This window comes from Allobosea sp. AAP35, assembly GCF_001295925.1.
Lineage (GTDB): Bacteria > Pseudomonadota > Alphaproteobacteria > Rhizobiales > Beijerinckiaceae > Allobosea.
Genome location: NZ_LJHQ01000017.1, coordinates 57,672 through 113,977 on the forward strand (window position 1 = coordinate 57,672; position 56,306 = coordinate 113,977).

55 protein-coding genes (1 of these 55 only partly in view) are annotated in these 56,306 nt (G+C 66.0%); 19 read left to right on the forward strand and 36 right to left on the reverse strand.

Features of this window, described 5'->3' with window-relative positions; all coding sequences use genetic code 11:
• Both IP69_RS06600 and IP69_RS21765 read left to right on the forward strand, forming a co-directional pair.
• A protein-coding gene (locus tag IP69_RS06600; protein WP_054142072.1) for a cation-translocating P-type ATPase crosses the window boundary here: on the forward strand, positions 1–1,993 show its 3' portion. It extends 860 nt beyond the left edge of the window; only the last 1,993 of its 2,853 coding nucleotides appear in the window; its start codon lies off the left edge, out of view; the stop codon is at positions 1,991–1,993.
• 126 nt (positions 1,994–2,119) lie between these two features.
• Positions 2,120–2,260, forward strand: a complete 141-nt coding sequence (locus IP69_RS21765) for a hypothetical protein (protein WP_156323326.1) — start codon at positions 2,120–2,122, stop codon at positions 2,258–2,260.
• 260 nt (positions 2,261–2,520) lie between these two features.
• On the opposite strand, the gene IP69_RS06605 is transcribed toward IP69_RS21765, so the two are convergent.
• From IP69_RS06605 to IP69_RS06635, 7 genes are all read right to left on the reverse strand, one after another.
• Positions 2,521–2,886: a hypothetical protein gene (locus IP69_RS06605; RefSeq protein ID WP_054142020.1), complete on the reverse strand. Its 366-nt coding sequence runs from the start codon at positions 2,884–2,886 to the stop codon at positions 2,521–2,523.
• 126 nt (positions 2,887–3,012) lie between these two features.
• Positions 3,013–3,789, reverse strand: a complete 777-nt coding sequence (locus IP69_RS06610; RefSeq protein ID WP_054142021.1) for an HAD-IA family hydrolase — start codon at positions 3,787–3,789, stop codon at positions 3,013–3,015.
• Positions 3,786–4,643, reverse strand: a complete 858-nt coding sequence (locus IP69_RS06615) for a phosphodiesterase (protein ID WP_197279707.1) — start codon at positions 4,641–4,643, stop codon at positions 3,786–3,788. Before IP69_RS06615 ends, IP69_RS06610 begins: the two co-directional genes overlap by 4 nt.
• 79 nt (positions 4,644–4,722) lie before the next feature.
• A complete protein-coding gene (locus IP69_RS06620) occupies positions 4,723–5,994 on the reverse strand; it encodes an ABC transporter substrate-binding protein (protein WP_054142022.1) in 1,272 nt (423 codons plus the stop codon).
• A gap of 61 nt (positions 5,995–6,055) precedes the next feature.
• Positions 6,056–6,904 (reverse strand): carbohydrate ABC transporter permease, encoded by an 849-nt coding sequence (locus IP69_RS06625; RefSeq protein WP_054142023.1) that lies wholly within the window; start codon positions 6,902–6,904, stop codon positions 6,056–6,058.
• Positions 6,901–7,833, reverse strand: coding sequence for a sugar ABC transporter permease (locus tag IP69_RS06630; RefSeq protein ID WP_054142024.1), 933 nt, complete (start codon positions 7,831–7,833; stop codon positions 6,901–6,903). The genes IP69_RS06625 and IP69_RS06630 overlap by 4 nt, the downstream gene beginning before the upstream one ends.
• Positions 7,830–8,954 carry an ABC transporter ATP-binding protein gene (locus IP69_RS06635; RefSeq protein ID WP_054142025.1) on the reverse strand — a complete coding sequence of 375 codons (1,125 nt, stop codon included), beginning with the start codon at positions 8,952–8,954 and terminating at the stop codon, positions 7,830–7,832. Before IP69_RS06635 ends, IP69_RS06630 begins: the two co-directional genes overlap by 4 nt.
• A 105-nt stretch (positions 8,955–9,059) precedes the next feature.
• Between IP69_RS06635 and IP69_RS06640 the strand changes: the two genes are divergently transcribed.
• Positions 9,060–9,956: a LysR family transcriptional regulator gene (locus IP69_RS06640; RefSeq protein ID WP_082359041.1), complete on the forward strand. Its 897-nt coding sequence runs from the start codon at positions 9,060–9,062 to the stop codon at positions 9,954–9,956.
• 880 nt (positions 9,957–10,836) lie between these two features.
• On the opposite strand, the gene IP69_RS06645 is transcribed toward IP69_RS06640, so the two are convergent.
• Complete coding sequence (locus IP69_RS06645; protein WP_082359042.1) at positions 10,837–11,289, reverse strand: DUF302 domain-containing protein; 453 nt, start codon at positions 11,287–11,289, stop codon at positions 10,837–10,839.
• A 31-nt stretch (positions 11,290–11,320) separates the two neighbouring features.
• A complete protein-coding gene (locus IP69_RS06650) occupies positions 11,321–12,268 on the reverse strand; it encodes a radical SAM protein (protein WP_248306744.1) in 948 nt (315 codons plus the stop codon).
• A 229-nt stretch (positions 12,269–12,497) separates the two neighbouring features.
• On the opposite strand from IP69_RS06650, the gene IP69_RS06655 reads away from it, so the two are divergent.
• Entirely contained in the window at positions 12,498–13,064 is a 567-nt protein-coding gene (locus tag IP69_RS06655; RefSeq protein ID WP_248306745.1) for a sigma-70 family RNA polymerase sigma factor, read from the forward strand.
• On the forward strand, positions 13,054–13,689 hold the full coding sequence (locus IP69_RS06660; protein ID WP_054142029.1) for a DUF1109 domain-containing protein: 636 nt from the start codon (positions 13,054–13,056) through the stop codon (positions 13,687–13,689). The genes IP69_RS06655 and IP69_RS06660 overlap by 11 nt, the downstream gene beginning before the upstream one ends.
• Positions 13,690–13,765: 76 nt before the next feature.
• On the opposite strand, the gene IP69_RS06665 is transcribed toward IP69_RS06660, so the two are convergent.
• The 5 genes from IP69_RS06665 to IP69_RS06685 all read right to left on the reverse strand — a co-directional run bounded on the left by IP69_RS06665 (position 13,766) and on the right by IP69_RS06685 (position 18,879).
• The gene (locus IP69_RS06665; protein ID WP_054142030.1) at positions 13,766–14,899 is read right to left on the reverse strand and encodes an FAD-dependent oxidoreductase; all 1,134 of its coding nucleotides are present in this window, start codon (positions 14,897–14,899) and stop codon (positions 13,766–13,768) included.
• Positions 14,896–15,600, reverse strand: a complete 705-nt coding sequence (locus tag IP69_RS06670; RefSeq protein WP_156323327.1) for a TIGR04282 family arsenosugar biosynthesis glycosyltransferase — start codon at positions 15,598–15,600, stop codon at positions 14,896–14,898. The genes IP69_RS06665 and IP69_RS06670 overlap by 4 nt, the downstream gene beginning before the upstream one ends.
• A 190-nt stretch (positions 15,601–15,790) precedes the next feature.
• Complete coding sequence (locus tag IP69_RS06675; RefSeq protein ID WP_197279709.1) at positions 15,791–16,624, reverse strand: DUF547 domain-containing protein; 834 nt, start codon at positions 16,622–16,624, stop codon at positions 15,791–15,793.
• Between the two features lie 34 nt (positions 16,625–16,658).
• On the reverse strand, positions 16,659–17,384 hold the full coding sequence (locus tag IP69_RS06680; RefSeq protein ID WP_054142033.1) for a VTT domain-containing protein: 726 nt from the start codon (positions 17,382–17,384) through the stop codon (positions 16,659–16,661).
• 16 nt (positions 17,385–17,400) lie between these two features.
• Positions 17,401–18,879 carry an FAD-dependent oxidoreductase gene (locus tag IP69_RS06685; RefSeq protein WP_054142034.1) on the reverse strand — a complete coding sequence of 493 codons (1,479 nt, stop codon included), beginning with the start codon at positions 18,877–18,879 and terminating at the stop codon, positions 17,401–17,403.
• A gap of 260 nt (positions 18,880–19,139) precedes the next feature.
• On the opposite strand from IP69_RS06685, the gene IP69_RS06690 reads away from it, so the two are divergent.
• Positions 19,140–19,769, forward strand: coding sequence for a glycosyltransferase (locus IP69_RS06690; protein WP_197279710.1), 630 nt, complete (start codon positions 19,140–19,142; stop codon positions 19,767–19,769).
• 6 nt (positions 19,770–19,775) lie between these two features.
• On the opposite strand, the gene IP69_RS06695 is transcribed toward IP69_RS06690, so the two are convergent.
• Entirely contained in the window at positions 19,776–20,624 is an 849-nt protein-coding gene (locus IP69_RS06695) for a metallophosphoesterase family protein (protein ID WP_054142036.1), read from the reverse strand.
• 459 nt (positions 20,625–21,083) lie between these two features.
• On the opposite strand from IP69_RS06695, the gene IP69_RS06700 reads away from it, so the two are divergent.
• Positions 21,084–21,914, forward strand: coding sequence for a hypothetical protein (locus IP69_RS06700; protein ID WP_054142037.1), 831 nt, complete (start codon positions 21,084–21,086; stop codon positions 21,912–21,914).
• Between the two features lie 115 nt (positions 21,915–22,029).
• Here IP69_RS06700 and IP69_RS06705 read toward each other — a convergent pair whose 3' ends face one another.
• The 3 genes from IP69_RS06705 to IP69_RS06715 all read right to left on the reverse strand — a co-directional run bounded on the left by IP69_RS06705 (position 22,030) and on the right by IP69_RS06715 (position 24,040).
• Entirely contained in the window at positions 22,030–22,593 is a 564-nt protein-coding gene (locus IP69_RS06705) for a TlpA disulfide reductase family protein (protein ID WP_197279711.1), read from the reverse strand.
• Positions 22,594–22,616: 23 nt separating this feature from the next.
• Positions 22,617–23,189, reverse strand: coding sequence for a peroxiredoxin-like family protein (locus tag IP69_RS06710; RefSeq protein WP_054142039.1), 573 nt, complete (start codon positions 23,187–23,189; stop codon positions 22,617–22,619).
• 407 nt (positions 23,190–23,596) lie between these two features.
• Positions 23,597–24,040 (reverse strand): hypothetical protein, encoded by a 444-nt coding sequence (locus IP69_RS06715; RefSeq protein ID WP_054142040.1) that lies wholly within the window; start codon positions 24,038–24,040, stop codon positions 23,597–23,599.
• 323 nt (positions 24,041–24,363) lie between these two features.
• Between IP69_RS06715 and IP69_RS06720 the strand changes: the two genes are divergently transcribed.
• The 7 genes from IP69_RS06720 (at position 24,364) to IP69_RS06750 (ending at position 31,324) form a co-directional block, all read left to right on the forward strand.
• On the forward strand, positions 24,364–25,206 hold the full coding sequence (locus IP69_RS06720; RefSeq protein WP_197279712.1) for a hypothetical protein: 843 nt from the start codon (positions 24,364–24,366) through the stop codon (positions 25,204–25,206).
• 199 nt (positions 25,207–25,405) lie between these two features.
• The gene (locus IP69_RS06725; RefSeq protein ID WP_054142075.1) at positions 25,406–27,343 is read left to right on the forward strand and encodes a DUF3604 domain-containing protein; all 1,938 of its coding nucleotides are present in this window, start codon (positions 25,406–25,408) and stop codon (positions 27,341–27,343) included.
• A gap of 26 nt (positions 27,344–27,369) precedes the next feature.
• A complete protein-coding gene (locus IP69_RS06730) occupies positions 27,370–27,963 on the forward strand; it encodes a hypothetical protein (RefSeq protein ID WP_156323328.1) in 594 nt (197 codons plus the stop codon).
• Positions 27,960–28,826 carry a peptidylprolyl isomerase gene (locus tag IP69_RS06735; RefSeq protein WP_054142043.1) on the forward strand — a complete coding sequence of 289 codons (867 nt, stop codon included), beginning with the start codon at positions 27,960–27,962 and terminating at the stop codon, positions 28,824–28,826. Before IP69_RS06730 ends, IP69_RS06735 begins: the two co-directional genes overlap by 4 nt.
• The gene (locus tag IP69_RS06740; RefSeq protein ID WP_054142044.1) at positions 28,823–29,818 is read left to right on the forward strand and encodes a HupE/UreJ family protein; all 996 of its coding nucleotides are present in this window, start codon (positions 28,823–28,825) and stop codon (positions 29,816–29,818) included. Before IP69_RS06735 ends, IP69_RS06740 begins: the two co-directional genes overlap by 4 nt.
• Positions 29,819–29,821: 3 nt before the next feature.
• A complete protein-coding gene (locus tag IP69_RS06745; RefSeq protein ID WP_054142045.1) occupies positions 29,822–30,970 on the forward strand; it encodes an alpha/beta hydrolase in 1,149 nt (382 codons plus the stop codon).
• A gap of 99 nt (positions 30,971–31,069) precedes the next feature.
• Positions 31,070–31,324 (forward strand): hypothetical protein, encoded by a 255-nt coding sequence (locus tag IP69_RS06750; RefSeq protein WP_054142046.1) that lies wholly within the window; start codon positions 31,070–31,072, stop codon positions 31,322–31,324.
• Between the two features lie 405 nt (positions 31,325–31,729).
• On the opposite strand, the gene IP69_RS06755 is transcribed toward IP69_RS06750, so the two are convergent.
• Positions 31,730–37,831: a metallophosphoesterase gene (locus IP69_RS06755; protein ID WP_054142047.1), complete on the reverse strand. Its 6,102-nt coding sequence runs from the start codon at positions 37,829–37,831 to the stop codon at positions 31,730–31,732.
• 123 nt (positions 37,832–37,954) lie between these two features.
• Between IP69_RS06755 and IP69_RS06760 the strand changes: the two genes are divergently transcribed.
• Both IP69_RS06760 and IP69_RS21770 read left to right on the forward strand, forming a co-directional pair.
• Positions 37,955–38,860, forward strand: a complete 906-nt coding sequence (locus tag IP69_RS06760) for a LysR substrate-binding domain-containing protein (RefSeq protein WP_054142048.1) — start codon at positions 37,955–37,957, stop codon at positions 38,858–38,860.
• A 95-nt stretch (positions 38,861–38,955) separates the two neighbouring features.
• The gene (locus IP69_RS21770) at positions 38,956–39,096 is read left to right on the forward strand and encodes a hypothetical protein (RefSeq protein WP_248306746.1); all 141 of its coding nucleotides are present in this window, start codon (positions 38,956–38,958) and stop codon (positions 39,094–39,096) included.
• Positions 39,097–39,306: 210 nt separating this feature from the next.
• Here IP69_RS21770 and IP69_RS06765 read toward each other — a convergent pair whose 3' ends face one another.
• The 5 genes from IP69_RS06765 to IP69_RS06785 all read right to left on the reverse strand — a co-directional run bounded on the left by IP69_RS06765 (position 39,307) and on the right by IP69_RS06785 (position 43,708).
• The gene (locus IP69_RS06765) at positions 39,307–40,071 is read right to left on the reverse strand and encodes an anti-sigma factor (RefSeq protein WP_054142049.1); all 765 of its coding nucleotides are present in this window, start codon (positions 40,069–40,071) and stop codon (positions 39,307–39,309) included.
• A complete protein-coding gene (locus IP69_RS06770) occupies positions 40,071–40,583 on the reverse strand; it encodes a sigma-70 family RNA polymerase sigma factor (protein ID WP_054142050.1) in 513 nt (170 codons plus the stop codon). The genes IP69_RS06765 and IP69_RS06770 overlap by 1 nt, the downstream gene beginning before the upstream one ends.
• Positions 40,584–40,585: 2 nt before the next feature.
• Positions 40,586–41,092, reverse strand: a complete 507-nt coding sequence (locus IP69_RS22105) for a DUF305 domain-containing protein (RefSeq protein WP_197279714.1) — start codon at positions 41,090–41,092, stop codon at positions 40,586–40,588.
• A gap of 12 nt (positions 41,093–41,104) precedes the next feature.
• Positions 41,105–42,493, reverse strand: a complete 1,389-nt coding sequence (locus IP69_RS06780) for a YncE family protein (RefSeq protein WP_054142051.1) — start codon at positions 42,491–42,493, stop codon at positions 41,105–41,107.
• Between the two features lie 207 nt (positions 42,494–42,700).
• Entirely contained in the window at positions 42,701–43,708 is a 1,008-nt protein-coding gene (locus IP69_RS06785; protein WP_248306747.1) for an alpha/beta hydrolase, read from the reverse strand.
• A 206-nt stretch (positions 43,709–43,914) separates the two neighbouring features.
• On the opposite strand from IP69_RS06785, the gene IP69_RS06790 reads away from it, so the two are divergent.
• Positions 43,915–44,331: a MarR family transcriptional regulator gene (locus IP69_RS06790; RefSeq protein WP_054142053.1), complete on the forward strand. Its 417-nt coding sequence runs from the start codon at positions 43,915–43,917 to the stop codon at positions 44,329–44,331.
• A gap of 114 nt (positions 44,332–44,445) precedes the next feature.
• Here the strand turns inward: IP69_RS06790 and IP69_RS06795 are convergent, their stop codons facing one another.
• The 6 genes from IP69_RS06795 to IP69_RS06820 all read right to left on the reverse strand — a co-directional run bounded on the left by IP69_RS06795 (position 44,446) and on the right by IP69_RS06820 (position 51,360).
• Positions 44,446–45,576 (reverse strand): FAD-dependent oxidoreductase, encoded by a 1,131-nt coding sequence (locus tag IP69_RS06795; protein ID WP_349236289.1) that lies wholly within the window; start codon positions 45,574–45,576, stop codon positions 44,446–44,448.
• Positions 45,576–46,775 carry a cytochrome P450 gene (locus IP69_RS06800; RefSeq protein WP_054142055.1) on the reverse strand — a complete coding sequence of 400 codons (1,200 nt, stop codon included), beginning with the start codon at positions 46,773–46,775 and terminating at the stop codon, positions 45,576–45,578. The genes IP69_RS06795 and IP69_RS06800 overlap by 1 nt, the downstream gene beginning before the upstream one ends.
• A 91-nt stretch (positions 46,776–46,866) precedes the next feature.
• The gene (locus IP69_RS06805) at positions 46,867–48,531 is read right to left on the reverse strand and encodes a GMC family oxidoreductase N-terminal domain-containing protein (RefSeq protein WP_082359054.1); all 1,665 of its coding nucleotides are present in this window, start codon (positions 48,529–48,531) and stop codon (positions 46,867–46,869) included.
• A gap of 191 nt (positions 48,532–48,722) precedes the next feature.
• Entirely contained in the window at positions 48,723–49,250 is a 528-nt protein-coding gene (locus IP69_RS06810; RefSeq protein WP_156323329.1) for a DUF1127 domain-containing protein, read from the reverse strand.
• Between the two features lie 390 nt (positions 49,251–49,640).
• The gene (locus tag IP69_RS06815) at positions 49,641–50,366 is read right to left on the reverse strand and encodes a winged helix-turn-helix domain-containing protein (RefSeq protein ID WP_054142057.1); all 726 of its coding nucleotides are present in this window, start codon (positions 50,364–50,366) and stop codon (positions 49,641–49,643) included.
• Between the two features lie 205 nt (positions 50,367–50,571).
• On the reverse strand, positions 50,572–51,360 hold the full coding sequence (locus IP69_RS06820) for an alpha/beta hydrolase (RefSeq protein ID WP_054142058.1): 789 nt from the start codon (positions 51,358–51,360) through the stop codon (positions 50,572–50,574).
• A 139-nt stretch (positions 51,361–51,499) separates the two neighbouring features.
• Here IP69_RS06820 and IP69_RS06825 point away from each other — a divergent pair, with 139 nt between their 5' ends.
• The gene (locus IP69_RS06825; protein WP_054142078.1) at positions 51,500–51,967 is read left to right on the forward strand and encodes a MarR family transcriptional regulator; all 468 of its coding nucleotides are present in this window, start codon (positions 51,500–51,502) and stop codon (positions 51,965–51,967) included.
• A 14-nt stretch (positions 51,968–51,981) separates the two neighbouring features.
• Here the strand turns inward: IP69_RS06825 and IP69_RS06830 are convergent, their stop codons facing one another.
• Both IP69_RS06830 and IP69_RS06835 read right to left on the reverse strand, forming a co-directional pair.
• Positions 51,982–52,761 carry an SDR family oxidoreductase gene (locus IP69_RS06830; protein ID WP_054142059.1) on the reverse strand — a complete coding sequence of 260 codons (780 nt, stop codon included), beginning with the start codon at positions 52,759–52,761 and terminating at the stop codon, positions 51,982–51,984.
• A complete protein-coding gene (locus tag IP69_RS06835) occupies positions 52,761–53,081 on the reverse strand; it encodes a nuclear transport factor 2 family protein (protein WP_054142060.1) in 321 nt (106 codons plus the stop codon). Before IP69_RS06835 ends, IP69_RS06830 begins: the two co-directional genes overlap by 1 nt.
• Positions 53,082–53,189: 108 nt before the next feature.
• On the opposite strand from IP69_RS06835, the gene IP69_RS06840 reads away from it, so the two are divergent.
• Positions 53,190–54,098: a LysR family transcriptional regulator gene (locus tag IP69_RS06840; protein WP_054142061.1), complete on the forward strand. Its 909-nt coding sequence runs from the start codon at positions 53,190–53,192 to the stop codon at positions 54,096–54,098.
• On the opposite strand, the gene IP69_RS22480 is transcribed toward IP69_RS06840, so the two are convergent.
• The 4 genes from IP69_RS22480 to IP69_RS06855 form a co-directional block, all read right to left on the reverse strand.
• Positions 54,095–54,220, reverse strand: coding sequence for a hypothetical protein (locus tag IP69_RS22480; protein ID WP_282568230.1), 126 nt, complete (start codon positions 54,218–54,220; stop codon positions 54,095–54,097). The two genes, IP69_RS06840 and IP69_RS22480, sit on opposite strands and share 4 nt — an antisense overlap.
• A 29-nt stretch (positions 54,221–54,249) precedes the next feature.
• A complete protein-coding gene (locus tag IP69_RS06845; protein ID WP_054142062.1) occupies positions 54,250–54,597 on the reverse strand; it encodes a Rid family hydrolase in 348 nt (115 codons plus the stop codon).
• Positions 54,598–54,693: 96 nt separating this feature from the next.
• Positions 54,694–55,842, reverse strand: coding sequence for an FAD-dependent oxidoreductase (locus IP69_RS06850; RefSeq protein ID WP_054142063.1), 1,149 nt, complete (start codon positions 55,840–55,842; stop codon positions 54,694–54,696).
• Positions 55,839–56,306, reverse strand: a 468-nt coding sequence (locus tag IP69_RS06855; protein WP_197279718.1) for a (2Fe-2S)-binding protein, incomplete at its 5' end; no start/stop codon positions are given. The genes IP69_RS06850 and IP69_RS06855, both read right to left, overlap by 4 nt.

Below are 56,306 nucleotides of genomic sequence, written 5' to 3' on the forward strand. Positions count from 1 at the left end.
GGTGTTCGACGTGTTCATCCTCGGCGTTGCGCTGGCGGTGGCGGGCGTGCCCGAAGGTTTGCCTGCGGTGGTGACGGCGTCACTGGCTCTGGGCGTCCAGCGTCTGGCCAGGCGCAATGCGATCGTGCGTCACCTGGCCGCCGTCGAGACGCTCGGCTCTGCGACCGTGATCGCCTCGGACAAGACCGGGACGCTGACGAAGAACGAGATGACGGTGCGGCGCATCGTGACGAAAGCCGGCATCATCGAGATCAGCGGTGCGGGGTATGCGCCCAGGGGCGAACTGAAGCGCGAGGGCGGAGGGGCGATCGAGGGCGCGCTCCTGCTGGAGGCTATGGCCGCGCTGACCGCAGCGCAGCGGGCCAGCAACGCCGTCGTGCGAGAGCAGGACGGGCATTGGACAGTCTATGGCGACCCGACCGAAGGGGCCTTGCTCGTCGCCGCGCGCAAAACGGGTCTGGCGGACGTCGAAGACGACCCACGCTTTGAGCGGATCGCGGAGGTGCCGTTCTCCTCGCAACGCAAGCTCATGAGCACCGTCCATCGCGATTTGGAAACGCCGGATGCCATCCTGGTTTCGGTCAAGGGTGCGCCGGGCGTGGTGTTGGCGCGGTGCTCGCATGAACAGGTCGGTGGCGAGGCGCGCCCACTCAGCGCCGCGCGCCGCGCGGCCATTCTCGACAGCAACGCCGAACTGGCCAGTGCTTCCTTGAGGACGCTGGCGGTTGCCTCCCGGGCACTGGCGCACACGCGGTCTGACGACGACGCCGGCTTTGACGAACGCATCGAGACAGACCTCGTTTTTCTCGGCCTGATCGGCATGATCGATCCGCCGCGGCCCGAGGCGAAAACGGCTGTCATCCGTGCGCAGCGGGCCGGCATTCGTCCTTTGATGATCACCGGAGATCACGCTGCGACCGCCAGCGCGATCGCGGCCGAAATCGGTATCGCCAGCGACGGTCAGGTCGTGACCGGCATCGAACTGGCGACAATGTCGGATGAGGTGCTGCAGCAGACCGTTAGCAAAGTCTCCGTCTATGCGCGCGTCAATCCGGAGCACAAGCTGCGGATCGTGAGGGCCTTGCAACGCGATGGCGCGACCGTCGCGATGACGGGTGATGGCGTCAACGACGCCCCGGCGCTGAAAGCTGCCGATATCGGCGTCGCGATGGGGATCACCGGCACCGACGTCTCGAAAGAGGCCGCCGATATCGTGCTTTCCGACGATAATTTCGCGTCGATCGTTGCAGCCGTCGAAGAGGGACGTGCAATCTTCGACAATATCCGCAAGTTCCTGCGCTATCTCCTGTCGTCGAACCTCGGCGAAGTCCTGACGATGTTTTTCGGCGTGCTGTTGGCCAATGTGATCGGATTAAGCGATCATGGTCCCGGCCAAATCGTATTGCCGCTGCTCGCGATCCAGATCCTTTGGATCAATCTCGTCACTGATGGTGCGCCGGCTTTGGCGCTCGCAGTGGATCCGGCCGCTCCCGATACGATGACGAGGCTGCCGAGGCGACGCGATGAAGGCGTCATCACAGCGACTATGTGGATGGGCATCGCCTATGTCGGCGTCATCATGGCGGCCGGGACGCTGCTGGTTCTCGACGCTGCTCTCCCCGGTGGAATGATCGAGGGCACGGGATCGCTTGTCTATGCCCAGACCATGGCCTTCACGACGCTGACGCTGTTCCAGCTTTTCAATGTCCTGAACGCGCGTTCCGATGTCCGCAGCGCATTCAGCGGGCTGTTCGAGAACCGCTGGCTCTGGGCGGCGATCGGGTTGTCGCTGTCGATGCATGGTGCCGTGCTTTACTTGCCGTGGCTCCAGCAGGCGTTCTCGACCTCCCCGCTCACGGCAGGTGATCTGGGCCTCTGCACCGTGGTGGCGAGTTCCGTGCTTTGGCTGCGCGAGGCGAGCAAGTTGGTGTCGCGTGCGCGAGCGAGTGGGGAACGCAGAGCGGCGAGCGCGGGACCGGCGATTGCAACGTGACGGCGTTCACGACAGCCCCACGCCGTGCTCGGGTGGAAGGCCGTAAAACCGGCAGCCAATCGCACCTCATCGCACCGGGCTAGCCCATGCGAAACGGAAGCGCGGAATATCTCAAGCGTGCTGGAAATGATGCGCAGCGAGGAGAGCAGCACCGCGCCGCGTCGGTGCGAGAGCATGTTCCTGTCGATGATTTGCGGCTGGTCGGAGCAATTTCTGCTCGCTGGCAAGCGTCTGCTGGCCGGCGAGACGGCGCGCGGCGACCAGTGACGCAGCGGAGGAATTGCGCAGCGAAGCCCAGGTCCGGAAGGAGCTGAAGCCGGTCTGACCTTGGAGACCGAAGTCTGAATGAGGCATGCTCACCGTTGGGGAGGACGACGCATGAGCCAATTTCATCCGAGATGGTCGAGGCTTGGTATCTGCCGGCGCAGCTTACGCAAGAGAAACTCGGCATGACGCGGCACCATCGCACCCAAGATCGGATCTGGCGGGCATGGTCGAGATGTTGCGATGGCGCCGTCGAGAATCCGTCAGCAGCCCCATGCACCGCAGCCGCGGCGATAGCCGCGCCCTCCGTAGTAGTTTCTGTTGTAGCCTCGGCCGCCGTAGCCGCGACCATAATAGCCTCTGTCATAGTAGCGCGAGGATCTGCTGTCGGCGACGAGCGCAGCCCCGATGAGGCCCGCCGTCGCACCTGCCACGACCACCCCTGTGGCCGCATCGGACTGCCGCCGGTCCTGCCGGATATTGGCTGCGACGCAGTTTTGGTAGGACCGGGTCGTTGGGCGAAAGCCGGATTGCTGGCAAACGACGTCGGCATTGGCCTGCGACTGCTCGAGCGTCTGGCAGCCCGCCAGCCCAGTGGCCAGGATGGCGGTGATGATCAGGGTTCGCATAGGCTTGCTCCGGTGCGCCGACCCAGGACGAGGGCGGCTTTGCCCGAAGCTAGGCCGAAGCCCGCGGCACGCTAGCCACGGAAACTACGCATGGCGGGTTGGCGGCAAGTTCAAAACCTTCCAGATTTACCATGTCATGAGATCAAGCAGATGCGCGGCGATGGCCTCGCGGCTGCGGCCGATGTGGATCGCGGCGATCCCCAAGGTCTCCGCTCCGATGATATCGGTCTCGCGGTTGTCGCCGATCATCACGGCGTCTGCGGGAGCGACGTCTTCCAGCGCGCGATGGAACATCTCCCGCGACGGCTTTCCGACAATCGTGATGTTTGCATTGGTTACGGCAGCGCGCAGTGCCGCCAGGATCGTGCCGGTCTCGATCAGAGGTGCCCCGCCGCGATCCGGACGCCAGCGATCGGGATTGGCGACGATGACCGGGGCGCCGCTATGCGCGGCCGTGACGATCTGTTGGAGCCGCTCGATGTCGAGCGTCGGATCGTTGCACAGGACGACGACGTCAGGTTTGGAACCGGCCAAATGCAGCCCCAATGCCTCGGCGCGCTGTCGGATCGCGGGCGAGGCAGCAATGAGAATCGTCGTGTTGGGATGATGATCGCGGACATGGGCAAGTGCCACTTCGCCAGCCAAAAAACAGCGCGCAGCCGGCACTTCGAGACCGAGCGTGTCGAGATAGGTCGAGAATGCGGCCGCAGTCATTGTCGAGTTGTTGGTGACGAGCCGCAACCGTTCGCCATGTTGGGCTACAAACGCGGCGGCGCCCGGGCACAGCGCGTCGCTCTCGACGAGGCAGCCATCGACATCACAGAGAACGAGCTTGGCTCGATCGAGCTGTGCCCTTGCGGTCGCCAGCGAGTCGCCACGTGTCGCCACGAGGGGGGTGATCATTCGGCGCTCATGCCAAGAGCGTAGCTTCTTCCCGCCGTTTCCTCGGCGGTCAGCGAAAAGCGCGCGCCTTGGTCGAGAAACGCAACCGCATGGACGACGATACGATCCTCCGCGATCAGAGCGACATTGTAGCCGGGCGGTTCGCGGTTGCCGACGATGTCGCCGCCGTCCTCGCTTCCCTCGATGCGCAACTGTCCGTCCAGCGAGAGTTGGTGGTTGAGCCCACGCGTGCACGAAAACGGAATGCCGCGCCAGCTTCCGGAGATCGGCCGGTGCAGATGGCCGAAGAACAAGTGCCGGATGCGCTCGCGATGCGGCGCCACGACAGCCGCGAAAGCCTCGGCATCGGCCAGAGCGATCGCGTCCATGGCCGCGACGCCGACTGCGAAGGGCGGGTGGTGCATGAAGATCAGGACATCGCCCGGCGCCTCGCCAAGCGCCTGTGCGAGCGAGGCACGCCTGCGCTCGCAATAGGCCCCGGCATGGCTGCCGGTCGAGGCGGTATCAAGAAAGAGGCAGGTGAGATCGCCGAGGAGACGTTGGCCTTGGACGAAGCCATCGGCATCAACCATCGCGGGTGAGATGACCTCCTTGAACGCCTCCCGGTCGTCGTGATTGCCGATCATCAGGACGGTCGGCACCGGGCACGTTTCCCAGATGCCGGCAAAGGCCGCATAGGCGCTCCGCTCACCCCAATGCGCGAGATCGCCCGTCACCACGCACAGCGCCGCATCGTCATGGCGAAGAGCGATATCGGCGATGGCGCGTGCGAGACGATCGCGCGGATCGAGGCCATAGAGCGTGTGAGGGGCAGCCACGACATGGGTGTCGCTGACATGGACGATCTTGATCACGGACGGCATTTCCATCAAAGCGGGGGCAAGAGCGAAAGGTCCGGCGGACGTATCCGCCGGATCCGATGCGGTCAGGAGGTCACTTGCCGGCGGGCAGGAGCGCCTGGGTGTCGCGGGCCATTTCGGTGAGGACCTCGTTGGCCTGCGCGGTGCGCTTGCCGTCCATCACCGACTGGAGATGATCCTTGATCACATCGGTAATCTTCAGGCCATTGTCGCCGGGGAAGGCATACCAGTTCGTCAGATAGGGCAACTGGGCGAGCGCGGTGTACTGGTTGGGGTTGCGCTTGTAGAAATCGGCCAGATGGTCGGCGGCTTTCGCGTTGGGGGCCATATAGCCGGTGGTCTCGACCATGGCGGCGCCGCCTCGCGGACCGGTCCAGTACTTGACCACTTCCCAGGCCGCCTTGCGCTTTTCGGCCGAGGCTGCCGTGATCATCATTACATTGCCGCCGGCCGGCAGGCGGGACAGGCCCTGCGTCAGGCCCGGAAAGAGCGACGTCTTCATGGTGAACCGGTCGCCGATCTGGCGGGTAAAGGCGTTCACATAGGCCGTCGTCGTCAGCAGCACACCGACCTGCCCGGCCGCAAAGGCGGTCCGCATGTCGTTGCCGGAGATGTTGGGCGTCTTCGTCTCGGTCACCAGGCGGGCGAGCGTGCCGATCGCCTTGCGTCCGGCCTCGTCATCGAATGCCACCTTTGTCTCGCCAGCATCCATCATGTTGCCGCCGTTTTCGAAGACCAGCGCCTGGAAGAGCCAGTTGCCGGAGATCGGCCACTCGGCTGCGATGCCGTGGACGCCGGGACGCAGGCCCTGGATCTTCGCGGCCAGGCTAATGACGCCGTCCCAACTGGTCGGCAGCGCGGCGGGGTCGCCTCCAGCGGCCTTGACGAGATCCAGGTTGAAATAGGCGATCGGCAGCGACACGGCGAAAGGCAGGCCATAGACTTTGCCGCCGATCGAGCCGGCGTCCCGCATGGCCTTGTGGAAGCCCTGTGCCTCGAAATCCGTCTCGGCCTTGATGAAATCGTCGAGAGGGGCGGCGACCTGCTTGTCGGCAAGGGCGCGGACGCGGTTCAGGCCCTGGAAGGTGATGTCCGGCGTCGTGCCCGTGACCGCTTCGCGCAGGATGCGCTGCGTGGCGTCCTCATAATCCTTGTAAGGCGCGCGGAAGCTGACCTTGATCCCCGGATGGGTCTTGGCGAACTCCTCGACGAGGCGGTTATGGGTCTCCTTGAAGACGTCGCCGTAAGGATATTGGACGACGATCTCGGTCACGGGCTGAGCCGCGGCCGGGAGCGTGAAGGCGAGAGCCAGGGCGAGCGCCCGGCATGAGTGTTTCGCAAGCATTGAAGGATCCAGTTCTCGAGGGGAAATCGACCGCCGCGCCCACGGCGGATCGGGGTGAAGGTCACTTGATGCCGGTGAAGGCGATGCCTTCGATGAAGCGGCGTTGGGCAAGCAGGAAGGCGGCGACCAGCGGCAGGACGATGATCGTCGCCGCTGCCATCAGGGGGCCATAATGGGTGCCGGCATCGTCGTTTCGGAACGCGACGACCCCGAGCGGCGGCGTGAACAGGGCGTCGCTCGACACCGCGATCAGCGGCCAGAAATAGTCGTTCCAATGAGCGACCACCGAAAAGACCGCGAAGGATGAGATCGCTGGCAAAGCGGCCGGCGCCATGACCCGCCAGACAATGGCAAATTCGGACATCCCATCCATCCGGGCCGCATCAACGAGGTCGCTCGGCACGCTGAGAAAGAACTGCCGCATCAGGAAGATGCCGAAAACCGAGATCGAGAACGGCGTGACCAGTGCGGCGTATGTATCGAGCAGACCAACGGCATGCAGGCTCACAAAGAGCGGCACCGCGATGACGTGGTAGGGCACCAGAAGCCCGAACAGCACGATCGCAAACAACGCCTTGCGTCCCCGGAACTCGGATTTCGCCAGGGCGAAAGCCGCAGGCAGCGCAACCACGAGCTGGAGTACCAGGATCGTTGCGGTGACGAGGGCCCCGTTCAGAAGATAGCGGCCGAGCGGCGCCATCCGGAAAGCCGCGCCATAGTTTTCGGCTGCCGAGAAGTTGCGCGGCCACCAGTGAATGTCGGCCACCAGGATCTCGTCAGGCCCCTTGAGCGAGGTCGAGACCATCCAAAGGAAGGGAAGCAACGTCAGGGCGGCGAGCACGAGAAGCGTCGCGTGGCGCAGGACGGGGCCGAGCACCGACCGCCGCCTCTTGGAGTGGCGGGCGGTCATTGGCTGTGAATCCTCTTCTCGGCGATGAAAACCTTGGCCAGCGTCAGCAACAGCATGGCCATGACGAAGACGACGGCGATCGCGGCCGCGTAGCCGGTGCGGAAGAATTCGAAGCCCTCGGCATACATCGTGTAGAGCAGCACCTCCGTCGCCTTGTTGGGGCCGCCCTTGGTCAGCGCATGGACGGTGTCGAAGACCTGGAAGGACCGGATTGTCGAGATCACCACGACAAACAGCGTCACGGGGGCGAGCAGCGGCCAGGTAACGAGCTGGAAGCGGTCCCAGGCCAGCGCGGCGCCATCCATCTCGGCCGCGTCATGCAGCGATTGCGGGATGGCGGAGAGCCCTGCGAGAAACAGGACCATATTGAAGCCGAACTGCTGCCAGATGCCGATGACCGCGAGCACGCCGAGCGCGGTGTCGCCATTCTGCAGCCAGTTGACCGGCGCGACACCGAAAAGGCCCAGCGCGGCGTTGATGAGGCCGAATGTCGGATGGAGCATAAACTCCCAGACGATCGCCATGGCGATCAGCGAGCCCATGACCGGCAGGAAGAACACGGTTCTCCAGACCTGCGTCAGAAAGCTCGACCGGCCCAGCATCAGTGCCACGCCCAGGCCGAGCCCGGTCGATCCCAGAACGACGATGGCCGCATAGGTTGCCGTATTGCCGACCGAGCGCCAGAAGACGGGATCGTTCGCCAGAGCCGCGTAATTGGCCCCCCCGACATAGCTCCACGCCCTGGCCCCCAATTGGTAGTCGGTAAAGGAGAGCCCGAGCACGGCGGCGAGTGGCGCGATGAGCAAGAGCAGGATGAGGGATGCCGCCGGCGCGACGAGCAACCAGGAGGCGACCTCTTCATGCGGCCTGCGCCGTTTGCCGGTCGATGGAAGCGTGCTCGCGCCTGTGGTGAGGACCGCATTCGTCATGCCGCCCTCCTTATCTGCGCTGCGCGAAGCCTCGAACCCGCTCCGTCAAAGGCCAGGAGGCGTTCGGGCGGGACCACGATGCCGCAGCGTTCATCCAGACGCAGGCGGGGTGCATGGGGATCGCGCCGCACGATAATCGGCTCCGCCTGTCCTTCGATCGCCAGATGGACGTGGAGGTCGGCTCCGAGATTCTCCAGATGCACGACCACGCCGACGAGGCCACCTTCGGAGGGATCGACCAATGTGGCCGCCTCGGCCCGGAAGGCGAGGCGCAGCCCCGGCACCAGCGCCATGGCTGGATCGTCGAGGCGAGCGGCCAGGGCCCGCGCCGCATCCGCTCCGGCGACATTGATCTTCGGGCTGCCGATGAACTCCGCGACGCGCAGATCGGACGGATCGGCATAAATCTCCTCGGGGGATCCGACCTGGATCAGCTGCCCGTCCATCATGACCGCGATGCGGTCCGCCATCGTCATGGCCTCGGCCTGGTCATGCGTGACGTAGACGAAGGTCGTCTCGAGCCTACGGTGAAGCCGCGCGATTTCGCTGCGCATCTCGACGCGCAGCTTGGCGTCCAGGTTCGACAGAGGCTCGTCCATCAGAAAGGCCTTGGGTGCGCGCACCATCGCCCGGCCGAGCGCCACGCGCTGACGCTGACCGCCGGACAATTGGCCGGGCTTGCGGTCGACCAGGTCGCCGATGCCGAGCATCGCGCAGGCCTGGGCCACTTCGACGTCGATCTCCCGCCGTACGGCCCGAGATCGAGACGACAGCCGCCCAAAAACCGGTAGGCGCTCGGCCGTCGTCAAACGCCGCATGGTGAGAGGCACGGCGATGTTTTCAGCGACGGTCAGATGCGGATAAAGCGCGTAGGACTGGAAGACCATGGCGAGGTCGCGGTCGCGGGCCGGCAGGTGGTCGACCGCCTTGCCGGCCAGGAGGATCGAGCCTGCTTCTTCGCGCTCCAGCCCCGCGATGATGCGCAGCAGCGTGGACTTGCCGCAGCCGGAGGGCCCGACCAGCGCCATGAATTCGCCCTGGGCGATGGCGAGGTCGATTCCCTTCAGCACAGGCCTGCGCCCGAAGCTCTTTGTTATTCCATCGATCTCGATACGTGACATGCGCGCTTTCCCGTGTTGGGAAGGCTGGTAAAATCAAATTTTGTATCTATCACGACATGATATAAATTTTGTTTATATGCATTGTCAGCGCGGGAGTGAGCGGAAATGGCGGAACGTTCACCGAGTTGGGTGCAGTTGCGGGCTTTCAACGCGGTTTTCCGCGAAGGGTCGATCTCGCGCGCGGCGGCGCGCCTCGGCCTCACCCAGCCCGCGATCACGGCGCAGCTACGTCTCTTGGAAAGCCAGCATGACGTCCTGCTGTTCGAACGGACGGGGTCGGGAATGCGGCCGACGCCCCTCGCGCGAAGGCTCTATGCCGAGACGGATGGGCTCAACACGATCGAGGAGGTCGCAACCGAAATCCTGACGGCTTCAAGGACCCTCGAAATCGGCGAAATCTCGATCATGGTGGGTGCCCCCAATCCGGCCATGTCCTTGATCGCGGCCTATCACCGGCGACATCCCGGCATCCGCATCGTCACGTCCTTCGGCAATTGGGGCGAGGTGACGGCGGCGATCCGCGAGCGTCGCTATGACGTCGCGATCGCCACGGAAGCCCCAGGCGACAGCGACATCGCATCGGCCTCGTTTGCGTCCCAGCGCATCGTCGCCATCGTCGCCCCGGGGCACCCTCTGGCGCGGCTTGATCGCCCCGTCAGGCTGGCTGATATCGTCGGCCATGCGGTGATCTTCCGTCCGCCGCCTTCGCTGACGCAGCAGAAGCTGGAGCGGGCGTTGACGCGGCATGACCTGACCGTCGATCCGCTCATGACCCTCGGATCACGAGAAGCCCTGATCGAGGCCGTCGCGCAGGGGCTTGGGGTCGGCTTCATCTTCGAACAGGCGACCAACCGGCGCGACGGCATCGTCCGCGTGCCCGTGGCCGAGCTCCATGAGCGGTATCAGGAAGACATCTTCTGCCTCACGCAACACCGCCGTCGACGGACCATTTCCGCGCTATTCGACCTCGCCGACGAATTCGCAGGCGGACACGGCGAATGAGGCAAAACGGTAGTGGCCTTTTGTGGCAGCGATTGCCGAATTTGAATCTGCTGCAAGCTGATATTGCCTCTCAAAAAGGCTCATTCCCGAACCTCTAGCCTTGCGCTTCATAGGGCGCTGGAAAGGCAGGCTGGCCAGGCCCTTCCCGTTGGATTTGACGCGTGATCATGCTATCAAGGTCGCCCGATAGGGCTTGGCACCTCCCTTTGACACCAACCCCTCGCGAACACCAAAAAACCGTTTAATATCAATGCTTAACAGCCTATTATGGAGGCCCGAGTCCTCTCCTGGGCACCACTCTTTTTTCCTCAGCAGGACAAAGAGATACGGTTTTGTAAGGGCTTATCGGGTATCCGCTTTCACAGAGCGGTCTCACACATGGCCCTTGCGATGCCCCGTCCCTTCACTACCAAGTCGGGATCCTAATACCTCAACGTTCGGGTTCCGAACGAGTTCCGGGAGGTCGCGCGCGGCCATCCCGTGACTCTGCCGATCGACGGCAAATCGGTCACCGTGACCGTCACCGACAAGGTCTACGTGTCGCTGCGCACAAAGAGCGCGCGCGAGTCCAAGGACCGCTTCCGGCCCCTGAAAGAGTCTGGTGTTGGGCATTCAGCAAGCACCGAACCGCTTATGTCGTTCTATGGAGCCGCTTCCGGTGTGCCTGTCAGGCGTCGCTACATGCCCGAGCCACGGGAGTTGCAGTTCCCTGCTCGCGCTCGGAAGGTTCGGTTTGGCGAAGCCGCTTAGGCCGGGGACCCGGTAGCCGAGGGGTGGGCTGGGTGGAAAGCGAGAGCCTATTGAACTCGCCCAGGGCGGGAGCGCCCCGCCCTCGAATGGAGATTCCGGTCTCCGGATCCGCAACCGCAACCGCAGTCGATCACTGACCGCTGGCGGCTTTGGCGAGGCCGGCGAGCGCGCCGGCCATTGCGGTCAGCGGCTCGTCCTGTCCGGTGATCCGATAACGCTCCTTCAACGCCGATGGCGGCGTATAGCCGATCATGACCTTCCCGCTCCCGTCCTGCCAGACCAGCATCTTCATCGGTAGTTCGATCGCGACCGATGGCTGGGCCAGCATCAACGGCGTGCCGAGGCGCGGATTGCCGAACATGATGACCTCGGTCGGCGGCATCTCGAGCCCGGCGGCCTTGGCTGCGGCGGCGTGGTCGATCCGCGCGGCGATGCGGATGCCGCGCTTCTCGAGTTCGGCCGCCAGTCGGTCCGAGGTCTCCTTCACGGCAAACCGGCTCTCGACCGTAGCAAGGTTCTGGGACAGCGCCGTCGCGCTCGTCAGCAGCAGGGCGGCGAGACTCATGGCCAATGCGCGTGTCATCTGGTGAACTCCGGCTGCGAGGTTTGGGGGATCAGGACTTCTTCACGCCGCAGGCCGCGCCGCCAAGGACACAGAACGTGGCGCAAGAGCGATGGTTCAGCGGAACCGGGACATCCGCCTGCTTCAGCGTGCGGCCAAGCTCGAACCGCTCGTCATAGGCGATCAGGGTGCAGGCGACGACCGCCGGCGCATCGGCGCCCTTGCGCCGCACGACCATGCGCGATGTCGCGCACATGACGTCGTCCGGGCTTTTGTCGAGGATGCCCCAGCACGCCTCGGTGATCTCCGGCGGATTGCCGTCGGGGGTCATCTCCGGAAAGATCACCAGCTGGACCGGGTCGTCGCAGTCGACCGCGATCGCCTCGCGATCGAACAGCTCGCGATAACCTGCGCGTGCGACCGCCTCCGGCTCTCCATCCAGATGCCGACCGGCGATCTCGATCTGGAATCCTTCCCGTGACAGGAAGCGCAAGCCCTCCATCGCCTTGGCAAAGGAGCGCGCGCCCCGCTCCGCGTCGTGGATGGCGGCATGATGGCTGTCGAGGGACACGCGAAAGCGCAGCAACCCGCCATGGGCCTCGCGCAGCCGCCTGAGCTGCTCCTGGTGCCGCATCATCGGCCGCATCGCATTGGTGAGCACGAGCGTCTCGAACCCGCGCTCCAGCGTCTCCGTCAGGATCGCGATCATGTCGCGGTTCATGAACGGCTCGCCGCCGGTGAAGCCGATCATCCGGACCGGCAGCCGCTCGGCCCGCACTTCATCGAGATAGGTCGTGACATCGGCGAGCGAGAGGTAGACCAGCCGGTCGTTGCTGGGGGAGCTCTCGATGTAACAGTTCTGGCAGGTGATGTTGCACAGCGTGCCCGTATTGAACCAGAGCGTCTCCAACCGCTTGAGATCGACGCTCGCGCGACGCTCGCCCTTGGCGGTCCGCACAGGATCGACAAACTTGGCCGGCATGAAGGTTGGCGCGTTCACATCTGGGCTCCGACGGTATTCATGTGCAGATACGCGCGAGGCGACCACTTCGTTACGTCGGTCCCGAACTTTTTGTCGTGACGCTCGGCGCGCAGCGCATCGGCAGGGGCAGAAAGCTGGCCGACCGGCTCGCCCGGCCCCACACGCCCGGATCACGCAAAGCTGCTTTGCGGCTTGGCGCAGCCGCTTGTAACGAAACAGCAGCCCGGCCCGAATGAATGGATGCGGCGTGCACGAACGCAAGCCAGAACGCGAAGACGAATGGAGCCGCCTGATGCGACTGGCGCTCGATGGCGATCAGATCGCCTACAAAGCGTTGTTGGCCGCCCTTGTTCCGCATGTGCGCGGGAGGGTGCGGCATGTTCTGGCGCGCTCGGGACGCGGACAGGCGGAGGTCGAGGACATCGTTCAGGAGACGCTTCTCGCCGTGCATCTGAAGCGCGCGACCTGGGACCGGTCGATGCCGCTGACGCCCTGGCTGAATGCTGTGACGCGTCACAAGACGATCGACCTCCTGCGCCGCATGGGCGCGCGCGGCGAGGTCGATCTCGACGACGCCGTCGAGACCCTCGCCGCGCCTGACGGCGGCGGCGAGAGCCAACTCGATGTGCAGCGCATGCTGTCGGCACTCGATGGGCGCAAGCGTCAGATCGTGGAGCAGGTGTCGCTCGCCGGGCGGAGCGCCGCGGAGGTCGGCGGTCAACTCGGCATGAGCGAGGGAGCGGTGCGGGTCGCGCTGCATCGGGCCTTGAAACAGCTGGGCCGGACCTTCAAGGGGAGAGCCGATGCGGACTGACGACATCATCGACGTGCTGGTCCAGGATCTGCCGAACCAGCCGAAGCCCGTCAGCACGATCCTGCTGCGCTGGTGGCCGGCCGCGGCCACGCTCGCAGGCGCCGGCTTCCTTGTGATCATGGGCGTGCGCCCCGATCTCGTTGCGGCGGGCCTGGCGCCGACCCTGTTGAAGCTGATGCTCGGCGCGCTGATCGCCCTGACGGCCATCGCGGGCGCGCTCGATCTCTCGCGGCCGGAGGTGCAGGCTTCGATAGCCTCGAAATGGCTCCTCGCCGTCGCAGCGTTCCTCGGCCTCGTCGTGGCAACCGATCTTCTGCGCCACGGTCTCGACGCCTGGTGGGCGCGGCTCTTCGGCAAGGGTATCGTGACCTGCCTCACGCTCGTCCCGTCTCTGGCGGCCCTGCCGCTGATCGCCTGCCTTACGGCGCTCCGGCGCGGGGCCACGACCGAGCCCGTGGCCGCGGGCGCGCTGGCGGGCCTCGCCTCCGCCGGCCTCGCCATCCTCGCCTACGGCCTGTTCTGCAACGAGGACAGCCCGCTCTTCATCGCGACCTGGTACAGCCTCGCCGCCCTGATCGTCGGCCTGGCGGGCGCGGCGCTCGGCCGCGCCCTGCTCCGGTGGTGATGCGCAGTCCTGCTGTCTCGACCCTTGCCACGGAGCCGGACATGACGGCGCGGCGGGAGCGATGCTCCGGCGAGGGTCAGCGCCGGAACGTTGAAAAGCGCTGCATGAAGCGTCTGTCGATCCAGTCCTTCCAGCGCCAGACCCACCGGCCTTCGACCGCAAACCAGCCGCCACGGCCGGCGATGGCGGACCCGTCGCCCGTCATCAGGATCGTCAGATAGTTCCGGTCCGGCCGATGTGGCGCCAGCGCCTCGCCGCGCGCCCTGCGGCGCAGGTTGCCGGTGAGCGCCGCACCCTGCCGGACGGCGAAGACACCAGCCTTCGGCGTCGGATCCTCGGCCACGGTCGCGCAGTCACCGACAGCGAAGACCGCGGGATCGTCGATGCAGGTCAAAGACCGCGTCGTCTGTACGAAACCATGACGGTCTGTGGGAAGCCCGGTCGTGGCCAGCCAGGACGGAGCACGCGCCGCAGTGGACACGAGCACCGCATCGGCTGTGACGAAGCGCTTGTCCTGCGCCCGCAGACCTTGCGCATTGATCTCGACGACGCGGAAATCGTCCAGCAAGGTCACGCCATGACCGGCCAGTGCGGCTCTGGCCCGCCGGCGCACGCCGTCATTGAGCGTGGCGACGAGACCGTTGCTCGCGGCAAGGCCGATCCAGAACGGCCGGCCCATCGGATCGAGCCCCTTCAGCCGCGCCTTCAACGCCAGCGCAAGCTCCACCCCGGCTGCGCCCCCGCCGACCAGGACGATGCGACGCGGGCCGTCAGGCCTGGCGGCCGCCTCCAGAAGCGTGTCCAGACGCGAAAGGAAGCTGCTGATGGGCTTGACCGGAATGCTGTGCTGCTCGGCGCCGACGATGCCCGACAGATCGGGCGTGATGCCGACATTGAGCGAAAGCGTATCGTAGGGGAGGCTGTCACCGTCCTCCGTGGTCAGCGTCCGCCGGGTGCGATCGATCGCGGCCGCGGCGGACCGGACCAGCGTCACGCCGCAGACCTCGGCCAGCCGGCCGAGATCGATATGCATCTCGGCATGGCTGTAGAGCCCGGCCACATGACCGGGCAGCATGCCCGAATAGGGCGTCAGCAACCGATCGGTCACCAGCGTGATCGCCATGCCGGGCTCGGGTCGTTGCGCCAGCGCGCGGATCACCTGCACATGGGCATGCCCCCCGCCGACCAGAACGAGCCGGTGGCCGGTCATGGCCGCGCCTCCGCCATGCCGGCCAGCGCGGCGCGGGTGAACGCCGCCGCTTCGCCGTCGCTCGCCAGGCTGGCGCGCAGCCAGTCGAGATCGGCGGCCTCGTCGATGTCGCGTTGCGGCGGCAGCATCTGCACGGTCAGACCAACGGCGTCGGCGCGGCTCAGCGTCTCGCGCAGCACGCCCGACGTGCTCCATGGCATCGATGCGAAGAGGGAGGCTGCCGCCTCCAGCGAGCGCAGGCCGATCAGGCAATAGCCGCCATCGACGCTCGGAATGAGCACGATCTGGCGCTCATCGCCCTCGCGAAGGCGGCGCGCGGAGGCGGCGATGACCTCGCCGGTGATCAGCGGAACATCCGCGCCCATGATGATCGCGCCACCGGGGCAGCGCTGCAGCAGCCGTGCGAGGACATCGTGCATCGTCGCACCGAGATCGCCGGCGTCGGCAAACTCCAGGGGCCATCCTGGCCCGAGGATCGCACCGATCTCGGACGCGGCGTCGGTCGGGCGAAAAAACGCCGCGCGGTCGAGCCGCTGCAGGTGGGCCGCCGCGACGGCGGCGGCGGCGCAATCCTCGAGGAAGGCGTGCGCCAGGCGCGCCGCCCTGTCGGGGCCAATGGCCGCGGCCAGCCGGGTCTTGGCCGCCCCGGGGCGTGGCGGCTTGCACATCAGGCCGAAGCCGATCGGCGCCTCGCTCAGCATCACGGCGTCTCCCGGCGCGTCGGGCGCAGGGTCTCGCGGCCAATGACCCAGAGAATCTTGCCCCCGCCCTGACCGCGCCGCCGAGCGTTCCCGAAACCTTGGAAACCCTGATCCGGCGCCGATAATCGACAGGGATTTCGCCGTCTCAGGTTCTGGCGTTGCGTCATGGACCGGTCCGTCATCAGTGGGCTCAGCCGCGCGGCGCCGGGACGGGGCGGAGCCTGTTCAACGACCAGTCATAGTCGTCGTCGGCGATCCGCGACGAGCCGGTGAGGCGCTGGGCCAGCGCCGGCTCGGCATATTGGCGGAAATGCGCGATCAGCCCGGCGTCATTGCCGCCAAAATCCGCGATGAACCATTTGTAGATCGACGAGACCCGCAGCGCGCCATCGGCAAGCACCGTGACGCCGCGCGGATGGTTGACGAAGGCGCGCGCCGCGGCGTCCAGATCGGCCTCCAGCGTCGCGGCCCGCCAGACCCGGTTCATCAGGTTCGGGCAGCCATAGGAGGCGCAGTTGACGATGTAGTGCACCCGCGGATCCTTGAAGGTCGGACGCATGATCTCGTGCTCGATCTCGTCGAGCGACAGCCGCCGGCCCTCCACGGCTACGCGCGGCTGGCGCCAGGGCCCCGTATAGGCTTTCGGATCGAGCCAGTTGTCGCTCTTGATGTCGCGGATCGAGGCGACCGGGTAGCGGTCGAGGATGACCTTCAGCGTCACCGCATTGTAGAGGTTGCCCCAGAAGGCGAAGGCTTCGGCCCGGGCCATGGCGGAGGGCTTCAGCCGCGAAAGCTCCGTGATGTAGCCGTCCAGTGCGGTGCGGTCGGCCGAATTGGCCCGCCAGCCGGCATAGTTGACGCGGTTGACCCCGTCAGGGCTGGCGCTGACATAGCGCTTCAGGAGCCGGTCATACGCGGCGTCGGCGTCCCCCGCCTGGGCCCATACCGGGCCTGTGAGGACCATGAGGCCGAGGCCGAGCGTGGCGCGCCGGGTCAGCCCGTGAGATCGGATGGCATCGGTCATCATGGCTCTCCTTACGGATGGACGCTGGCGAACGTTACGCCCGGGTCTGCTTTTCCCGGGCCGCGAGGCGCTTCCTGATCGGGATCGCGGCCAGCGACAGCGCGGCGAGCCCCACGAGGCCGCCGATGATCTGCGGCGTGAGGATGGAGCCGGGCGAGACTGCGCCGCCTTGGTCGAGAACCGAGCCGAGCCCCGCGCCCGCCAGCGAGAACACCGCCGTCCCCGGCATGATCCCGAAGAATGTGGTCAGCACATAGGTCGCAAGCGGCACGCCGACGAAGGCCGGCACCAGATTGACCAGGAAGAACGGGAACAGCGGCACCAGCCTCAGCACGAGCAGATAGGAGGCGGCATTCTGGCGGATGCCCTCCGCAAGCCTGGCGGCCGGCGCCCCGAACCGGTCGAGCGCATTCGCGCCGAAGAGGGTCTTGGCGAACAGGAAGATCAGCGTCGCCCCGATCGTGGCACCGATCACGGTCAGCAGCGTGCCGAACACCGCTCCGAACAGAAACCCTCCCGACAGCGTCAGGAAGACCGCGCCCGGCATCGAGAAGCCGACGGCGGCGACATAGACGGCGATGTAGGCGAGCGCCGCGATCAGGCGGTTCGCCTCGACCCAGCTCGTCAGCGTCACGCGATGGGTCTTGAGCGTGTCCAGCGAGAGATAGCTCGCAACCCCGGTCTGCCGGACAATGAGGATGAGGGCGAGAGCGGCCAGGACGAGCCAGAGGCGCCGGTCGGTGAGAAGGCGGGTCAGCATGGGCTGTCTCTCCGGATCAGCGCAGGAAACGCTGGACGAAACCGACGATGCGGCGCGTGGTGGAGCCGAAGAGCTTCGGCGTGTAGTAGCTGCCGGCGGCGCGCTTCGAGATCTCCGACAGCGTCGGATAGGGCAGCACGGTGCTCGCCACGGCCCCGATCCGGAGGCGTGACGAGATGGCCAGGGCCCAGGTGCCGATCAGCTCGCCCGCGCGCGGCCCCACGATCGTAGCGCCGAGGATCCGGCCCTTGCGACCCAGCACGACCTTGGCCAGCCCCTCGATCGCACGCTCCGCCTGGGCCCGGTCGTTGACCGCGAAGGACCAGCTCAGGATCTGGACGTCATGGCCGCCCTTGCGCGCATCCGCCTCGGTGAGGCCGGCATGGGCGAGTTCCGGATCGGCGTAGGTCACCCAGGGCAAGGCCGTGTAGTCGACCTTGGCGGGGAGGCCGAACAGCGCGTTCCGGATGACGATGCCGGCATGATAGCCCGCGATATGGGTGAATTGCGGGCCACCCGAGACGTCGCCGATGGCGAATATCCGGCGATTGCTGGTGAGAAGGCGCGCGTCGACCGTGATCCCCTTCGGCGTGAAGGCGACGCCGGCCGCGTCGAGGCCGAGGTTTTCGACGTTCGGGTGCCGGCCAGCCGCGACGAGCAGATGGCTGCCCGCGACGCTCCGTCCGACCGCGCTGTCGCCATCGAGCGTGACCGTCACGACCGCGCCGTCGCGTCTGACTTCGCTGATGCCGACCTTCTCGAGCAGCGTCACGCCGTCCCGGACGAGCGCGGCGCGGACGACCTCGACGGCCTCCGGCTCATCCCTGGCGAGGATGCCGAACGTCTCGATCACCGTCACCTTCGAACCCAGGCGACGGAAGGACTGCGCCATCTCGATCCCGATGGGTCCGCCACCGACGACGATCAGATGCTGGGGACGCTCCCGCAGCTCGAAGACGCTCTCATTGGTGAGATAGCCGGCGTCCGCAAGGCCGGGGATCGGCGGCGCAGCAGCGCGCGAGCCAGTCGCGATCACGAAGCGGCGCGCCGCGATCGTTTCCCCGCCAGCCTCGACCGTATCGCGGTCGAGGAAACGCGCCGCCGCCTTGATGACATGGACGCCGAGCTGTTCGAACCGCTCGACGCTGTCATGCGGCGCGATCGCGGCGATCACGCCATGCACATGAGCGTGAACCTCTTCGAAGCGGATCTCGGGCTCGGCGCCATGAACACCGAAGCGTTTGCCGTCACGCACGGCATGGGCGGCATGGGCCGCAGCGATCAGCGCCTTGGAGGGCACGCAGCCGGTGTTGAGGCAATCGCCGCCCATCTCGCCCTTTTCGATGAGGACGACTGAAGCGCCCATTTGCACGGCGCCGGCCGCGACCGACAGCCCGCCGGAGCCCGCACCGATGATGCAGAGATCGGCGCGCAGAACCCCGTTCTGCCGCAAGGGGCGCTTCGGCGGGAGCGAGGCAGGTGCAGGATCAGCCATGAGGATCGCTTCGGGACGGGGGCTTCAGCTCCGACAGCCTGTTCGCGCCGGAGTCGCGCGACGTTACGCGGTTCACGGCTTCGTGTCGGGCCTGTCGTGATCTCGGCAGGTTGACCTGCCCCCCGCACTTGCTGGATCAGGGGGACGCAGCAAGTCCTATCAACGCCCCACAAGCGTTGTAACGAGACGATGCGCGGCGTCGAAATCACAAAGGGCCCTCGACGGGCCTCGCGGCCATCGACATGGGATGCGGGTTTATCATGCGCGATGCAGTGACGCTGGATGTCCGTCCGCCCGAAACGAGCCCAGACGGCGCGCTCGTCTCGGTGATCATCCCGTTGGCCGAGCACGAGGCCGTTCCGGAAACTCTGCTCGCAATGCTTCCCAAAACCTTCGAGATCGTTCTCGCCCGCGGCGGAACCCGCGCCTCCAGCATGAACCATGCGGCCTCGATCGCCCGAGGTCGCCATCTCTGGTTCGTGCATGCCGATACGACGCTGGGCGCCGACGCCGTGCCGAAGCTGCTGGAGCGGCTGCAGGAGCAGCGCGCCGCGGTGCGCTATTTCGACCTGCGGTTTGACGGCGGCGCCCTGATGCGTCTCACCGAACGCGGAGTCAGCTTCCGCTCGCGGGTGATCGGCCTGCCCTTCGGCGATCAGGCGCTGTGCCTCCCTGCCGCGATGTTCCGGGCCCTCGGCGGTTACGACGAAACCGCAGCCCATGGCGAGGACCACCAGCTGGTTCGCGACGCGCGTCGCGCAGGCTTAAAGGTTCAGGCGGTCGGCGCGACGGTCACGACCAGCGCCCGCAAATATCGCGACAAGGGCTGGTTCCGGACCACCTTCATGCATCTGAGACTCACCCTGCTGCAGAGCCTGCGGGCGTCCTGAAACCGGTCAGACCGCCTGGAGCGCCCGGGCGGGCTGGCGCGCGGGCCATAGCGTCGACGTCTCCGTGATCGGTCGTCCCGTCTCGGCGCGTTCGCGCTCGGGCAGGACGTCGAGACTGGGCCAGAGGCCGGTCGCGAGCGCCTCACGGTAACTTTCCGGAAGGCCCGCGCCGCGCATGGCGGCCTGCGCGCCTTCATGGTCATAGGACAGCGCCCGGTGCTCGATGGCGAGCCCGGCCTCTGTCTCCCTGACGATGCTGAACCAGACGCGCGGCGTGCCGTCATTGGCCGGCATCCCGATGACGCCCGGGTTGTGCCAAAGCCGGTCGCCCAGCCATTGGGTGAAAGGCAGGCCTGAATGGCCGCCGACAGCGCCATCGCAGCCGAGGGCGTCGAGGCTGCAGCGCTTCTCGCCCTCGGGCGTGCCTGCAAAAACGAAGCTGTTGATCGAGTGGGCCGAGCCGTGGATCGCCGCGAGGGTCCGCCCGCCGATCCTCAGGTCGACGCGTCCCGGCAACGAGGCCAGCCATCGACGCTGGTCGGGCCTGACGACACTGTCGGCGAAGGCATACCAGGCGGCCGATAATCTGGCGCAGGCGCTGTCAGGCTCGAAGCCGCAGTCGCTGGCGCTCGCGCCCAGCTGCTCGTCGCAGTTGCCGCCGACGACGGCCATGCCGCTGTCGCGGATCAGATCGATCGTCTCGACCGGATTGCCGCAATAGGCCACGAGATCGCCCGTGCAGAGCATCCTGTCCGGGGAGATGTCCAGCCGTCTGGCCTCTGCCAGCAGCGCCTGCGTGGCCTGCAGGTTTCCATAGGGGCCGCCGAAGAGCAGCCATGTCCGATCGCGCGTCATGTCGTCCCTGTCCGTCACGATCCGATATTCGCTCCACCGCCGCGTAACGTTACAGGCCCCGCGCCCGTAACGTCTCTGTGCCCGCCAGGCCGGCAGCAGATGGCCCTCCAGGGCCCGGTCAGGTCCGGCGCCATCTGAGGATGATCCATGTTGAACCGCCGCTCTTTGCTTTTGGCCGGCCCGGGCGCCAGCGCGCCGACACGCTCTCGGGCGGACAGCAGCAGTGGCGAAATCGAGGGGGCTCGCCGTGCTCTGCACCCTGCATCAGCCTCATCTGGCTGCCGAATTCGCCGACCGGACCCTTCACATGCGATCGGGCCGGATCGTCTCCGGTGACGACCAAAACTGAGATGCTCCGCCCGGGTGCCCCGTCGCACTCGCCAGGCCGGCATCGAGAGCGAAAGCCCCAGTTGTGTTACCAGATCGCCAGTGGCGACACAGCGTTAGGGAGAGGCTGACATGCTGCGACACCGGGCGGGCCGCCTGATCATGGCATTTGCTTTCGCCATCGGCTGTGGCCGCGGCGCGCAGGCTCGGGACCTCTTGCGTCTGCCGGATGGCGAGGTCACCCGGAGCGCCGGGATGATCGCCTATCTCGTCGATCCGACGACACGCTATGGCCATGGCGTTCTGGGGGATGCGATCGAGGCCGGCGGGTTCGTTGTCGAGCGGGACGGAGAGCGCCTGCTGTTTCGCCTCGGCGCTGACGCGGTCTTCGAGGACCGTCGCGTCCGCCTGGCCGATCTCGACGGCGACGGTCAGCCCGAAGCGATCCTGGTCAAAGCCTATCTCGATCGTGGCGCGGCCCTCGCGGTCTACCGGATCGGCCGGCACGCGATCGAGCCCCTCGCCGAGGGCCCAGCCATCGGCCAGCGCAATCGCTGGCTCAATCCCGTCGGCGTCGCGGATTTCACCGGATCGGGGCAGGCCATGCTCGCGGCCGTGGTCACGCCGCATCTGGCGGGCTCGCTGCGGCTCTATCGCCTGTCGGGCGCGGCGCTGGTCGAGGTTTCGCGGATCGACGGCTTCACCAATCATCGCCTGGGTGAGCGCGACCTCGATCTCGGACGCATCGGGGACATTGACGGGGACGGCACGCCCGACATCGTCATCCCGTCGCTGTCGCGCCAGGACCTGGCTGCGATCGGCTTCAAGGGCGGGCGCGCCGTGGTCCTTGGCAAGGCTCCGGTCAAACAGCGCGTCGCCAGGTTCCTCGCCCTGCGGGGCCCGCGCGCGACGATCGAGACCGACACCGGCGAGCGCCTCGACGTGATCATCGGACGGGACTGAGGCAGAGCGACCGCGCCACACCGAGACCGGGGATCACCGAGGCATTCCCGCGACTGTCCCGGTCAAGGGTCAGGTGAAGCAGGGCGAAAGGGGACGCTCCCCCCGCCGCCGACGCCTAGGACCGGGCATAGAAGCGCAGCAACGCGAGTGCGTCCGGCGCGCTCCAATCGGCCTCGCCGGTCAGATAGCCGCCGCTGCGCCCCCGCGCGTCGATGACATAGCTCATCGGCATGCCATAGAGAGGAAAGGGTGTCGCGACCTTCGACTTCGGCCCGGAGGCGACCTCGCCCTGCGTGTCGATGAAGCTTGAAAACCCGTCCAAGCGCAGCCGTCGGATGTAAGCGGCGGCCGTTGCGGCGTCGCGGTCGAGCGATACCGGCACGACCACGAAGGGCTCGCTCTTCGCCTGCGTCTGGAGCCGCTGCAGGATCGGCAGTTCGCGTCGGCAGGGCGGGCACCAGCTCGCCCAGAAGGCAAGCAGCACAGCCTTGCCGCGATAGGCCGCGAGCGTGCGTTGCCGCCCACCCAGATCACGCAGCGGGATATGGCCGGCCTCCTCGCGCGGATCGAGCACGGTGAACTGGGCATGCGGCGTGCTGAACGGCGGTGGATAGGGATCCGCGGCCGCTGCCCCGGCCGGCGGCATGGCGCCGAGCGCGCCCGCGGCCGAACCGAGCATGAGGGCTCTGCGCGTGACCTCCATCAGAACGCGGCCAAACCGTCTTCGAGCGTGGCCACCTCGCCACGCGCCGGATAGTCCTTGGCGACGACGAAGTCGATCGCGCCGAGGATGTCGGCGAAGGACGGCCGCGCAAACGGCATGGTCTGGACGCTGGAGAAGTAGAGCGTGCCATCCGGCCTGACCAGGAAGAGCCCCGGCTCGGCAAAGAGCGCGGGCTCCTCGACGCCGATCGAGGTCGTGCCGCGGCCGGCCGACAGGAACAGCCCCCATTCGCGGGCCGTGTTGAGCGAGAAGCCATAACCCAGACGCAGCCTCGGCAGGCCCCACTCTGTCTTGGCGCGGGCGGCGCGTTCCTCGCTGTCCGTCGAGAGCGCGATAACGCCGACGCCCTTCTCGGCGAAGGCGTCGAGCCTGCCTTCGAGATCGCACAGCTGGACCCTGCAGATCGGGCAGTGCAGCCCGCGATAGACCACGACCAGCGTGAAATGCCGGGGGCGCTCGGCGTGGAGGCTGAATTGGGCCCCATCTGGAGCGAGCTGGAGTTCGAGGCTCGGCACGGGAGTGCGGGGCAGCACGGGCTTGATGTCGGTCATGGAGGTCCCTTCAGTCACAGTCGTGGTCTTTCGCGACCATGACGGTTTCGTTGGACGCAAGTCCGCCGTTACAGCCTCACGCATGTGGCCGACAACCGCGCCGCCATAAGCGAGACAATTGTCGCAACCGCACCAAGGAAAAAAGTCGGCGCGGTCGCTTGGCAGAAGATTTTGGCTAAGCGCTCCGTATCAGCAATGAATCCAACATCGGAGGGTCCGTCGCGTAAGCAGGGTGTTGGCTTGGCCGATGTCGCGAAGACGCTGGCCGAGCCCTGTGCGCGCAACTGGAGTGTCCCTGCTCGCGCACCCAGCATCGATGCCCTGTAAAGAGTCAGGCGCGAAAGAGGTCTCTGGGGCCCTCGGGCGTGTCACCAAAGTTCAGAGATGGGCTGCCGCGCCCGAGGACCTCATTGTTTGAAGCCGATGACCACGCCGTCGGCTCCGAGTGACAATTGCAAACCCCTTCGCTGCGTCGTCAGGCGAAGGGTCACCCCCTTGGCGTTCCGCAGCCACAGCCGTCCTCGCCCCTCGTCTCCGATGGCCCAACCTTCGCGAAGCTGCACATAGGCGCCGGCGAAGTCCCCAACATCGCGAAGGCCGTAGACCTTGCCCGTAGCGCGGAGTGTCGAGGCGCCGATCCCGCCGATCCCGAGGCCCGCCACCGTGATGCCGTAGACCCTTTGGCCGAATTTCAGCTCTCCGCCGCCAACCGCCCCGGAACCGATAAACGCGACCTGCAACTGCCGAATGCTGACGGAGCCGGTCGCAGGACCCAGATTGCGGGACTGTGCAACGGAAGGGCTACACCACACAAAGCAGCTCAAGAAAAAAGCGCAGATGATGGTCTTCATGATCGCCCCCCCGGGCACTGGCCTGTGAGCTTTGCCGCAAGACGCAGCCTTGCAGACTTTGAGGCCTGCCTCAATGGCATGTTCGACCAGAGCGCTGGCGCAAGCCCTCCAATTCAACCCCTTACCCAAATGGGGTCATGATTTCGAGGCCCGCGGCCCCTTGCACATCGCTCATGGACCACGCTGCTACTGATTTCGTCGACGGATTATGGCTTGTGGCGCGCCCTCGACCAGCCGGATGCATGCCGCAGATTATGCGTGTGTTTGGCACATGCCGCTGCTAAGAATTCATCCAACAAGTTTTGCATAGCCCGGGGGGGACGATGCGATACACCGTGCGGCACGCACTGATCGGTGGCTTTGCGGCCAGTATCATGGGCAGTGGGGTTTCGACGGCCGTCAGGGCCGCTGATGCTCCCAAACCTTTGCTCCCGATCCTGGCATCCCACCCCACGGGCTGGCAGTTCCAGGCAACGGCCTATGGCTGGGCCACCGCTCTCCACGGCGAATCCGGCGTGCGCAATCTGCCCCCTGTCAGCATCGACATGACGTTCGGCGACGTGCTGGAAAAGCTCAACGGCGCCGTGATGGGCTCGCTGCTCGCCAAGAACGGCAACTGGATGATCCTGACGGATCTGGTCTGGGCGCAGATCTCAGCCGATGCGCGCGTAAAGCTGCCGGGCGTGCGACGCCCAGCGCTGGCTGCGATTTTGCCGGGCACGCAGGTCGAGTTCGAGATGCGGCAGCTGATCGCGTCGGCCATCGCCGGATATCGCTTGCCGTTGACGAGCAGCGATGTCGATCTCTACGCCACCGCGGGCATCCGCTATCAGCGCATCACCGGCAAGATCGAGGCGACGCCCGGCCTGATTCCGATCACGATCAGCAACAGCAGCGTCGAGCACTGGGCGGACCCGATCATCGGCCTGGCCGCCACCTGGCGCATCAACGATCGCTGGTTCGTCAATGCGATTGCCGATGTCGGCGGCTTCGGCGTCGGGTCGCGTTTCACGACGCAGGGCTTCGCCTCCGTCGGCTACCGCTGGACGGATGCGATCTCGACGGCTCTTGGCTACCGGGCGATCTACACCGACTACCGCAAGGGAGGCTTCAGCTACCGCGCCACGCAGCATGGCCTGTTTTCCAGCATTGCTTATCACTTCTGAATCCTTGGGCAGGACTGGTGCCGACTGACCGAGCGTTTGTCGGTCAGGGTCGCATCTCAGGCACGAAGGCGCCAATGTTCATCGATCGCCGCGCGTATCGAATATTTCACGAGGCGAAGCGGCCGGCCGTCATTGACCTGAATCAACGGAAGTCGTCACCATCTGACATAAATTCCTAGGCTAGAACGGGGAGATGATCATGAAGACTTACAAGGTCTCTGCTGCCATCGGCGCTCTCGTTCTGGGCGCTTCGCTCGGTTCACCGACGGCCCCCTTCGCCCAGGATGCGGGAACGCTCGACAAGGCGTCGGCGGAGCGCCTGGCGCAGAAGCCGGGCTATTCGCCCTATGCCGGGCGCAATTTCCCAACCCGTCCGTTTTTTGGCGACACCCATCTCCACACCTCCTTTTCCATGGATGCCGGCGCCTTCGGTGCCCGTCTGGGCCCGAAGGAGGCCTATCGCTTCGCCCGTGGCGAAGAAATCACCGCATCCGCAGGCGAGCGCGCCAAGCTGTCCCGGCCCCTCGACTTCCTGGTCGTGGCCGACCATTCCGACGGGATGGGCTTCTTCCCCCTGATCGTGGGTGGCGACCCCGTGATCATGGCGAGCCAGCAGGGGAGAAAATGGCATGACATGATCTTCTCGGGACAGGGTGCGGCGGCCGCGATCGACATCATCGAGAATTTCGGAAAAGGCTCGATCGACAAGGAGATCATGCCGGTGCCCGGAACCCGCGCCTACCAGTCCGCCTGGCAGCAGACCATCAAGGCGGCCGAGGAGGCAAACGATCCGGGCCGCTTCACGGCTTTCATCGGCTACGAATGGACCTCGAACACCGGCGGCAACAACCTGCATCGCAACGTCATCTTCCGGGACAATGCCATGCGTGCAAGCCAGGTGGAGCCCTATACGACGCAGGCGCCTCTCGGCAGCGACAATCCACGAGACCTGTGGAAGTGGATGTCCGCCTATGAGGCGAAGACCGGCGGCAGCGTGCTGGCGATCGCCCATAACGGCAATCTCAGCAACGGAATCATGTTTCCGCTGATCGAATCCTTCACCGGCAAGCCGGTCGACAAGGAGTATGTCGAGCAGCGCGCGAAATGGGAGCGTCTCTATGAGGCGACCCAGACGAAGGGCGACGGGGAAGCCCATCCCTTCCTCTCGCCCAATGACGAATTCGCCGACTTCGAGACCTGGGACAAGGGCAATCTCGACGGCAGCGCCGCCAAGACCAAGGACATGCTCGAATTCGAATATGCCCGGTCGGCGCTGAAGAACGGCCTCGTGCTGGAGCAGCAGCTGGGTACGAACCCGTACAAGTTCGGCCTGATCGGCAGCTCCGACGCCCATACGGGGCTGGCGGCGATGGAGGAGGACAACTTTTTTGGCAAGACCACGCCACAGGAACCCAGCCCCGAGCGCATGACGAAGACCTTCTTCGCCAATGCGCAGACGGGCGTGAAGATCATGGATTGGGAGGTTTCGGCGTCGGGCTATGCCGCCGTATGGGCCACCGAGAACACGCGCGAGGCGATTTGGGATGCGATGCAGCGCAAGGAGACCTATGCGACGACCGGGCCGCGCATGGCGGTGCGCTTCTTTGGCGGCTGGGAGTTCGACGAGGCCGATGCGCGCAACCGGTTGCCCGCCCAGATTGGCTATACGAAAGGCGTGCCGATGGGCGGCGATCTGAAGACGGCGCCGACCGGCAAGGCGCCGACATTCCTCGTCGCGGCCCTGAAAGACACGATCGGCGCCAATCTGGACCGCATCCAGATCATCAAGGGCTGGGTCGGCAAAGACGGAAAGACGCAGGAGAAGGTCTATGACGTGGTCTGGTCGGGCGATCGCAAGCCCGGCCCCGACGGCAAGGTGGCCTCGGTCGGCAGCACGGTCGATATCCAGAACGCGACCTGGACCAACACGATCGGCGCGCCCGAACTGATCGCCACCTGGAAAGACCCTGATTTCGACGCCAGCCTGCGCGCTTTCTACTATGTCCGCGTTCTCGAGATCCCGACCCCGCGTTGGACCGCCTATGACGCGAAGCGCTTCGGCAACAAGCCGTTGCCGGGCACCGCGATGACGATCACCGAGCGCGCCTACACGTCGCCGATCTGGTATACGCCGTGACCTGCGGGCGTCGCGCCCGGCACCTGTTGACGACGCTGGCTCTCGTCGGCGGGACGACGCTGGCTTCAGCCTGCGGCTTCGAGGATCCAAAGGGGGCCGATACGGCGCGCGGCGCCATCAACTGGATCTATCCGGACGCGTTGCATGTGACCTCAGCGGTGTGGCGGGCCCAACTGGAAGGCGTCATCCGGCGTGACGAACGTCCGGAAGCCGTGCGCGCCCTGTTGGGCTATCGCAGGACGGCGGCCGATCTTGTCAAGCTGCGCGACAGGCTTGTTGTGGCAATGGACGGGGAGGCTGGGCCCAGCCTGTCCATCCTGCTGATCGGGCCGATGCTGTGGACCCGGTTTGCGCCCGCACAGGACGGGCTCAGCATGGCCATGCATGTCGATGGTGCGCAGGCGTCTGACATCGTCATCGTGACGGACGAGCCCGTCGTGACGGCGCTGGCCTCGGGGCAGATCACGCCGCTTGCCGCACGGCAGAAGGGCTTGCTTCGGCTCTATGGCACAATCGATGGCCGGATCAGGACGGCCAGTTGGCTCGACCGCCTGCAGGCGCCGCTGACGGCCATGGCCGAGATTCCGCAAAGCGAGATCGAGAGCCGAGTTGTGCCATGATCCGGCGATTGCTCAAGGAACCGCTGGTGCATTTCCTGGCGCTCGCACTGGCGATCTTCGCGCTCTATGGAGCGCTCGACCGGAACGCCGCGCCTGCGGGCGACGATATCGTGGTGACCGGGGCCAAGATCGAGCAATTGGCCGGCCTCTTTGCCAAGACGCGGCAGCGTCCGCCCACGTCGAGCGAGGTCAAGGGCCTCATCGACGATCACGTGAAGGAGGAGATTCTCTATCGAGAGGCGCTCGCGCTCGGCCTCGACAAGGACGACACCGTCATCCGTCGCCGACTCCGGCTGAAGATGGAGTTCTTGAGCCAGGCGCAAGCCGAGGCTGCGACGCCCAGCGATGCGGAGCTGGAGGCCTACCTCAAAGGCAACCCGGATCGGTTCCGGATCGAACCCAGGCTGGCCTTGCGGCAGATTTTCCTGAGCCCGGCGCGTCGCGGTGAAGCCATCGAGCAGGATGTCGCCTCCCTGCTTGAAGCCGTGCGTGCCAGCCCCGACGCGGACCCAACGACGCTGGGGGACCCCACCATCCTGCCGACCGAACTGCCGCTAACGCGGAAGGCCGCGATCGATCAGATCTTCGGCGGCAGTTTTGCGAAAGCAGTAGCCGCTGCGGATCCAGCAACTTGGGTAGGGCCGGTCAAATCGAGTTTCGGCCTTCACGTTGTTCGCATCAATGAAAGCGAAGCCGGCAGGCCAGCAAGGCTGAACGAAGTCCGCGACGCCGTCGCCCAAGCCTGGGCGAACGAAAAGCGGCTGCAAGCGGAAGAGGCGCATTTCGCGGAGCGGCTGAAGCGCTACCGGGTGCGGATCGAAACACAGGTTGGAACCACCGTCGCGCCGGGGCGAGATCCGTGATCCGCCTGCTGGCCCTGCTGATCGGTTTGGTGCCGCTGATCGCGGCGGGGCCATCGGCAGCCCATGAGCTACGCCCCGCCTATCTGGATATCCACGAAACCAAGGCCGGCGACTTCGCGATCGTCTGGAAAACGCCGGCGCTCGGCGAGATGAGGCTCGGGCTTTATGTCCGCTTGCCCGAAACCTGCCAGCCGATTGGCGAGCCGGTCAACTCCTTCGAGGCGGGCGCCTTCTTCGAGCGCTGGACGGCCCGTTGCCCCGATGGCTTGCAAGGCCGCAGCCTAACGATCGACGGTCTGCGGACCAGCCTGACCGATGTGCTGGTGCGCCTCGCCTCTGCCGATGGATCGACGCAGGTCGCGCGCCTGACGCCGGAGATGCCAAGCCTCGCCATCACCGCTTCTCAGACAACGTTCGAAGTCGCACAGACGTATTTTGTCTTGGGCGTCGAGCATATCCTTCTCGGTTTCGATCATCTCGTCTTCGTCTTCGCGTTGATGCTCCTCATCCGCGACCGGTGGATGCTCGTTAAGACCATCACGGCGTTCACGGTCGCCCACAGCATCACGCTGGCGGGGGCGGCGCTGGGCTTGATCAGCCTGCCGCAGAAGCCGGTCGAGGCGGCTGTCGCGCTGAGCATCGCTTTCGTCGCAAGCGAACTCGCGCGCTCGCAATCAGGCCAACGCCGCCTCTCGGAAACCTATCCATGGGTCGTGGCCTTTGCCTTTGGCCTATTGCACGGCTTCGGCTTTGCCGGTGCCCTGAAGGAGATCGGCCTGCCGCAGACCGATGTTGCGCTGGCGCTGCTCACCTTCAACGTCGGCGTCGAGGCCGGGCAATTGCTGTTCGTCGCGACCATTCTTCTGGCCGTCCGGGCATCGAGCGCCCTGCTCGCGATTCCGTTGGGACCCGTCCGCATGACGGCGTCTTACATGATCGGCACGATGTCGATGCTGTGGTTGATCACGCGTATCGAGAGTTTCTGGAGCTGACCGATGTCCAACCATCTTCGCCGCCTGACTCTCGTCTGCACGTTCTTAGCCGCGCTGGCGGCAAGCGGTTGCGCCTCGCGGCCCGAGACGGGGTTTCTCGCCGCGGTCTCGGACGCGGCGCCCGGTGCGACCGAACACAGCATCCTGGTCGCGACCACGCGCAAGCGCGACGAGCGGCCCGGGACCTTGTTCAGCGGGGAGCGGGCCAAGCCGCTCGATTTCGCGATGGTGCGGCTATCGGTGCCCGCCACGCACAAGCAGGGCGAGATCGAATGGGCCTCGTCGGCGCCAGGCAATTCGCAGACCGATTTCGTGGTGCGCCAGGCCGGCTATCTCGATGGCGAGAAGGCGTTCCTGGCCTCGCTCAACGCGCAACTGGCGCTCCGCCCGCGCGGCAGCCGCAAGGTGCTGCTGTTCATCCACGGCTACAACACGATGTTCGCCGAGAGCCTCTATCGCTTCGGCCAGGTGGTCCATGATGCCAAGGCCCCGGCGGTGCCGGTGCTGTTCACCTGGGCGTCGCGCGGCGCGCTGACGCAATATGTTTATGACACCAACAGCGCCACGGCGGCGCGCGACGACCTCGAGCGCACCATTCGGCTGATCTTCGACAGCAAGGCCGAGCAGGTGAACATCCTGGCCCATTCGATGGGGAACTGGGTCACTGTGGAGGCGCTGCGGCAGATCAAGATCTCCGGCAAGGCGCCGCCGATCGGCAAGCTCGGCCGGATCGTGCTGGCGGCGCCCGACATCGATGTCGATGTCTTCAAGTCGCAGATGCGCCGGTTCGGCAAGCCGAAGAAGCCGTTCTTCATCGTCGTCTCCAAGGACGACAAGGCGCTCGCCGCCTCGCGTTTCATCGCCGGCGGGCAGGAGCGGCTCGGCGCGGATGGCGATACGACGGAGCTCGCCGAACTCGGGGCCGTCGTCATCGACATGACCGACGTCAAGGCGACGGATTCGACCAATCACGGCAAGTTCGCGCAGCTCGCCGAAATCGCCCCGCAGCTGCAGCGCGTGCTCGAGCATGGGGTCCACAAGCCGCACAGCCCCGGCAGCGCCACCCATGACGCCGTGTCCGGATCGCTGGAGGCGATCGTGGCTGCTCCGCTGGCGATCCTGGGACTGCCGCTGAAGATCATCACCCGCTAGCCACGGCTCTGCGGACCCCGGCCGGGGATGCCCAGAGCCCTAATCCCGGCCTATGCCAGCAACGAAACTGGCGCGACACCAACCAGAGGGAGAACATCCATGAACATCAAGAACTCATTCGTACCCGTTCTCGGTCTGCTCGCGAGCACACTCAGCATCGCTCCGATCGAACCTGCTTCGGCGGTGGTCTACTGCAAGACAGTGGGGGTGCCGAAAGGCTGCGTGGCGCGCGTCGGAGCGCCTGTCGCGCGCCGCGCCGTGGTCACGCCCGGCGTCGGCGCCGCAGGTGTCGGCGTCCGCGCAGGCACGCCGATGAACCGAGGCGGGCCGGTGAACCGCGCCGGCCGGCGGTAACAGACTCGCGGATTTCAAGGTCTGCTGCTCCCGGCGCATCTCGCCCGGACAACCGGCCAGCGATTTGGCCCTTTCCGGACATCCGGAGCGGCCGCTTCCTGGCCGTACAGCTCGGCTTAGGCATCGGACCCTGACTTGGCCTCATATCAGATCCACGAAGTCCGGCTTCGTTCACTGAACCGAGCTTCAGAGCTCCTACCTCGCAGCGGCATGTGACAGCCGATTTGCGGGCAGACTGAACTGGAATGAGACGATCAGAGATCGCAGTTCTTGAACAGCCGTCGAACGCTCCCATTGGCGTCGGATACATCTCAGTCGCCGCGCTCACGAACGAAAAGGCCGCTCAGGCGAGTGGGGGCGCCCTTTCGGGCGCCCCCACTTGCTATCCTGCGTGCCGGGCGGTGCTCAGACGAAGCGAAAATCGTCCGAACCGAGCGCGGCGAGATCGACTCCCTTGAGGGTGAGCGTGGTGTCGGCATCAAAGCTGAACACGGTGTCGGCCCCAGACTGGCTGGCGGCCTCCATCGCATCGTCGAAATCGGCGAAAAGCCCGATCGAGAACTCCAGCACGTCGGCGCTGGCGCCGGTTGTGCGGAAGTCGGTGATCATGTCCCGGCCGAAGCCTGCCGCGAAGACGAAGACGTCGTGGCCGGAACCGCCGGTCAGCTTGTCGTCACCCGCGCCGCCGGTGATGCGATCGTTGCCGGAGCCGCCGTCGAGCGTGTCGTTGCCCGCGCCGCCGAGGACGGTATCGTCGCCCGAGCCGGCATCGACGACGTCGTCGCCTTCGCCCGCCTCGATCACGTCGTCGCCCGAGCCCGCCTTGACGATGTCGTTGCCGATCCCGGCCGCGATCAGATCGTCGCCGGAGCCGCCATCGATCTGATCATCGCCCGCGCCACCCAGAAGCGTGTCGTCGCCCGCGCCGCCCTTGAGCACGTCATTGCCGGCGCCGCCATCGAGGGTGTCGTCGCCATTGCCACCGGTGAGGACGTCGTCGCCCGCATTGGCCGGGCCGTAGCTGAGCACGACGCCGCCCTGGCCGTCCCCGGCCAGGCTGAAGCCCATGCCGGAGAAGTCCTGGGCCGGATCGAGCTGCAGCGTCACCGGGCCGGTCGCCGCGCCGGTCAGGGTCAGGAGATTGCCAGCGCCGAGCGTCGCGCTGTCAGCCGCGATCCCCGCAAGCGCGATGCGATCCTCCTGGCCGAAGCCCGCGATCGTGCCGGCAAATCCGCCATCGGCGAAGAGCGCGGCCTCAAGCGTCAGCGTCTGGGCGCCTGCGCCGAAGGCGACGTCGTAGCCCTCATCCGTCAGCGTCCAGTCGCCGGCAAGTTCCACCGCCTCGACATCGGTCAGCGCCCCCAGCGTGCCGGTGCCGCTCAGCACCAGCGTATCGGTGCCGGCGCCGCCATTGATCGACCCGACCGCCGCCGCGCCGGCCGCGATCACCAGGCGGTCATCGCCCTCGCCGAGGCGGAAAGCCTCGATGCCGGTGAAGAGGTCTCGGCCCAACCCCTCGGCCGAGACCGTGCCGGCCACCAGATCGAGCGCGATCGCAGCCGTCGCGCCAGACAGCACCAGCGTATCTCTGCCCTCGTTGCCCTCGAGCCGGTTGTCGCCGGCATCGCCTTTGAGGACATCGTCGCTGGCGCCGCCGATGACGTTTTCGATCGCGATGAGCGTGTCGGAGCCGCTCTCGTCGCCCTCGGCCGTGCCGGCCGCGAGATCGACGGTGACGCCGGCGGTGTCGTCGGCGTAATCGGCCGTATCGATGCCTGCGCCGCCATCAAGCAGATCGTCGCCCGCGCCGCCGGCGAGACGGTCATCACCGTCTCCGCCGATCAGTTCGTCATCGCCCGCGCCGCCCAGCAGCACGTCGTCGCCGGCCTGACCGTCGAGGACATCATCGCCCTCGCCGCCTTCGACCGTGTCCCTGCCGTCGCCGGCCTCGACCAGATCGTCGCCCTGCCCCGCCAGGATCACGTCGTCACCCGACGTCCCGACCAGCACGTCATCGCCCGCCGTGCCGAGCAGCGGACCGCCGGCAGCCGGTTTCGCCAGCGAGACGACCGTCACATCATCGAAGCTCACGCCCTGGCTGCCCCAGGAATAGAGGCCGAAGGTGCCTGACGTCAGGCCGCGGTCCTCGATCGGCAGGGGAAACAGTGCCTCGCCATCGAGATAGGCCGAAATCCGGTGATCGACGATATCGACCCGCAGCGTCGTGTCCTGGCCAATCGCGTATTTGTGCCAGGCCTGACCAAGCACCTCCTCGATGCCGTCCTGCAGCCGCACGAGGGTCCAGACCTGATACTGATGGTTCAGCTCCATCTTATAATAGTTCTCCGGGTCCTGATAATAGAAGACCAAGCCAAGGCCATCATCATCGGGCGTCCGGAACGAGGTTTCGATGGAGTAATCCTTCCAGCCATAGGCACCGGCGGCCTGCGCATCGTAGACGGCGATGGTGCCCTTGCGCAGGATGTAGTTGCCGTCGCCCAGCGGGCTCCAGCCCTTTTGCCAGTCATTGGCATTGCTCGGTCCGCCCGCGGTGAGCTGCTCGCTGTAGATGTTGGATTTCTGGACGAGCCGGCCGCCTTCGACCGCCCAGTCGGACGGTCCCTCGATCGTGCCCTCGTCGAGGATCGACCAGACATTGTCGAGCGCGCCGTTTTCGAACCGGTCCTGCATCAGCACCGTGTCGCGGCCGACGACGTCGACAGCGACCACGTCCGTAGAGACCTTGCCCGTGCTGTCGGTGACTTCGAGCACGACCTGCTTGGTGCCGACCGGCAGCATGACGGCCGCGTCGGCCGTTTGCGCCAGAACCTCGCCGTCAAGGAGCCAGCGATAGGACACGATGTCGGCCGGACCGAAGGACGATTTCGCCGAGAGCTGGACAAGCGCGCCGTCTTCACCCTCGGCGGCAATGGACCGCACATCGCCCTCGCCATGGGCCGTCAGGGCGAGCGTGTTGACGATGACATCGTCGAAGATCGAGCTCTTCTGGCCGCTGGAATAGACCCCCACAGAACCGCCCGCGAGCGGATCGGTATCCGTCACCGGCCCGTCGAAGACGCTCTTGCCGTCGAGCAGAACGTCGATCCGGCCGTCGGACACCACGACGCGCAGATCAAGTGCGTCATTGAAGCGATAGCCGGCCTTCGTCTGCGCCAGCACGGTTTCGACACCGTCCTTGACCCGCACGAGGCTGCGCGAAACGGCCTCGTTGTCCATGACGAAGCGATAATGGTTTGCGGCGTCCTGATAATAGAAGACCACACCGATATCGTCATTGTCGGTCGACTGCAGGGTCACGTCATAGCTGTAGTCCGTCCAGTCGCGTGCGGATTGTGCCTGCCAGACCAAGAGCTTGCCGGCCGCATCGCTGCGATCATGCAGCGCACCTTCGCCATCGGCGGGTTGATCGGGCGCATGGATCGAGCCCTTGACGCTCCAGCCGTCCAGGCTTTCGGCGGCGTTGCGGTCCCACAGGGAGAGCGTGCCCTCGCCGAAGCGCGGGTCGAGGCTGCCATTGTCGAAGTCGAACTGGATCGCATGCGCGGGATCAATCTGCGATTCCTGCATGATGCCGCCGGCCTTGGCGCCACCGAGCGAGCCGATCTCGGCCGCGCTCATCACCTTGTCGGTGAAGAAGACGCTGTTGGTATAGCCATGCAGGGTTTCGAAGTTCCACTGGAAATGGCCTTCGTCGGTGAAGATCAGGAAGCCCTTCTCCGGATCGATCTGGTAGCGCGAGGTCGGCATCGCCTGCGAGCCGACCAGAACCCCCTGCAGATACTTGTTGAGGGTGACGGTGCCGTCACCATTGTCGCTGACCGTCAGCGCGATGCGCTGCCATTGATCGACCGCGAACTTGCCGGTGTAGGCGCCGTTGATGCCGATGCCGCCGGCCATGTTCACCAGGAAATCGGCATCGCTGAGATTGGTCGGGTCGGTCTGGAGCAGCGCCATCCAATGGTTGGTCGCCTCCGGGGCGAAGACGTCCCAGATGATCGTGTAGCTCTTGAGAGCGCCGCCATCGGCCGCGGCGAAGCCCGGCTTGATGAGATAGCCCTCATCGGGGCGCGTCGCCGGAAACTCCATGATCTCGTCGCTGCCGCCAGGCAGCGAGATCGCACCAAGCTCTTCGGTCGTGCCGAATTCCGTGGCCTCGAAGATGCTGTCGAACTCGACCACCGAAAACGCGCCGTCGCCATGGCTGGGGGCAAAGGGATCCGCTGCCGGGAAGTCGAACTGCACGGCATTGCTGCCGGCGGGCGCTGCAGCGGTGAATCCGTCAGCGTCAGCCTTGCCAAGGGCGGTGACCTGCGCCGCCGTCAGCGGCTTGTCGGAGAACATGACGCTGCTGACATAGCCGGACTGGGTCTGGAGCGCCGTGCCGTTGGGCGCATTGTCGGAGAAGATCAGGAAGCCCTTCTCGGGGTCGATCTGAAAGCGCGACGTCGGCATCGACTGCGAACCGACGAGTACGCCATCGACATATTTGGCCAGCGTCGAATTGCCGTTGCCGAGATCGGTGACCGTCAGGACGACCCGCTGCCAGACGCCGTATTGGAAAACGCCCTTGTAGTCGCCGTTGATGCCGATGCCGCCGGCGGTGTTGATGAGGACATCGGCGTCATTGGTGGCGGACTGATTGGGGTCGGTCTGCAGCAGGGCAAACCAAAGTCCCTTATTGGCCACCGGCACCAGAATATCCATGGCCAGCGAGTAGCTCTTGATCGGAGCGGTCGAGCCGAATTCAGGGCGGATCAGGAAGCCCTCGGTGGTGGGCGCCGTCGCCGGGAAGAACATGGCGCTGCCTGCGCCGCCCGGCAGGGCCGGCAGGCCGAGCTGCTCGGTCGTGCCGAAGGCGATCTTGTCCGAGAGGTCCGGCGCGCGGGGCGTCGGCGGCTTGCTCCAGCCATCGGCATTGCCGTCGTTGAAATTATCGACGAGCAGGGTGTTCTCGTCGGAGACCACGACCCGGGTCTGATCGAACGAGACCTTGCCGCTCGCGTCGGTGACATGCAGCGTGAAATCGTGCTTGCCGGCGGCAAGCGCGATCGTGTCGACGGCGCTGGTCGCCACGATGGTGCCGTCAGCGTCGCGCCATTCATAGGAGCGGGCGCGGTCGGCATTCAGCGAGTCGCTGCCGTCCAGCGTCACCTGCGCGCCGGACGCGTCCGACGGCGCCTCGACGAAGACATCGCTGCCGGCCTTGGCCTGGGCGTAAAGCTCCGGCGTGCTCAGATCGAGGCCGGTTATTTCCTGCTGGTGATCGCGATAGGGGCCGGTCAGGCCGTCGCGGTCGAGTTCCTCCTTGTCGCGATAGCCGGTGAGATAGGCGTCGCGCTCGGTGAAGTAGGTCGAGGTGAAGATGCGGTCATTATCCGGATCGATCGTCAGCAGCCGGATGGCGCCTTCGCCCCCGCCGGTGACGATCTCGGTCGAGGAGCCGCTCTGGTAGTTCACCATCATCTCGATGACGCTGTTGCCGAACTGCGAGTAGCTGATGTTGGTCTCGGCGGAATCGCCCAGCACATGGCCTGACAGCGTCATCACCACATTCGGGTACTGGCTGGTGAGCAGGCGGTAGACAGCCTCGCCGTCATTGGCGCCTTCGGCGGCGTTGGCGACGCCGTAGCCCTGGACCGGAGCGGCACCGATCGTCGAACCCATCGCGTCGCTGCGGCCGGCATAGGTGGTCAGGGTATGAGATGCGATGATGACGCGGTGGTCGAGGTTGGCCTCGATCACCTCGCCGGCCCAGCGCAGCACGTCGTCGCGGGGAGCGAATTCGAGGCTGAGCACCATCCATTTCGTGCCGTCGGGCGCCGTGAAGCTATGGTAGCTGTTGGCGGAGCGCTCTGGCTCGGCGTCATAGACGCCGCGGAACGTGCCGGGGTTGGTCGCCGCCTGCGCGTCCGGCGAGAAGAGATTGTCCAGAAACGTCGTGGAGTGATCAGCGGCCGACCCGCCGGCGGCCTGGTCGTGATTCCCAGGCAGGATCGAGTACGGGATCTTGCCGTCGAGCCGGTGGAGCGCTTCCGATGCGATCGCCCATTGGGCCGTGTTGTTGTTGTCGGTGACGTCACCGAGGCCGACGACGAAATCGATGTTCAGGCTCTCGGCATTGTCGGCCAGCCATTGCGTCATGTCACCGAAGACATGGTTCTTCGCGGCATTGGACGTGTAGCTTTGGGTATCGGGCAGGGCCGCGATCGTGAACGCGTTGGCGCCGGCGGCGTTGACGCGGACATTGTCGGTGACCGAGGCGCCAGCTTCCGTGGTCGCCGTGATCACGAGATCGGCGTAGCCGAGGCCGAGCGCGCTGACGGTCAGCACGCCATCGACGATCTGCGCCGAGACGGCGCTGCCATCGCTGCTCGCAACCGAGAACGTCGCGTAGCTGTCGCCAAAAGCCGCTTTGAGATCGACCTGCTTGGTCGCGTCGGCTCCGATGCGCAGCAGCATGTCATTGATGGGGTTCAGGTAAGCCATGGTCGATCCTCTCCGTGCGGAACTGACGGGTGATGACGCAACCATTGGACGGGCGAGCGCAGCCCTTCCAATAGAAAGGACCAATGGCTCTTATAGGCGGCCCGTCCGTGGGGGATCGGCGGGATGAACGACGCCCAGCTGCGCTGCTTCCACATCGCCGCCACCGAGGAGAGCATCACCCGCGCGGCTGCCCGGCTGGGCATCAGCCAGCCGACCGTCTCCGCGCAGATCAAGATCCTGGAGGAAGGCTATGGCGTGCAGCTGTTCCGGCGCGTCGGTCGCCGGATCGAGCTGACGGATTTTGGCGCCCATCTCAAAGTGATTACCGAGCGGATCTATGCTGCCCAGGACGAAGCGCGGGAGTTGCTGATCGGCCACCAGAACCTGAGCAAGGGGCATCTGCGCATCGGAGCGGTCGGCCCCTATCACGTGCTGCCGATCCTGCAGGAACTGCGGATCAAATATCCGGATGTGACGTTCTCGCTACGCGTCGGCAACTCGACCGCGATCTTCGACGCGATGGCGCGCTACGACATCGACATCGGCATCATGGCCGATCTCAAGGCCGGCGACAGCAAGTACCATATCCAGCTGCTGCGGCGCGATGAGATCGCCCTGCTGGTCCATCGCGAACACCCCTTCGCGCGGCGGGGCACCGTGTCCTGCGCCGAACTGGCAAGCCAAACCATTATCATACGGGAGCCTGGTTCGGTGACGCGCAGCGCTTTTCTCAATGCGCTGACCTCTGCGGATCTCGCGATGCCGCAATGTCTCGAGATCGAGTCGCGCGAGGCGATCAAGGAGGCGGTGGCCTGTGGGTTCGGCATCGCACCCGTCCTGCGTTCGGAAGCCGGCGAGGATCGACGGTGCGTCCTCGTCCGGATCGCACCGCCCGCACCGAGTTTCGACGAATATGTCGCCTGCTCCCGCGATCTGATGCGCACGCCGTTGATCAAAGCGTTCCTCGACGCGGCGAGTGCCGTCAGCGACCGGCTCGAAACCAGCCGACAACACGCGGCGACGGAATGACCTGCGTCCATCGCTGCGCAATCACGATTAAATGCACCGATGAGCTTGCATCACCGTCATCGGAGTTGCGCCATGCCCGACACCCCAAAAACGCAGTGCGGATAAGCGTCGCGCGGCGTATCGGCGCGGCCACGACCGAGGTCAAGGGCAGTCACGTCGTCTTCCTGACACAGCCCAAGGCCGTGACCGATGTCATCGAGGCCGCAGCGAAAGGGGCTCTGGCCAAGGTGAAGTAAACGCCTGACCCACGCCAAGGCATCAGCGTGTTTTGCCCAGACCTCTGTCGGCGACTGCGCGCATTTTCTTTTCAGGTGAAAGGAGATCGGCGCCCGTTCAAGAGGCGCCCGCGTTCATCGACGATGAACGCGGGATTGACGGAGTGCCGATCTCGATACGCTGCAATGGAGGGCGCGTTCGAATAATCATGTGCACAGCCTTATCCGTTCTCATTCCCTCGAACTCAGTTGCTCGGCGGCGCGCTTTGCATAGGGGGACGTCGATGGGCCAAGGACCGCATAGCCGAGATCGCCGGTGAACCAGAAATAGGCCGTGACATCGCCGTCCTGCCGCGCGTTGAGATCCGCCTTGCGCGCCCTGGCCAGCGTCTTGACATAAACCGCGATCGGCTCGCCCATCGGGTCGGCGTAAACGAACATGCCGCCCGGCCCCTCGTCGCTGGCCAGCAGCCGCCCGCCCCGAAAGGCCAGTCCGACGCCCGAGAGATCGGGCAGGACGATGTCTTGCCGGAGGTGCTGCGAGATCATCTGCCTCATGACCGCAGCTTGGGCCGCCGGAAACTCGACCGTGTCGACCGAGCGGCCCGCGAAGGCGCGAAACGCGACGACGGCATCGGCCATTTGTGGTCGCGCTGCGACCGGGGCCGGCTCCTGCCGAACCAGGGCAGCGCCCAGCAGACCGCCGACAGCAAAAAAACACAGGCCGGCGGCCCATTGCTGATAGTGCGAAACATTCAGCGCAGATCGGCGACGCCGGACCTCGGAGAGTCGCAGCGACGGCGGGATGGGTTCTTGAGCGCGCATCTGGGCAGCGGCCCGCAAGGCCTGGGTGTCGGCGCGATGCTGTTCCGCGCGGCTCCGCAGCGCCGGTTCCGAGGCGAGGAAAGCTTCGACCTCGCGCTGCCGGTCCGGTGCGAGCCGGCCATCGATGAAGGCCTGGATGTCGTCATCGCCGATCGGACCCGAATGCGACATCACTTCATCCTCCGAAACGGGGTGACGTTGCTGCCCTCCAGCTCGGCGCGCAGGCGCTCGCGGGCGCGGCTCAGGCGCGACATCACGGTTCCGATCGGCACTTCGGTCACTCTGGCGACCTCCTGATAGGTCATGTCCTCCACCGCAACCAGTTCGAGCGCGATGCGCTGGTCCTGCGGCAGCCGCGACAGCGCCGCGAGCGCGTCGCCGAGATGGAGAGCCTGGTTCTGGTCGCCCGACGGGTCGGCATGGTCGGCACTTTCGTCATGGGCGAACCGGGCGAGATCGCGCTGGCGGCGGCGACCATGCCGGTGCAGGTTAAACAGGATCTGGAACAGCCACGCCCTGACGCTGCCCGGCTTTCGCAATTGCCGCCAGCGTGACAGCGCCTGCAGCAGCGTGTCCTGGACCAGTTCGTCGGCATCGTCGGGGTTGCGGGCAAGCGAGCGCGCAAACCGCCTCAGGGCCGGGATCTGGGCTTCGATTTCGAGGTCGGACACGCTGCCGAGCATGATCAGGGGCCCCGGTTGCCGCTGAGCGAGGGATAGTCGTCGCCGCCCCGTCGCAGCGCCTCGAGGCGTCCGCGCATGCCCTGCATTTCGGTCTGCTGGCCTGCGAGGATGCTCTGCGCGATCTCGCGAACGAGCGGGTCGCGCCCGTCGCGCAGCACCAGCCGCGCCATCTCCACGGCGCCCCAATGGTGGGGCACCATCATGACGAGGAAGTCGATGTCGGGATTGCCGGACGGTGGATCGGCGTGCATGTCCTGCATCATCTTTTCCATGCCGACATGCATGTCCTTGATGAAGCGGTCATAGCCCCCCGGGGCGGCCGGGATCGTAGCGGCGGGAGCCGGGCTTGCCGTCGGACCCTGCACCTCTGCCGGCGGAGCCGTCGCACTGCCCTGACGGCCATGACCATGATGGGCTCCATGGCCATGATGGGCTCCGTGCCCGCTGTGCTGGGCGGGCACGGGCCCGTCCGTGATCAGCGCCAGGAGTGTACCGAGCGAGAAGGCCATCGTCTGCTCTCCTCACGCGGTCGCGCTGCGTGCGCCGGGGCGCACATAGACGAGGTTGATCGACTTCTTGTTGCGCAGCTTGCCGGATGGCAGATCGAGAGTCCCGAGCGGAATCTGCTTGGTGAAGCGCGGGCGCAGCGGATCGCTGACGTCGAAGACGCAGCAGACCGTCTGTCCCGCATGCGGCGAGCCGGGCAGTTCGTCCAGCTCGTGGGCGACATAGAGCTTGCTGTTGGACGGGTCGGTCCAGATGCCGTGCGCCTCTCGCCCATGGCTGAAGAAATGGCCGACGACGCGGCGCTGGCCGGGAGGCGCCGACCTGTCGATGATGGCGATCCGGCTGGCCGCCCGGCCATCGGGCCCGTTATCATCGACCCGACCGAACGTCGCGTAGGCGACATTGCCGCGTTCGCTTCGCACAAATTCGACATGGTTGGGGCGCGCCCGGTCGCCAAGCGGCAGATGCTCGAGAAGCTTGTGCTCGCCGCCGGCTTCGTAGACCGAGAGGCCATCGGCGAGCTTCTGCGAGATCCAGAACTCGCGGCCATCGGGGCTGATCTTCAAAAACGGAGCGAAGCCGAAGCGATCCTGCGCCGAGGTATCGATCGTCGCCTTGCGCTCCGTCGTCGAGAAGCCCTGCGCGTCATAGGTGACGCTGAACACGTCAATGCGTGGAATCTTCTGCGAGATCACGAAGGCGGTCTCGCCGCCGGCCGAGAACCAGACCATGGCGGGCCCCGGCAGGACGGGGACGAAGCGGCGGATCGCCGCGCCGCGCGGCAATTCGCCCGCCGATTCCGCCATGGCGCGCTGGACGTCGATGATGGCCAGCCTGTTCTCGCCGCGCAGCGCGACCCAGATCTCCTTGCCGTTCCTTGTGAAGGTGGGCTCATGCGGCTCGCGACCGACAAGGATGCCGGAGGTCAGGGAATCCGCGGCCGTCGTCGGGCCGGCCAGCGGATTGGGCTGATTGCCGATGACCTTCAGCGTCACCGCATCGACGAGATAGAGATTGCTCGTGCCGCGACCGGCAGTCGCGAAGATCCGCGAATCCGGCGACGGCACACAGCCATGGATCGAGATCGCGCCATGATAGAGCGGCTTCTGGATCATCTCTCCATGGGTCGGCGTGACATTGCCGGTCACGAAGCGGAACGGAGGGCGCGCATCCTCGTCGAAGCTGGTCAGATTGACGGTCGACAACACCTCGTCCGACACCGGATCGATGACGCTCAGCGTGTTGGAATCCTCGTTGGTGATGAAGACACGGTCTCCCGCTCGCGGGCCCGACTGGGCGGGCGGCGTCTGGGCCCGGGCTGCGTTCGATCCCAGCGCCGCGGCGGCAACAGTCGCCTGGATCACGGCGCGCCGGCTTGGCCCATGTGCGTTTCTGCTCGACATATCCTGCTCCTGGTTACGGGAGTGAGATGTGCGAGGGCATGAACTATTCCGTCGAGGCCACGACTTCACGCTTCTGTGAAGCGGTCAGGCGTGGCGTTAACTTCGCGGACGTTCAACCGGAGAACAAACCCGGCATCGGATTCCTGATCCGCTGAAGCGGGGTGCGGGGGCGCACCGCGCCCCCGCGATCCTCTTCGCAAGCGATGCTCAGCTCTTCAGGAAGGCGAGCATGTCCTGGTTCAGGCGGTCCTTGTGGGTCTCGGAGAGACCGTGCGGGGCGCCCTCATAGACCTTCAGGACGGCATTCGGCAGCAGCCGCTTGACGGCCCGCGCGGTCGTCTCGATCGGGACGATCTGGTCGTCGTCGCCATGGACGATCAGCGTCGGCCGGTCGAGCTTCTTCAGATCCGCGACGAAATCGGTCTCCGAAAACGCCTTGATCGAGTCGAAGGTGTTCTTGAAGCCGGCCTGCATGCCCTGCGCATACCAGGCTTCGATCGCGCCCAGGCTCGCCTTCGCGCCGGGGCGGTTGTAGCCGAAGAAGGGGCCCGCCGCGATGTCGCGGAAGAGCTGGCCACGGTCGGCGAGGAAGCCCTTGCGGATGCCGTCGAAGACCTCCATCGGTACGCCGTCGGGGTTGCTGGGCTTGCGCAGCATGATCGGCGTCACCGCGGCGATGAAGCCGACCCTGGCGACCCGGCCGGTGCCGTGGCGGCCAACATAGCGCGCGACCTCGCCGCCGCCGGTCGAGAAGCCGAAAGCCGAGACGTCTCTGAGATCGAGCGCCTCGATCACCTCCGCCAGGTCGTCGGCATAATGGTCCATGTCATTGCCGTCCCAGGTCTGGGTGGAACGGCCATGGCCGCGGCGGTCATGGCTGATGACCCGGAAGCCGTTGTTGGCGAGGAAGAAGGCCTGGTTCTCCCAGCTGTCGGAGGACAGCGGCCAGCCATGGCTCAGCGTCACGACCGGGCCGTCCTTGGGGCCCCAGTCCTTGAAATACAGCCGCACGCCTTCGCGGGTCACGACATGATCGCCATCGACGATCGGCTTGGCCCGGCGGGCGGGCGCCTTCGCGGCGGGCCGCGTCTGGGCTGCGGCTTCGCTGGCCGCCAGCGACGCGGCGGTTACGGTGACGGCAGCCAGCGCGATCCCGGTCAAGAGGTCGCGGCGGGCGGGGCTGCTGGCGGCGGTTTCGGTGCGGTTCGACATGATCTCGTCTCCTTCTGGTTCGGTTGGCCCGGCGGAGGACCGTCGGTCGATCTGAAATCGCTAACGATTAGATCGTGAGCGATTGAATAAATGGCAGCCTTGCGCCTGTCAATCCTTTGCGATTTAATCGTGTGCGATTATTTTAGGACGGAACCCAGGAGGATCCGATGCCGACCACCCCTTAAGCTCAGCCGAGCGACGAACCGAGACTGAGCGATTTCCTGTGCTTTGCGGTTTACTCCGCCAGCCACGCCTTCAACCGGCTCTACAAGCCGCTGCTCGACGAGCTCGGCCTGACCTACCCGCAATATCTGGTGATGGTGACGCTCTGGGAGCGCGATGACCGCACCGTCGGCGAGATCGGCGAGCAGCTCTTCCTTGAGTCGAACACGCTGACGCCCTTGCTCAAGCGCATGGAGGCAGCGGGGCTGGTGTCGCGCAGCCGCGACCCTGCCGACGAGCGCCAGGTGCGCCTGCGGCTGACGGGCGAAGGTCGCGCGCTGCTCGACAAGGCAAGGCTCGTCCCGCCCTGCATGCTCGAGGCGACGGGGCTGACCGGTGAAGAGGCCCGCAGCCTGACCGATCAAATCGGCGCCCTGCGAACGCGGCTGTCTGCATCCGAGTGACGCGGAGCGCCGGCATCACGTCCAGGTAAGCTCGGCAAGGCCGATTTGTCGCTGCGGATGCGTGGCAGCCCCGGCGTTTCACCCCTTCCAAGGCGACCCAAACCGGATCCGGGGTCAGACAGGATCGGTGAGAGGAGCATAGGAATGCCGATAGAGCATCGCTCCGCCGAAGCGAAACAGGGCGTTCCTGACAACCCGAGGAAGGCGACGCGCCCTGTCGCGCGACGCATTCTGCCGATGAACCCAATCGGCGCGTGGTTTCCTGCGGGCCTCGAACCGCGCAAGGGCAGCCGTTAGGTCGTCCCGTCCAGCCAGTTCGTCGGCAAGCACCAGCGCGTCCTCGACCGCCATGCCGGCGCCCTGGGCCATGCTGGGCGGACCCGCATGCGCGGCATCGCCGACGAGCACCACGCGGCCGCGATGCCAGCGGTCCAGCCGCAGCCGCACGAGCGCGGCGAAGTGGACATCCGCCGATCCCGCCAGCCGAAGCACCGGCTGCAACGGACCGGCGACGCCATCGAACAGCGGCCGAAGACGCGTCGTGGCCGAATAGCGGGAGACCTCGTGCTTCGGGACGGAGAGATCCGCATAGACATAGAGCTCCGACGGTGAAATCGGCTTGCAGAGCAGGCTGCGATCGCGGCCCAGCATGACTGTCCAGTCCGCGACGCCACAGATGTTGTGAACGATGAAACGCCAGCAGACATTGCCGACATAGTCCGGTCCGCGACAATCGGGGAAGGTCAGCCTGCGGACACTGAATCCAACGCCGTCCGCGCCGATGACCAGATCGTACTCGCCGCTCTTGCCGTCATCGAAACGCACGCGGCAGTGATCGTCTCGCTCGTCAATCGTCTCGACCGATGTCGTGATCAGGTCCGTATCGATGCCGTCCCTCAGCAACTGCCACAGCGTCGATCGCCGGGTCCCTCTGCAGGGACCGACAGCGCTCCAGAATTCAGCGGTGTCGATCTCGTGCAGCAGCCGGCCGTTCTCGTCGCAGATTCGTTGCCGTGCAATCGGGTGCGAGTGCTTCAGCAGCGCATCGAGCAATCCGAGTTGCTCCAGCGCCCTGACGCTGTTTCCAGGGAGAAAGAGCCCGGCGCCTCCCTCTCCCGCACCCGGATTTCGGTCCACGATGGTCGGCTTGAACCCGCGCAGCGACAAGGCGCGGTGGGTGGCCAGCCCGGCAATGCCGGCGCCCACGATCAGAATTCGCATATCCGTCGCTCGATGAGGCACCATCACCAGGTCACGCGGCACTCGGTGCTGCCACGAACGAAGACATGGCCGGAGAACACCGGCGGCTGCGCAAGCCGCAGATGCGGGAGCCGCTCGGCCAGAACCGACAGAGCCTCCTGAAGCGCGGCCCGTCCCAGCGCGTCGGCCACGCATTGATGCGCGCCGCCGCCAAAGCCGAGATGGGAGGGGCCGGGATTCAGGCGAAAGATGTCGAATGTGTCGGGACGGTCGAAGATCCGCTCGTCGCGCAGGGCCGACATCAGCGACAGCACGACCAGTTGCCCCGCCGGCAATGTGCGACCCTCGATCGCGATATCTTCGGCCGACAAGCGGACCAGGCCCGCGATGCCGGGCTCAAAACGCATGGCTTCAGCCACGGCTGCGGGCACGCGTTCGGGATTCTCGACAACCGCCCGCCACTGCAGCGGATTGGCGAGCAGATTCGCCGTTTGCGCGACGATTGCGGTTCGCACCGATTCCGTGCCGCCGATGATGAGCTGGACGATCTGCATCAGGGTTTCGACCCGCGCATGCCGCGGCTCGGTCTCGGCCAACCGAACATAGTGCTGCAGGAAGCCGCCGGCCTGGTCGTCGCCTTCGTAATCGATCAGAAGCCCGATCGCGCTTCGAACCCTGACCGCCGCCTTCTCCGCGGAGGAAGCGGTCGCAGCCGTCGCATCGGGGCGGAAGAACGCGTTCATCGCGTCGATGTCGCGCAGGAACGGGGCGAGCTCGCCTTTGGGCACGCCCAGCAGACCCGCCAGGCCGAGGGCCGGCAACGGCGCGGCGTAGTCGCCGACCAGCTTCATCTCGCCGCTGGCAAAGCAACGGTCGATCAATGCGTGCGCGCTGCGCCTGACATGGCGTCGATACTGCTCGGCGACCTCGCCGACGAGCGCCCTCGATATCGGCGAGCGGCGATCCTGATGAACCTGGCCGTTGGCCGTCAGCATGCCGTGCGCGAAGATGTCGAACAGCGCGCCTTGCGACAGGCCAGCCTGCGCCGGCAGGGCGACCTCGGTTGCCTGCAATCGGGGATCGCGGGCGAGCCGACTGACATCGTCATAGCCCAGGACGATGTAGCCTCCCGTTTCGAGCGCTGCGAACGGGTGGGATGCGCGATAGCGACGCAGCGTGCTGTGCGGATCCGTTTCGAGATCGGCGGATGGAATGACGGGAACGTCCTGGATGGTGTCGAGCATGGTGTTTGGTGCCTGGTCGTTGATGGAGATGCGACAGGCCGGTCGGTTCGCCGGCGGTCTGATCTCATGAGGGAAGGCTGGTGGCGGCGTTTCAGAGGGCGGCCTCAACGGCTGCCTGGGTCGATGAGCCTGAACGCCCGGCGTGCGACAGCCCGTGCTGCTGGCGCATCATGTCCGCCGCGCGCTCGCCGATGACGACGCAGGGCGCCATGATGTTGCCGACCGTGATGCGCGGCATGATCGAGGCATCCGCGATCCGCAGCCCGTCGATCCCGTAGACCTTAAGCCGGCTGTCGACCACTGACATCCAGTCACGTCCCATCTTGGCCGTGCCGGACTGGTGCCAGTAGGTCACTGCCGATTTGCGGATGAAATCCAGCATGCCGGCCCGATCGCGGAGGCCCGGCGCCGTCTCCCGCGCGACCAGTTCGTCGAAGGCCCTGGCGTTGCCGATGTCGCGGCACAGTTCGACGGCCGCGATCGCTGCCTCCACGTCTTCCGGTGCGCTGAGCGCATTCGGCTCGATCAGCATGGGGTCGTCGGCATTCGGCCCGGAGAGGCGCAGCCGCCCGCGGCTTTTGGGCTGGGCGAGGCCGGCGAACATCGTCCAGCCATGGGCCGGCGTCTCGATGCCTGTTTCCGCCGGTGAAGGCACCGCGAATTCGAGCTGGCATTGCAGGATGTCCGGCGCCGGCAGGCGGGAATCGCTTTTCCAGTAGATCGCTGCTTCGCAGCCACCGGCGCCGATGGGTTGGGGCTTGCGGTAGGCCCAGGTGCAGCCGAAGGCGATATGGTCCTGATGATTGCGGCCGACGCCCGGCAGATACTGGACCACATCGATGCCATGGGCCTTCAGCTCGGCCTCGGGGCCGATGCCGGACTGCATCAGCACCTTCGGGGTCTGGACGGCCCCGAGCGACAGCACGGTTTCGCAGCGGGCGCGGATCTGTCGCCGTTTGCCCTCGTGGAGGAGCTCGACCCCGATCGCCTTCCGGCCGTCCAACAGGACGCGCGTGACCAGAGCGCCGGTCATGACCGTCAGATTCGGTCGGGACATCATGCGATGGGCATAGGAGCGGAACACCGATTCACGCCTGCCGCCGCGCACCCGCAGCTCCGCGATCGCAGCCCCGCCCGCGCTTTCCATCATCTCGCCATTGGGGGTGTCGAAGACGGGAATGCCCATCGCGCCGGCGGCATCGACGAGGGTGCGCGCGACGGGCTGGGGCGCGAGCGGCTGAGCGACATAGACCGGGCCCCCCGACCCGCGACGCAGCGGATCGGGCGCGCCGCGCCAATCCTCGATCCGGCGATAATTGCCGAGCACCGACTGGTAGCCCCAGGCCTCGTCCCCGGCCTCGGCGGCGAAGTAATCCCAGTCCGCCTGGTGACCACGGGCCCAGACCATGACGTTGATGCTAGAGCCGCCGCCGAGGCCCTTACCCATGCTGAGCGCCAGGCGACGACCGCCCAGGCCGCTCGACGGCTCGCCGACAAAGCCCCAGTCGCGGCTGCTGCCGAGATTGAGAGGCCACTGAGCGGGGTCCGACACGGTCTCGGACTCGTCGTCTCCGCCGGCCTCCAGCAGGAGGACGCTTGCATTGCCATCCTCCGCCAGTCGCGCCGCGACCACGCAACCGCTGGAGCCCGCGCCGCAGACGATGAAATCGAAGCTCTCCCCGATCGGATCGCGCTGCTGCGTGGCAGACCGATCGTCGACCTGAGAACGGCCGGTGATGTCGTTCGAATAGTCCATTGGTGCCTCTGTTTTGCGGGTTGGAGCGCCGAACCGGTCGGGCGCTTCAGGAGCGCGACGAGCGGCGGTGCTTCGGCGATAGGGTGGACGGCTGATCACGACGCTGCCCGTCACGGGGATCCCGGTCGGGTTGTTGAAGCGGCTGGCGGGCGATGCGGCCCGATCGACGGGCGCGCCCGGGACCTCGCGGCTCAGCGTTCGCCGCCGTTGCGTACGAAAATCTCGATCGCGGTGGCGTCGACGATGCCGATGTCACGCAGCATCGCCGCATCGAGCCGGCGCAGATCCTGTACGGCTCGCCTGATCGCCACTTCGCGCCCGATTCCATGCCAGGCGCCGGCAACCGCCACCCTCAACCGGCGCGCCAGCGTAGGGCGCCCCGGTTGGACGGCCTTCGCATGAGCGGGAACTGACTGCGGTGGGTAGGGCTCGAACGCGCTGCCGAATGCGAAGGCGTTGCCGGCGATCCCGAAATCGATCACCAGCCGCTCGATCCAGGAAACCCCAGACACGGGCGTGCGCGTCCCGAGGCCTTCGGGCGACATGAGCGGGGGAGTTGGCGCGTCACGGCGCGGGGAAAAGCCCGGCCGATGCCGCCCATGAACCCCGTTAGGCCGCCGCAAAGCGATGATGTTGACGCCCGGTGCGGGCAGATACGAAAGATATTCGGCCCGATCTTTCACATGATTTGGATCGGAGTACTTCATGTACGGCTCCATCTTCAGCGATGAGGCCTTTGTCCGGTCGCCGTGTTACACGGAAACGATCAGATCCGGTTTTAACGTTACAGATGAAATATTCGATTCATGACTTCGACGACGTCTTGGATCCATGTCTTTTGCTGACTGCTGGCGCACGGAGCATCCGTCCCATCCGGCTGCTGGCATCATCGCGACGGGCTCGCTCAGGCTGCCGGTCCGGTCACCAGGGATAAAGGGTGCCGTGACCGCGAAGCTGCGCAGGCCCGGAACGCGACGGACATGGCGCGCGTCTGAGGCGTCCGCGCGTGGCTTGTGCGCCGGCGGCAGCCGGCGGCTGCGCCACCAGCGGCAACCGGCCAGGCGAACGTCGATGATGGGTCGCGCGCCGACCCAACCGGCCTTCTCGGGTCATGTCCGCAGCCGCGCTGCGTCGCGAACCATGACATCGCTCGTAAAGACATAGCCGGCCCCGCGTTCGGTCCGGATGAGCTGCGGCCGCGCCGGATCCGCCTCGAGCTTGCGCCGCAGCCTCAGGATCAAGACGTCGATGCTGCGGTCGAACACCTCATCGTTGTGGCTGCGCGTTTCCGTCAGCAGTTGTTCACGCGACAGCACGTGCTGGGGCGCCTTCAGGAAGACGGTGAGCAGCTTGAACTCGCCCGCGGTGAGCTTGATGTCCGTGCCGTCGCCGTCGGCGAGCCTTCGTGTATCGATGTCGAGCTCGAAGCGGCCGAAGCGATAGGTCTTCCGCTCCTTCCGCTTCTTGTGTGCCGGCCTCTCCCTCAATGATGCCCGCACACGCGCCAGGAACTCGCGGATCGCGAAGGGCTTCGTGACGTAGTCGCTGGCACCAAGTTCGAGGCCTACAACCTTGTCGGCTTCGTCCAGCCGGTCGCCGCTGATGATGATGATCGGCGCATCCGACGTGCTGGACAGGCGGCGGACGATCTCCAGCCCGTCTTCATGGCCGAGATTGAGGTCGACGACGACGAGATCGACGGGATCGGTGCCGACGATCCGCGCCAGCGGTCGGCTGTCGCTGATCGCGGTGACGCGGAACGCGTGCTGCGACAGATAGTCGGACAGCAGATCGCGGATCGTCGGGTCGTCATCGATCAGAAGGATGTGCTTCACGACACGGCTCCAGCGGGGGAGAGTCCCGGGTAATCGAAAGGTCTCAGGTCCGAGGGCGTATGTTTGCCAGACGCGCGGCGTGACGAATTGACCGACGCCGAAGGCTTGGTGATGAGCGACGCCCCCGAGGTTGCTCGATGGGCTCAACGAGCAGGCGGGTCCGGGAACCCGCCTGCATAGCGGTCTGACACACCACTGCTGCGCCTCAGCGGCTTGCCGTCCTGGAGGTCCGCGCCGCTTCGTCGATCACCTCGGACACGACTTTGGGCTGGGTCATGAACACCGCGTGGCTGGCCGCGACCGTGGTCACCTTTGCGCCGATCTTCTTGGCCATGCCGTGCAGCATGCGCTGGTCGAACGCCTTGTCGTCGGTGGCGATGACGGCCCAGCTGGGCTTGCTGCGCCAGGCGGCCTGGGTCAGCTTCGTCGCGAAGGCCGACATCGCGATCGGCACCTGCGAATCCCGCATGAACGCCGCGTCGGCATCGCTGGTATCGGCCGCGAAGCCGGCTTTGAACTGTCTCGGAGCGACATAGCCAAATCCGTCGCTGTGGACGTCGAGGACGAACTCCGGCGGCGTCGTGTAGCCGGTATATTGCTGGGCCGTCGTTTCGCCGGCGTCGGGAGACAGCGCCGAGACATAGACGAGGCCCGCGACCTTGGGGTCGTTGCCGGCTTCCGTGATCACCGTGCCGCCCCAGGAATGACCGACGAGGATGGCGGGGCCGTCCTGCCGGGCGAGAGCGCGCTGGGTCGCGGCGACATCGTCGGCAAGCGAGGTCAGGGGGTTCTGGACGATGGTGACCTTGTATCCGCGCGCCGTCAGATTGTCGTAGACGCCGCGCCAGCCTGAGCCGTCGGCGAAGGCGCCGTGCACGAGCACGACATTCCGGACGGACTGCGTCGTGGGGACCGGGTCGGCTGCCTGAGCCGGCTGGAGACCGAGGATGGTGGCGGCCGCGGCGGCGAGGATGCTGTTGCTCATGGGGTTCATAGTCGCTCTCCTTTTGCTATTGAGATAATATTTATTGCGATATCTGTTTGACTCGCACGACAGCGACTGTCAAGCGACATTTATCGCGATATTGTTTTTTGCGCGCGTGCCTCTATGTGTTGCGTGTGGAGGCCTTCCCGTGTCCGATCAGACCAGCACCCCGCCCGCTCTCGACGACCAGCTCTGCTACGCGCTCTATTCCGCCGGCATGGCGATCCAGCGCGTCTACAAGCCGTTTCTGGATCAGCTCGGGCTGACCTATCCGCAATACCTCGTTCTCAACGTCCTCTGGGCTGAGGACGGGCAGACAGTCGGCGCGATCGCCGAAAAACTGGCCCTGGAGTCGAGCACGCTTACGCCTCTGCTGAAGCGACTGGAGGTCGCCGGTCTCGTGAAGAGAACGCGGAACCCTCAGAACGAGCGGCAGGTCGTGGTCAGCCTGACGGACGCTGGACTCGCCATCAGGTCCAAAGCGGGATGTCTCGGCAATGCTCTCCTGGGTGCGTCGCTTCAGAGCCCGAACGATCTGTCCGACCTCAATCGTGATGTTAGACGATTGCGCGACACGATTTATTCCCAGCTCGGCGGATGGACGACACCGGCCTGAGCGCGTTCGGCTTTTCAGACGGTCGGCACGGTTCCGCCGTCGATGATGTGCTCTGAGCCGGTGATCGCGCCGGCGCGATCGGATGCCAGGAACGCGATCAGGCTCGCGACCTCGTCCGGCCGCGTCGGGCGTCCCAAGGGGATGCCGCCGAGCCCGTCCATGATGATCTTCTTTCCGCCCTCGTAGTCGGTGCCAGCCTCCCGCGCCAACCGTTCGACAAGACGTGTCGCCGCTTCAGTCTCGATCCAGCCGGGCGAGACCCGCAGGACCCGGACGCCTTTGGGAGAGACCTCCTTGGACAGCGCCTTGCTGTAGGCAGACAGAGCAGCCTTGGCTGCGGCATAGGCCGTCGTCGACTCCGGCAGCGGCAACAGCCGCTGGATCGACGAGACATGGACAACGACGCCGCTTCCGCGCGCCACCATATCCGGCACGAGCAGGCGGTCGAGGCGAACGGCCGGCAGGAGGTTGTGGGCCAACTCCTTCTGCCACTCCTCCTCCGTCAGCGCGGCAAAGCCACCGGCCGGAGCAGACGAGCCTCCCAGCATATGCACAAGGATGTCGACGCCACCGAGACGCTCGGCAGCGGCTTCGGCGACCGTCCGCGCGCCGTCTGCGGTCGTCAGATCGGCCGGAACGAAAAGGTCTTCGGGCAACGTATCGGGCCGGGAGCGGGCGCTGGTCAGCACCTGCGCACCAAGTTCGCGAAACAGCGCGACCGTGGCCGCGCCAGCGCCTTTGGTGCCGCCGGTGATCAGCGCGCGTTTGCCCTCGAAGGAGATGAAGCCGGTCATCACGCGATCTCCAGACGCATGATCACGTCGTTCCTGAGGGTGAAGGTGAAGAGCAGGGTCACCGGGCTGCCGGGAAAATCGCCGCTGACCCTGGTGCGAACTTGCGTGACATCGCCGGTCGTCGTCGCCTCGATTGGCGCGTTGACATGCGGGGTCTTCCGCTTCGCCTCGCTCCACCAGTCACGGATCGCTTCAGGCCCGGCATGCCGCTGGTGCTCGTCCTCGACGATCGCCTCAGGCGAGAACGTCGCCATCAGCGCCCCGACGTCGTTGCGGCTGTCGGCCTCGAAATAGGCCTTGATGCAGTTCGGCAGGTTCATCTCGTCTCTCCTCTGACCGACAATGGTCTGATGCGACCGAAGATAGACCTCGATGATTGTATTAATAATCGGGATATTATGGGATGACGAGATGAAGGAATCGGGGCAATGGATCGGCTGGCGGTTAATGATCTGGAGGCGGTCCTGTCGATCGCGCGCAAGGGCAGCTTCCGTGCGGCCGCCGTCGAACTCGGCATTTCGGCCACCGCGCTCAGCCATGCGATCGGCAGGCTCGAAGCGGATCTGGGCGTGCGCCTGTTCAACCGCACCACCCGGAGCGTCTCGCTGACCGAGGCAGGCCGTCTCTTCGTCGAGCAGGTCGGCCCGACGCTGCAGGACATGCGCAGCGCGCTGGAAAGCGTCAGGTCACACAGCGAGACGCCTTCAGGCACGATCCGGATCAACGCCGCGCCGTTCGCCGCCCGCGCGATCATGTCGCCACTCGTCGTCGCGTTCCTGCGACGCTATCCCGACATGACCATCGATATCGTCACCGAGGGCAGGCTGGTCGACGTCGTCGCTGGCGGGTTCGATCTGGGCGTGAGGGTCGCGGGGCTCGTGCCCAGCGATATGATCGCAGTGCCACTTGGTCGCCCGCAGCGGTATGCGGTCGTCGGATCACCGGGCTATTTCGAGCGCCACGGCAAGCCTCGGGTCCCGCCGGACCTTCTCCGTCACACCTGCATCCGTGTGCGGCTGCCGGATGGCGGGCTTTTTCGCTGGCACTTCGAAAAGAACGGCGAGATCGCTCAACTGGATGTCCGCGGCCCGATCATTCTGGATGAGGGTAGCCTTGCGCGCATCGCCGTGCGCGAGAGCATCGGCGTCGGCTTCTTCCTGGAGCAGGATGTCCTCGCGGACATCGCAAGCGGCGATCTCATCCGCATCCTGGACGACTGGACGCCGCCGTCCCCCGGGCTTTGCCTCTACTACCCCGGCCGCCGAAACCTCTCGGCGGGAATGAAGGCCTTCCTGACTCTAGCGCGCGAGTTCGCGGCGCATGGGCGTCCTACCTAGCCAGCCCGCTTCACCACCGCGCTTTCGGGCAACTCGCCGGAATAGGCTACGGCGCTGGGCACCACGGCTGGCCACTCCCGCTGCACCCCGATCGCGATGCGATGGCGCGTCGCGTCCGGCATGGGATGCGACGCGCGCTCTGACGCCGTGATCAGCCGCGGCTCGCGGTGACCACCACCTCGATGATTGCGCCGCCGCCGAGATCGGCGACGCCGACTGTGGCGCGGGTCGGCATGTCGTCGCCGAAGAAGCCGGTCCAGGCGGCGTCCATCTCCTTCTTCTGGGAGAGGTCGGTGACGTAGATCTGGGCTGCGACGATCGCCTTGCGGTCGAGCCCGACCTCGCCGAGATAGCCTTCGATCTTGGTCAGGATGTTCTGGGTCTGTGGGCCCATGGACTGGGTGGTATCGTCGGCGATGCAGCCGCCGACGAAGACGAGGTTGCCAGTCTCGACGACGCGGTTCTGGATCGGGGTCTTGATGCTGCGCTTGATGGTCATGGTCTTCTCTCCTGCTGGTGAAAGGCTGTGGTCGTCATTGCGAGCGCAGCGAAGCAATCCAGGGCAGCAGCGCACGGCGGCCCCTGGATTGCTTCGCTACGCTCGCAATGACGGCTGGTGTGACGACGGCGCAAACCGCCCGATGCCGAGCCCGTCGATGGGGACGTTGCTAGATCCGGTGGCGATGATCTCGGCCATCACGGCCCCTGCCCCGGGACCGAGCTGGAAGCCATGAGCCGAGAAGCCGAACTGGTGGTAGACGCCCTCATGCCGGGCGCTCTTGCAGAAGACGGGCAGATCGTCTGGCATGCGCGCCTCGATGCCGGCCCAGGCGCGGGTGATGGGCGCAGCCCGCATCACCGGAAACAGGTCCCACACGGTCTTCGCGTTGGTCGCGAGCTTGCCCCAGTCGAGCACGGTGCGGTTCTCGTCGCGGATGGCGCGGCCGAGATAGCCGCCACCGATCAGCACGGTGCCGTTGCTAAACTGCTTGAAGGAGAGCTTGCGCTTGCGCAGGATCACCACCGGCTTGATGAAGGCCGGCATCGCCGCCGTGATCATCAGCATCGGCGCGATGGCCTCGAGCGGCACCGGCTCGCCGAGATCGGCGGCGATCCGGTCCGCCCAGGCGCCGGCTGCATTGACGATTCGTGGCGCGAGGAAGTCGGCGTCATCGGTCTCGACCCGCCAATTGGCACCGTCGCGGGCCACGCGCGTCACGCGCACGCCCTCGCGGATATCGGCGCCCAGGCTTTGGGCCTTGCGCTTGAAGGCCTGCGTGGCGCGCAGGGGGATCGCCGCGCCGTCGCGGCGCGAAACCACGCCGCCGGGGCAGGTGTCGGCCACGGCCGGGACGAGGCGGCGCAGTTCGGCCGCGTCGATTAGCTCCTCATGGTGGAAGCCGCGCAGGGTCAGGTCGTCGATGCGGGAGCGGCAATTGCCGAGGTCCTCCTCGTCCTCCGCGACCAGCACCTGCCCGTCCGAGGTAAAGCCGCAATCATCGTCGACGAGGTCCTCGATGCGGTGCCAGAGCGCCATCGACGTGTTGGAAAGCGGGATCTCCGCGACATGGCGGGCGAGCTGGCGCACGCCACCAGCATTGACGCCGGAGGCGTGCCGGCCGGCATGGTCCTTCTCGAGCAGGATCACCGAGAGCCCGCGCATCGCGCAATGCAGCGCCGTCGAACAGCCATGGATGCCGCCGCCGATGACGATGACGTCGGCGCTGCGGCGGTCTGCGCTCACCGAACCACCGCTTTGACGGCGGCGTCCGTCGGCGGCAGGGCCGCGAGTTCGGCGAGCGTCACGGGCTTCACCGGCGGACGCAGGCGGTAATAGCCGGTGTCGGCCGGCGACACGCCATGCACCTGCGCGATCAGTTCGACCACGCTGGGGCCGCAGAGCCGGCCCTGGCAGGGGCCCATGCCGCAGCGCAGGAAGGCCTTCATCTGGTTGGGGCCGGTGACGCCGAGGCGGCTTGCGGCATCGCGGATCTGGCCGGCGGTGACCTCCTCGCAGCGGCAGATGATGGTTTCGTCGGCGGGGGGCGCGAGGAACTGCGCGGACGGTCGGTAGAGCAGATCGAGGAAGCGGCGGCCGCGCAGGCTGCGGGCGAGCTCGGCGCGGGTCGGGGCTGCCTGCTCGTTGCGCTGCGCCTCCGAGAGCCGGCCGAGCCGGCGGGCGGCGTCGAGCGCCGCGATCTCGCCCCG

Excerpts from the sequence above, each read along its gene's own strand:
- IP69_RS21765 (WP_156323326.1), top strand. The coding sequence starts at position 2,120 with ATGATGCGCAGCGAGGAGAGCAGCACCGCGCCGCGTCGGTGCGAGAGC.
- IP69_RS06605 (WP_054142020.1), bottom strand. The coding sequence starts at position 2,886 with ATGCGAACCCTGATCATCACCGCCATCCTGGCCACTGGGCTGGCGGGC.
- IP69_RS06610 (WP_054142021.1), bottom strand. The coding sequence starts at position 3,789 with ATGATCACCCCCCTCGTGGCGACACGTGGCGACTCGCTGGCGACCGCA.
- IP69_RS06620 (WP_054142022.1), bottom strand. The coding sequence starts at position 5,994 with ATGCTTGCGAAACACTCATGCCGGGCGCTCGCCCTGGCTCTCGCCTTC.
- IP69_RS06625 (WP_054142023.1), bottom strand. The coding sequence starts at position 6,904 with ATGACCGCCCGCCACTCCAAGAGGCGGCGGTCGGTGCTCGGCCCCGTC.
- IP69_RS06630 (WP_054142024.1), bottom strand. The coding sequence starts at position 7,833 with ATGACGAATGCGGTCCTCACCACAGGCGCGAGCACGCTTCCATCGACC.
- IP69_RS06635 (WP_054142025.1), bottom strand. The coding sequence starts at position 8,954 with ATGTCACGTATCGAGATCGATGGAATAACAAAGAGCTTCGGGCGCAGG.
- IP69_RS06640 (WP_082359041.1), top strand. The coding sequence starts at position 9,060 with ATGGCGGAACGTTCACCGAGTTGGGTGCAGTTGCGGGCTTTCAACGCG.
- IP69_RS06645 (WP_082359042.1), bottom strand. The coding sequence starts at position 11,289 with ATGACACGCGCATTGGCCATGAGTCTCGCCGCCCTGCTGCTGACGAGC.
- IP69_RS06660 (WP_054142029.1), top strand. The coding sequence starts at position 13,054 with ATGCGGACTGACGACATCATCGACGTGCTGGTCCAGGATCTGCCGAAC.
- IP69_RS06665 (WP_054142030.1), bottom strand. The coding sequence starts at position 14,899 with ATGACCGGCCACCGGCTCGTTCTGGTCGGCGGGGGGCATGCCCATGTG.
- IP69_RS06670 (WP_156323327.1), bottom strand. The coding sequence starts at position 15,600 with ATGCTGAGCGAGGCGCCGATCGGCTTCGGCCTGATGTGCAAGCCGCCA.
- IP69_RS06675 (WP_197279709.1), bottom strand. The coding sequence starts at position 16,624 with ATGACCGATGCCATCCGATCTCACGGGCTGACCCGGCGCGCCACGCTC.
- IP69_RS06680 (WP_054142033.1), bottom strand. The coding sequence starts at position 17,384 with ATGCTGACCCGCCTTCTCACCGACCGGCGCCTCTGGCTCGTCCTGGCC.
- IP69_RS06685 (WP_054142034.1), bottom strand. The coding sequence starts at position 18,879 with ATGGCTGATCCTGCACCTGCCTCGCTCCCGCCGAAGCGCCCCTTGCGG.
- IP69_RS06690 (WP_197279710.1), top strand. The coding sequence starts at position 19,140 with ATGCGCGATGCAGTGACGCTGGATGTCCGTCCGCCCGAAACGAGCCCA.
- IP69_RS06695 (WP_054142036.1), bottom strand. The coding sequence starts at position 20,624 with ATGACGCGCGATCGGACATGGCTGCTCTTCGGCGGCCCCTATGGAAAC.
- IP69_RS06700 (WP_054142037.1), top strand. The coding sequence starts at position 21,084 with ATGCTGCGACACCGGGCGGGCCGCCTGATCATGGCATTTGCTTTCGCC.
- IP69_RS06705 (WP_197279711.1), bottom strand. The coding sequence starts at position 22,593 with ATGCTCGGTTCGGCCGCGGGCGCGCTCGGCGCCATGCCGCCGGCCGGG.
- IP69_RS06710 (WP_054142039.1), bottom strand. The coding sequence starts at position 23,189 with ATGACCGACATCAAGCCCGTGCTGCCCCGCACTCCCGTGCCGAGCCTC.
- IP69_RS06715 (WP_054142040.1), bottom strand. The coding sequence starts at position 24,040 with ATGAAGACCATCATCTGCGCTTTTTTCTTGAGCTGCTTTGTGTGGTGT.
- IP69_RS06720 (WP_197279712.1), top strand. The coding sequence starts at position 24,364 with ATGCGATACACCGTGCGGCACGCACTGATCGGTGGCTTTGCGGCCAGT.
- IP69_RS06725 (WP_054142075.1), top strand. The coding sequence starts at position 25,406 with ATGAAGACTTACAAGGTCTCTGCTGCCATCGGCGCTCTCGTTCTGGGC.
- IP69_RS06735 (WP_054142043.1), top strand. The coding sequence starts at position 27,960 with ATGATCCGGCGATTGCTCAAGGAACCGCTGGTGCATTTCCTGGCGCTC.
- IP69_RS06745 (WP_054142045.1), top strand. The coding sequence starts at position 29,822 with ATGTCCAACCATCTTCGCCGCCTGACTCTCGTCTGCACGTTCTTAGCC.
- IP69_RS06750 (WP_054142046.1), top strand. The coding sequence starts at position 31,070 with ATGAACATCAAGAACTCATTCGTACCCGTTCTCGGTCTGCTCGCGAGC.
- IP69_RS06755 (WP_054142047.1), bottom strand. The coding sequence starts at position 37,831 with ATGGCTTACCTGAACCCCATCAATGACATGCTGCTGCGCATCGGAGCC.
- IP69_RS06760 (WP_054142048.1), top strand. The coding sequence starts at position 37,955 with ATGAACGACGCCCAGCTGCGCTGCTTCCACATCGCCGCCACCGAGGAG.
- IP69_RS06765 (WP_054142049.1), bottom strand. The coding sequence starts at position 40,071 with ATGTCGCATTCGGGTCCGATCGGCGATGACGACATCCAGGCCTTCATC.
- IP69_RS06770 (WP_054142050.1), bottom strand. The coding sequence starts at position 40,583 with ATGCTCGGCAGCGTGTCCGACCTCGAAATCGAAGCCCAGATCCCGGCC.
- IP69_RS22105 (WP_197279714.1), bottom strand. The coding sequence starts at position 41,092 with ATGGCCTTCTCGCTCGGTACACTCCTGGCGCTGATCACGGACGGGCCC.
- IP69_RS06780 (WP_054142051.1), bottom strand. The coding sequence starts at position 42,493 with ATGTCGAGCAGAAACGCACATGGGCCAAGCCGGCGCGCCGTGATCCAG.
- IP69_RS06795 (WP_349236289.1), bottom strand. The coding sequence starts at position 45,576 with ATGGTGCCTCATCGAGCGACGGATATGCGAATTCTGATCGTGGGCGCC.
- IP69_RS06800 (WP_054142055.1), bottom strand. The coding sequence starts at position 46,775 with ATGCTCGACACCATCCAGGACGTTCCCGTCATTCCATCCGCCGATCTC.
- IP69_RS06805 (WP_082359054.1), bottom strand. The coding sequence starts at position 48,531 with ATGGACTATTCGAACGACATCACCGGCCGTTCTCAGGTCGACGATCGG.
- IP69_RS06810 (WP_156323329.1), bottom strand. The coding sequence starts at position 49,250 with ATGGAGCCGTACATGAAGTACTCCGATCCAAATCATGTGAAAGATCGG.
- IP69_RS06820 (WP_054142058.1), bottom strand. The coding sequence starts at position 51,360 with ATGAACCCCATGAGCAACAGCATCCTCGCCGCCGCGGCCGCCACCATC.
- IP69_RS06830 (WP_054142059.1), bottom strand. The coding sequence starts at position 52,761 with ATGACCGGCTTCATCTCCTTCGAGGGCAAACGCGCGCTGATCACCGGC.
- IP69_RS06835 (WP_054142060.1), bottom strand. The coding sequence starts at position 53,081 with ATGAACCTGCCGAACTGCATCAAGGCCTATTTCGAGGCCGACAGCCGC.
- IP69_RS06840 (WP_054142061.1), top strand. The coding sequence starts at position 53,190 with ATGGATCGGCTGGCGGTTAATGATCTGGAGGCGGTCCTGTCGATCGCG.
- IP69_RS22480 (WP_282568230.1), bottom strand. The coding sequence starts at position 54,220 with ATGCCGGACGCGACGCGCCATCGCATCGCGATCGGGGTGCAGCGGGAG.
- IP69_RS06845 (WP_054142062.1), bottom strand. The coding sequence starts at position 54,597 with ATGACCATCAAGCGCAGCATCAAGACCCCGATCCAGAACCGCGTCGTC.